General features: G+C 44.6%; 51 protein-coding genes and 2 other annotated features (2 of these 53 cut by a window edge). Of the genes, 14 read left to right on the top strand and 37 right to left on the bottom strand.

The features are described 5' to 3' along the window. On the bottom strand, positions 1–1,727 hold the 5' portion of the coding sequence (locus tag D1970_RS16485) for a sensor domain-containing diguanylate cyclase (RefSeq protein ID WP_119113963.1). The gene continues 151 nt to the left of window position 1, outside the view; the window shows 1,727 of its 1,878 coding nt (coding positions 1–1,727); its start codon is at positions 1,725–1,727; the stop codon falls past the left edge of the window. Between the two features lie 371 nt (positions 1,728–2,098). On the opposite strand from D1970_RS16485, the gene rpsD reads away from it, so the two are divergent. Then, complete coding sequence (gene rpsD, locus D1970_RS16480) at positions 2,099–2,701, top strand: 30S ribosomal protein S4 (protein ID WP_119113962.1); 603 nt, start codon at positions 2,099–2,101, stop codon at positions 2,699–2,701. A 114-nt stretch (positions 2,702–2,815) separates the two neighbouring features. On the opposite strand, the gene tyrS is transcribed toward rpsD, so the two are convergent. Continuing rightward, the gene (tyrS, locus tag D1970_RS16475) at positions 2,816–4,075 is read right to left on the bottom strand and encodes a tyrosine--tRNA ligase (RefSeq protein ID WP_119113961.1); all 1,260 of its coding nucleotides are present in this window, start codon (positions 4,073–4,075) and stop codon (positions 2,816–2,818) included. A gap of 70 nt (positions 4,076–4,145) precedes the next feature. Continuing rightward, positions 4,146–4,359 (bottom strand) — a binding site (T-box leader). Between the two features lie 287 nt (positions 4,360–4,646). Beyond that, on the bottom strand, positions 4,647–5,135 hold the full coding sequence (locus D1970_RS16470) for a prolyl-tRNA synthetase associated domain-containing protein (RefSeq protein WP_119113960.1): 489 nt from the start codon (positions 5,133–5,135) through the stop codon (positions 4,647–4,649). 160 nt (positions 5,136–5,295) lie between these two features. Between D1970_RS16470 and D1970_RS16465 the strand changes: the two genes are divergently transcribed. Beyond that, entirely contained in the window at positions 5,296–8,130 is a 2,835-nt protein-coding gene (locus tag D1970_RS16465; protein WP_119113959.1) for a transglycosylase domain-containing protein, read from the top strand. 46 nt (positions 8,131–8,176) lie between these two features. On the opposite strand, the gene acsA is transcribed toward D1970_RS16465, so the two are convergent. Further along, complete coding sequence (gene acsA, locus D1970_RS16460) at positions 8,177–9,895, bottom strand: acetate--CoA ligase (protein WP_119113958.1); 1,719 nt, start codon at positions 9,893–9,895, stop codon at positions 8,177–8,179. 298 nt (positions 9,896–10,193) lie between these two features. Here acsA and D1970_RS16455 point away from each other — a divergent pair, with 298 nt between their 5' ends. From D1970_RS16455 to D1970_RS16445, 3 genes are read left to right on the top strand one after another with little or no spacing between them, the layout of a single operon-like run. Next, entirely contained in the window at positions 10,194–10,826 is a 633-nt protein-coding gene (locus D1970_RS16455; RefSeq protein ID WP_119113957.1) for a GNAT family N-acetyltransferase, read from the top strand. A gap of 32 nt (positions 10,827–10,858) precedes the next feature. Next, positions 10,859–11,506 (top strand): acetoin utilization AcuB family protein, encoded by a 648-nt coding sequence (locus D1970_RS16450; protein ID WP_119113956.1) that lies wholly within the window; start codon positions 10,859–10,861, stop codon positions 11,504–11,506. Beyond that, on the top strand, positions 11,503–12,678 hold the full coding sequence (locus tag D1970_RS16445; protein WP_119113955.1) for an acetoin utilization protein AcuC: 1,176 nt from the start codon (positions 11,503–11,505) through the stop codon (positions 12,676–12,678). Before D1970_RS16450 ends, D1970_RS16445 begins: the two co-directional genes overlap by 4 nt. A 701-nt stretch (positions 12,679–13,379) precedes the next feature. On the opposite strand, the gene ccpA is transcribed toward D1970_RS16445, so the two are convergent. The 5 genes from ccpA to D1970_RS16420 all read right to left on the bottom strand — a co-directional run bounded on the left by ccpA (position 13,380) and on the right by D1970_RS16420 (position 17,223). Beyond that, a complete protein-coding gene (gene ccpA, locus D1970_RS16440) occupies positions 13,380–14,378 on the bottom strand; it encodes a catabolite control protein A (RefSeq protein WP_119113954.1) in 999 nt (332 codons plus the stop codon). 245 nt (positions 14,379–14,623) lie between these two features. Beyond that, positions 14,624–15,700: a bifunctional 3-deoxy-7-phosphoheptulonate synthase/chorismate mutase gene (locus tag D1970_RS16435; protein WP_119113953.1), complete on the bottom strand. Its 1,077-nt coding sequence runs from the start codon at positions 15,698–15,700 to the stop codon at positions 14,624–14,626. 157 nt (positions 15,701–15,857) lie between these two features. Then, positions 15,858–16,187, bottom strand: a complete 330-nt coding sequence (gene ytxJ / locus D1970_RS16430) for a bacillithiol system redox-active protein YtxJ (protein ID WP_119113952.1) — start codon at positions 16,185–16,187, stop codon at positions 15,858–15,860. 77 nt (positions 16,188–16,264) lie between these two features. Beyond that, positions 16,265–16,729: a YtxH domain-containing protein gene (locus D1970_RS16425; RefSeq protein WP_119113951.1), complete on the bottom strand. Its 465-nt coding sequence runs from the start codon at positions 16,727–16,729 to the stop codon at positions 16,265–16,267. Between the two features lie 14 nt (positions 16,730–16,743). After that, positions 16,744–17,223 (bottom strand): DUF948 domain-containing protein, encoded by a 480-nt coding sequence (locus D1970_RS16420; RefSeq protein ID WP_119113950.1) that lies wholly within the window; start codon positions 17,221–17,223, stop codon positions 16,744–16,746. Between the two features lie 195 nt (positions 17,224–17,418). On the opposite strand from D1970_RS16420, the gene D1970_RS16415 reads away from it, so the two are divergent. Further along, positions 17,419–18,534: an aminopeptidase gene (locus D1970_RS16415; protein ID WP_119113949.1), complete on the top strand. Its 1,116-nt coding sequence runs from the start codon at positions 17,419–17,421 to the stop codon at positions 18,532–18,534. Positions 18,535–18,574: 40 nt separating this feature from the next. Here the strand turns inward: D1970_RS16415 and D1970_RS16410 are convergent, their stop codons facing one another. The 12 genes from D1970_RS16410 to D1970_RS16355 all read right to left on the bottom strand — a co-directional run bounded on the left by D1970_RS16410 (position 18,575) and on the right by D1970_RS16355 (position 31,648). After that, a complete protein-coding gene (locus D1970_RS16410) occupies positions 18,575–19,768 on the bottom strand; it encodes an ABC transporter permease (RefSeq protein WP_119113948.1) in 1,194 nt (397 codons plus the stop codon). Further along, on the bottom strand, positions 19,765–20,457 hold the full coding sequence (locus D1970_RS16405) for an ABC transporter ATP-binding protein (RefSeq protein WP_119113947.1): 693 nt from the start codon (positions 20,455–20,457) through the stop codon (positions 19,765–19,767). The genes D1970_RS16410 and D1970_RS16405 overlap by 4 nt, the downstream gene beginning before the upstream one ends. Next, positions 20,454–21,584, bottom strand: coding sequence for an efflux RND transporter periplasmic adaptor subunit (locus D1970_RS16400; protein ID WP_119113946.1), 1,131 nt, complete (start codon positions 21,582–21,584; stop codon positions 20,454–20,456). Before D1970_RS16400 ends, D1970_RS16405 begins: the two co-directional genes overlap by 4 nt. Further along, positions 21,581–22,249, bottom strand: a complete 669-nt coding sequence (gene yknW / locus D1970_RS16395) for a YknW family membrane protein (protein ID WP_119113945.1) — start codon at positions 22,247–22,249, stop codon at positions 21,581–21,583. The genes D1970_RS16400 and yknW overlap by 4 nt, the downstream gene beginning before the upstream one ends. Before the next feature lie 133 nt (positions 22,250–22,382). Further along, positions 22,383–23,684, bottom strand: a complete 1,302-nt coding sequence (gene murC, locus D1970_RS16390) for a UDP-N-acetylmuramate--L-alanine ligase (protein ID WP_119113944.1) — start codon at positions 23,682–23,684, stop codon at positions 22,383–22,385. Between the two features lie 258 nt (positions 23,685–23,942). Then, positions 23,943–25,040 carry a nicotinate phosphoribosyltransferase gene (locus tag D1970_RS16385; protein ID WP_119113943.1) on the bottom strand — a complete coding sequence of 366 codons (1,098 nt, stop codon included), beginning with the start codon at positions 25,038–25,040 and terminating at the stop codon, positions 23,943–23,945. 85 nt (positions 25,041–25,125) lie between these two features. Then, positions 25,126–27,762: a DNA translocase FtsK gene (locus tag D1970_RS16380; protein WP_119113942.1), complete on the bottom strand. Its 2,637-nt coding sequence runs from the start codon at positions 27,760–27,762 to the stop codon at positions 25,126–25,128. Positions 27,763–27,989: 227 nt separating this feature from the next. Then, positions 27,990–28,781, bottom strand: a complete 792-nt coding sequence (locus D1970_RS16375; RefSeq protein WP_119113941.1) for a DUF1444 domain-containing protein — start codon at positions 28,779–28,781, stop codon at positions 27,990–27,992. Positions 28,782–28,832: 51 nt separating this feature from the next. Further along, positions 28,833–29,150, bottom strand: a complete 318-nt coding sequence (locus D1970_RS16370; protein ID WP_119113940.1) for a thioredoxin family protein — start codon at positions 29,148–29,150, stop codon at positions 28,833–28,835. Positions 29,151–29,330: 180 nt separating this feature from the next. Then, the gene (locus D1970_RS16365; RefSeq protein ID WP_119113939.1) at positions 29,331–29,834 is read right to left on the bottom strand and encodes a hypothetical protein; all 504 of its coding nucleotides are present in this window, start codon (positions 29,832–29,834) and stop codon (positions 29,331–29,333) included. 154 nt (positions 29,835–29,988) lie between these two features. Continuing rightward, positions 29,989–30,513 carry a DUF84 family protein gene (locus D1970_RS16360; RefSeq protein ID WP_119113938.1) on the bottom strand — a complete coding sequence of 175 codons (525 nt, stop codon included), beginning with the start codon at positions 30,511–30,513 and terminating at the stop codon, positions 29,989–29,991. A gap of 61 nt (positions 30,514–30,574) precedes the next feature. Next, complete coding sequence (locus D1970_RS16355; RefSeq protein ID WP_119113937.1) at positions 30,575–31,648, bottom strand: M42 family metallopeptidase; 1,074 nt, start codon at positions 31,646–31,648, stop codon at positions 30,575–30,577. Positions 31,649–31,830: 182 nt separating this feature from the next. Between D1970_RS16355 and D1970_RS16350 the strand changes: the two genes are divergently transcribed. Beyond that, positions 31,831–32,145, top strand: a complete 315-nt coding sequence (locus D1970_RS16350) for a PepSY domain-containing protein (protein ID WP_119113936.1) — start codon at positions 31,831–31,833, stop codon at positions 32,143–32,145. Positions 32,146–32,187: 42 nt separating this feature from the next. On the opposite strand, the gene D1970_RS16345 is transcribed toward D1970_RS16350, so the two are convergent. Together D1970_RS16345 and trmB are read right to left on the bottom strand one after the other, a co-directional pair. Next, the gene (locus D1970_RS16345) at positions 32,188–33,027 is read right to left on the bottom strand and encodes a YtnP family quorum-quenching lactonase (RefSeq protein WP_119113935.1); all 840 of its coding nucleotides are present in this window, start codon (positions 33,025–33,027) and stop codon (positions 32,188–32,190) included. Between the two features lie 122 nt (positions 33,028–33,149). Continuing rightward, on the bottom strand, positions 33,150–33,794 hold the full coding sequence (gene trmB / locus D1970_RS16340; RefSeq protein ID WP_119113934.1) for a tRNA (guanosine(46)-N7)-methyltransferase TrmB: 645 nt from the start codon (positions 33,792–33,794) through the stop codon (positions 33,150–33,152). Positions 33,795–33,961: 167 nt separating this feature from the next. Between trmB and D1970_RS16335 the strand changes: the two genes are divergently transcribed. Further along, positions 33,962–34,240 (top strand): YtzH-like family protein, encoded by a 279-nt coding sequence (locus tag D1970_RS16335; protein WP_119113933.1) that lies wholly within the window; start codon positions 33,962–33,964, stop codon positions 34,238–34,240. Between the two features lies 1 nt (position 34,241). Here D1970_RS16335 and D1970_RS16330 read toward each other — a convergent pair whose 3' ends face one another. From D1970_RS16330 to pepV, 6 genes are all read right to left on the bottom strand, one after another. Beyond that, on the bottom strand, positions 34,242–35,015 hold the full coding sequence (locus D1970_RS16330) for a phosphotransferase family protein (protein WP_119113932.1): 774 nt from the start codon (positions 35,013–35,015) through the stop codon (positions 34,242–34,244). 204 nt (positions 35,016–35,219) lie between these two features. Then, positions 35,220–37,367 (bottom strand): type I pullulanase, encoded by a 2,148-nt coding sequence (pulA, locus tag D1970_RS16325; RefSeq protein ID WP_119113931.1) that lies wholly within the window; start codon positions 37,365–37,367, stop codon positions 35,220–35,222. A gap of 29 nt (positions 37,368–37,396) precedes the next feature. Next, positions 37,397–38,344: an NERD domain-containing protein gene (locus tag D1970_RS16320; RefSeq protein ID WP_119113930.1), complete on the bottom strand. Its 948-nt coding sequence runs from the start codon at positions 38,342–38,344 to the stop codon at positions 37,397–37,399. A 29-nt stretch (positions 38,345–38,373) separates the two neighbouring features. Further along, on the bottom strand, positions 38,374–38,934 hold the full coding sequence (gene thpR / locus D1970_RS16315) for an RNA 2',3'-cyclic phosphodiesterase (protein WP_119113929.1): 561 nt from the start codon (positions 38,932–38,934) through the stop codon (positions 38,374–38,376). Positions 38,935–39,170: 236 nt separating this feature from the next. Beyond that, positions 39,171–40,034 (bottom strand): D-amino-acid transaminase, encoded by an 864-nt coding sequence (dat, locus tag D1970_RS16310; RefSeq protein WP_119113928.1) that lies wholly within the window; start codon positions 40,032–40,034, stop codon positions 39,171–39,173. 16 nt (positions 40,035–40,050) lie between these two features. After that, positions 40,051–41,466, bottom strand: a complete 1,416-nt coding sequence (pepV, locus tag D1970_RS16305) for a dipeptidase PepV (protein ID WP_119113927.1) — start codon at positions 41,464–41,466, stop codon at positions 40,051–40,053. A gap of 441 nt (positions 41,467–41,907) precedes the next feature. On the opposite strand from pepV, the gene D1970_RS16300 reads away from it, so the two are divergent. Further along, positions 41,908–42,129, top strand: coding sequence for a DeoR family transcriptional regulator (locus D1970_RS16300; protein WP_119113926.1), 222 nt, complete (start codon positions 41,908–41,910; stop codon positions 42,127–42,129). 311 nt (positions 42,130–42,440) lie between these two features. Here D1970_RS16300 and D1970_RS16295 read toward each other — a convergent pair whose 3' ends face one another. Together D1970_RS16295 and D1970_RS16290 are read right to left on the bottom strand one after the other, a co-directional pair. Next, the gene (locus D1970_RS16295; RefSeq protein ID WP_119113925.1) at positions 42,441–43,160 is read right to left on the bottom strand and encodes a pseudouridine synthase; all 720 of its coding nucleotides are present in this window, start codon (positions 43,158–43,160) and stop codon (positions 42,441–42,443) included. A 16-nt stretch (positions 43,161–43,176) separates the two neighbouring features. Then, positions 43,177–44,796 carry a putative polysaccharide biosynthesis protein gene (locus D1970_RS16290; RefSeq protein ID WP_119113924.1) on the bottom strand — a complete coding sequence of 540 codons (1,620 nt, stop codon included), beginning with the start codon at positions 44,794–44,796 and terminating at the stop codon, positions 43,177–43,179. A 213-nt stretch (positions 44,797–45,009) separates the two neighbouring features. Here D1970_RS16290 and D1970_RS16285 point away from each other — a divergent pair, with 213 nt between their 5' ends. Then, on the top strand, positions 45,010–46,284 hold the full coding sequence (locus D1970_RS16285) for a BaiN/RdsA family NAD(P)/FAD-dependent oxidoreductase (RefSeq protein ID WP_119114146.1): 1,275 nt from the start codon (positions 45,010–45,012) through the stop codon (positions 46,282–46,284). Between the two features lie 123 nt (positions 46,285–46,407). Here D1970_RS16285 and D1970_RS16280 read toward each other — a convergent pair whose 3' ends face one another. Further along, a complete protein-coding gene (locus D1970_RS16280) occupies positions 46,408–46,590 on the bottom strand; it encodes a sporulation protein Cse60 (RefSeq protein WP_119113923.1) in 183 nt (60 codons plus the stop codon). Between the two features lie 95 nt (positions 46,591–46,685). Further along, positions 46,686–46,988, bottom strand: a complete 303-nt coding sequence (locus D1970_RS16275; protein ID WP_119113922.1) for a rhodanese-like domain-containing protein — start codon at positions 46,986–46,988, stop codon at positions 46,686–46,688. A gap of 162 nt (positions 46,989–47,150) precedes the next feature. On the opposite strand from D1970_RS16275, the gene D1970_RS16270 reads away from it, so the two are divergent. Beyond that, on the top strand, positions 47,151–47,957 hold the full coding sequence (locus D1970_RS16270; RefSeq protein ID WP_119113921.1) for a YhcN/YlaJ family sporulation lipoprotein: 807 nt from the start codon (positions 47,151–47,153) through the stop codon (positions 47,955–47,957). Positions 47,958–48,004: 47 nt separating this feature from the next. Here D1970_RS16270 and leuS read toward each other — a convergent pair whose 3' ends face one another. The 4 genes from leuS to D1970_RS16250 form a co-directional block, all read right to left on the bottom strand. Beyond that, positions 48,005–50,422, bottom strand: a complete 2,418-nt coding sequence (gene leuS, locus D1970_RS16265) for a leucine--tRNA ligase (RefSeq protein WP_119113920.1) — start codon at positions 50,420–50,422, stop codon at positions 48,005–48,007. Between the two features lie 96 nt (positions 50,423–50,518). Beyond that, positions 50,519–50,741: a binding site (T-box leader), on the bottom strand. 155 nt (positions 50,742–50,896) lie between these two features. Beyond that, the gene (locus D1970_RS16260; protein WP_119113919.1) at positions 50,897–52,234 is read right to left on the bottom strand and encodes a (Fe-S)-binding protein; all 1,338 of its coding nucleotides are present in this window, start codon (positions 52,232–52,234) and stop codon (positions 50,897–50,899) included. Then, complete coding sequence (gene glcD / locus D1970_RS16255; RefSeq protein WP_219915578.1) at positions 52,231–53,667, bottom strand: glycolate oxidase subunit GlcD; 1,437 nt, start codon at positions 53,665–53,667, stop codon at positions 52,231–52,233. Before glcD ends, D1970_RS16260 begins: the two co-directional genes overlap by 4 nt. A gap of 91 nt (positions 53,668–53,758) precedes the next feature. Further along, the gene (locus D1970_RS16250; RefSeq protein WP_119113918.1) at positions 53,759–55,435 is read right to left on the bottom strand and encodes an L-lactate permease; all 1,677 of its coding nucleotides are present in this window, start codon (positions 55,433–55,435) and stop codon (positions 53,759–53,761) included. A 289-nt stretch (positions 55,436–55,724) separates the two neighbouring features. Here D1970_RS16250 and D1970_RS16245 point away from each other — a divergent pair, with 289 nt between their 5' ends. The 3 genes from D1970_RS16245 to D1970_RS16235 all read left to right on the top strand — a co-directional run. Then, complete coding sequence (locus tag D1970_RS16245; RefSeq protein WP_119113917.1) at positions 55,725–56,447, top strand: FadR/GntR family transcriptional regulator; 723 nt, start codon at positions 55,725–55,727, stop codon at positions 56,445–56,447. Positions 56,448–56,637: 190 nt separating this feature from the next. Next, positions 56,638–57,354 (top strand): lactate utilization iron-sulfur protein LutA, encoded by a 717-nt coding sequence (gene lutA / locus D1970_RS16240; RefSeq protein WP_119113916.1) that lies wholly within the window; start codon positions 56,638–56,640, stop codon positions 57,352–57,354. 53 nt (positions 57,355–57,407) lie between these two features. After that, positions 57,408–57,671 carry the beginning of a LutB/LldF family L-lactate oxidation iron-sulfur protein gene (locus tag D1970_RS16235; protein ID WP_119113915.1) on the top strand. 1,167 nt of this gene lie beyond the right edge of the window, so the window shows 264 of its 1,431 coding nt (coding positions 1–264); its start codon is at positions 57,408–57,410; the stop codon falls past the right edge of the window.

Raw genomic sequence — 57,671 nt, 5'->3', positions numbered from 1 at the left:
ATGGTAATGCCCGGCCTTGTACGACGCGCAGCTTTTTCTGCAAGCCTGCCCGCGATTCGAGCCCCTGTCTCAAGCGGTGCCCCAGGCAAATAAATGGCGAGCTCCTCCCCGCCCCAGCGTGCTCCGATATCGGAGGACCGGATGCTTTCCGAAACGAGCCTGGCGAGCTGGATAAGCACATCATCACCAGTCTGGTGGCCATATGTATCGTTTATTGACTTGAAGTTATCAATATCAATCAAAATAAATGCACCCTGCTCGTCCTTTAACATAGAAACATTCATCTCTTCATCAAGGTAGCTTCTCGAAAACAGCTTCGTCAAGTGATCGGTGATCACCATTTTCTCCAGCTGTTCTTTCAGCATTGAGTTTGCAAACGCGAGCGATGAATGATGGATAAGTGATTGGAGCAGTTTAAATGCATCAAAAGTAAATGTATAGGGTTTCTCGTGGAGTACAAGTGCAAATCCTTTTATATGGTTATTCTGGACAATTGGAACTCCCATGATTGACTTGTATAAAAAGCCAGCGTGCTCCCCTGACAACGCGTTATCTCCAATAAAGAACGGCTCACCGTGCTCCATGATTTTTCCGCCCAGCCGGGCAATATGAACCGGGGCACCCTCTGAAAAAAAGAACTCTGTGCTGCCCTGGAGGATTTCCATATTCACTGCAGTTTCATCCATCATGATAAATCCGACTTCCTGTGCGCAAAATGAGTTCAAAATTTGACCGGAGACATACTTTACTGTGTCAAAAAGCCTGAGGTTGCTGTTTAGCTTGTGGGAGGTTTCATTGATTAGCTGAAGGTCTGTTACAAGCCTGCGAGATTGCTGGTAAAGCTGGGCATTCTCCAGTGCGCTTCCTGCAGTATTTGCCAGGAGTGAAATGAACTCCATTTCATTTTCAGGAAACACGAGGGCGTTCGAAGCAATTACCTGCAGGACGCCATAGACCCCCTGCCTTCCTTTAAGAGGCGCGTATAGAATGGATTTCCGCTCCTGAAGGGAATCCTCAAGCTGAATTGTCCCAGTCACATACGCCTGCATGGCAGAAAAGTTATTGCTGTTATATTCAAGGTCTTTTACCGGAAGCTCTCCATGGCTGTTGTTGTCATGGCTCAAGAGCAGATAATACTCAAATCCGGGATACATGTCCCGAAGTGTGAAAATGATTTCAAACAGCACATCATCCATATCCATGGTAGAATGAAATTTCTCCGTCACTCTATGAAGCTGCCGGTAACGCTGCTCCTCTGCCAATATCTTCTCAACACTATGTATTTTGGCCATCATTTTACTGCATTCATCCGCTATGTTTTCAAGCAATCCATCAGAAAGCGTATATGATGGATCTTCAAAAGCTGTGATACCAAGCAGGCAGTCCTCTCTTTTCAGAACGAGGACAAGGCCGTAGTGAGGGAATTGCGTTGTTCTGTATACTTTGGCATCCCAAGAATTGAGAATCGATTCCGGAGAACAACTCACAAAGGCTATATTCCCCTCTGACTGTCCGAGGCGGGTTGTCGCCTCCAGATATAAGGTCTTGTTCCACTGCCCGCAGCTGTAAAAATCAATCTCACCTTGTATTGCGGCAGCATCCTTTATTGTGGCAAGCATGCTTCTCACCAGGCGGCCCCTCGATAAAGGCGCCTTTTCATCAAGAATAATATCGAGAAAACGGCATTTAAGCTCAGACAAAACCAGCTGTTCCACTATGTTATTCATCCACATCACCTGTCATACATGCAAAGTTCACATATGAGATTCAATACACAAAATTCAAATTAATGTAAAAAGAACTATTTCATTATATCATAAAGACCTATTAAACAAGCATGCGCTAAATAAATTAATGATTAAAAAGTCCCTTGACAATAATCATTCAAAAATTATATAATAATCTTTGTGTAAAATATCGCAGCCTATGTGAACACCTTTACGGCTGTATTTTGTTCCTCGAAGGGAATGCCCTTTGATGGTGTATCTTGTAACCCGCTGCTGCTAGGGCGAAGGTGCATGAAAACAAAATACTCGTGATTGCTGTCTTGCAAACTGTTTTTATTTTACCAGAATAAAAACATAAGGAGGAGTCATTCATGGCTCGTTATACCGGCCCAAGCTGGAAACTATCCCGCCGCCTCGGAATCTCTTTGAGCGGCACAGGTAAAGAATTAGAAAAACGCCCTTACGCACCAGGTCCTCATGGTCCTAACCAGCGTAAAAAGCTTTCCGAATACGGATTGCAACTTCAAGAAAAGCAGAAACTTCGTCATATGTACGGAGTAACTGAGCGCCAGTTCCGCAACCTGTTTGACAAAGCAGGCAAAATGACTGGTAAGCACGGTGAAAACTTCATGATTCTTCTTGAATCACGCCTTGACAACGTTGTTTACCGTCTTGGTCTTACTCGCACTCGTCGCGCTGCGCGTCAGCTTGTAAACCACGGCCACATCCTTGTCAACGGATCACGCGTTGATATTCCATCATACCGCGTGGCTCCTGGCCAAACAATCAGCCTTCGTGAAAAGTCCCGCAACCTTGATGCGGTTAAAGAAGCAGTTGAAGTGAGCAACTTCGTACCTGATTTCTTGACTTTCGATGCAGACAAGCTTGAAGGAACATTCACACGCCAACCTGAGCGTTCTGAACTTCCAGCTGAAATCAACGAAGCGCTCATCGTAGAATTCTACTCCCGTTAATGGGGACGAACCGGACCCCCTGCCCTGGCAGGGGGTTTTTGCATACTTAAAAAATTCAACCATACGCATAAATAAAGCCTTCCAGACAAATCCGGAAGGCTTTAAGCATAGCTCTTAGTATTTAATGAGGAAGTACTTTTTCTTACCTCTGCGAATGATAGTGAATTGACCTTGGATTCTGTCGGCTTCACCAAGATTATATGCTGTATCCGTAACTCGTTCCCCGTTAATGGAAACAGCGCCGTTTCCTACATCCTCACGTGCCTGACGTTTTGACGGCGAAATTTTCGCCTCAACCAGCAGTTCGACAAGATTGATTTCTTTATCCGCTGCAGCTGTAAACGATGGCACGTCTTTGAATCCCTGCTGAATTTCCGCAGCGGTCAGATTTTTGACGTCCCCGCTGAACAATGCAGCCGAAATCTTAATAGCCTGCTGCAAAGCTTCTTCTCCATGAATCATTCGTGTCATTTCTTTAGCAAGCGTCTTCTGTGCTTTCCGCAAATGCGGCTCTTCCTGAACTGCAGTTTCAAGAGCCTCTATTTCTTCTTTTTCAACGAAGGTGAAGAATTTCAGGTATTTGATGACATCTGCATCTGCCGTGTTGATCCAGAACTGGTAGAACTCGTACGGTGATGTCTTTTCAGGATCCAGCCAAACAGCGCCGCTCTCCGATTTCCCAAATTTAGTGCCATCCGCTTTTGTCACAAGCGGGATGGTCATCCCAAATGCCTTTGAGCCTTCAGGAGCCATCTTCCGAATCAATTCGAGACCTGTTGTTATATTGCCCCACTGGTCACTGCCACCAATCTGCATTTTGCAATCATGGTGTTGGTACAAGTGAAGAAAATCCATTGCCTGCAGAATCGTGTAAGTGAATTCGGTAAAAGAAATCCCTGTTTCAAGACGCGAAGAAATGGTGTCTTTTGCCAGCATGTAGTTTACGCCGACATATTTACCGAAATCGCGAAGGAACGTCACGACATCAAGAGTGCTAGTCCAGTCATAGTTATTTACCATGACCGCACCGCTTTCACCTTCAAAATTAAAAATCTTCTTCAGCTGCTTCGTAATTCCCTCGACATTGTGGTTTACATCTTCAACCGTCTGAAGTTTCCTCTCTTCACTCTTTCCGCTTGGATCCCCAATCATTCCGGTTGCTCCGCCTACAAGGACGATTGGACGGTGGCCATGATTTTGAAACCGCCTTAAAGTCAAAAATGGTAAAAGATGCCCGATATGCATGCTGTCCGCTGTCGGGTCAACACCGCAGTAAAGCGAGACTTTTTCTTTGCCGAGAAGTTCGGCCATTCCCTCTTCATCCGTCTGCTGATAAATAATTCCACGCCATTTCAAATCATTTAACAAATCCATTACTCTTCCTCCTAAATATTCATTCCATTTTTTAATAAAAAAGCAAAATAAAAAGCGCCCCTGCAAATAATGCAGGGACGCTATATGCGCGGTACCACCCGGCTTGAAAACAAATGTAGATGTTTTCCACTCAAAAAATAACGGCAAAACCGTCCGCAGAAATCAATTCTTTCTGCAGAAGCTCCAGGGTGTAATTCATCCTTCTACTTGTACCGGCTCACAGCGGCCGCCGGCTTTCTGAAACAGTGATAGAAGCACTACTGCTTTCCCTTCAACGCTTTGTTCGATATAAAGATATTAAAACATTTTTACCATAAGATCCAGACGTTTGTCAAACCAATGATTTAAAAAAGCTGCACAGAGTTCCAGATTGCGTTGCTTTTGCACTCACTGAACATCCAGAATGATCCAAGAAGTGAACCTACAATCTTTAAGAGAATCACATATTAAAAAACATGTTTATATTTGTTTCGAAAATATTTTTCCACACCACAACAATGGACTAAACCGTTGATATATCAATGGTTATAGATAGAGTCTATTTACTGGGATGAAACAGCAGATTGTACCATTACAATTCTATAACGGAGTATTCATAACCTAATGTGTTTATGAATTTATACATATCTTCCATAGAAATAAAAAGTGTTTTTGTGTTGTCATTAGCATGAAAACTCATCAATTTTTCTGTAAGCATTTCTTTATCTAAGTATATTTTTATATCATGATCCTCATTGTTTAATAATCCGAAAATAGAAACAGCTCCAGGAGGTAATGCCATTTTTTCCATCAATCTTTCTGATGAACAAAAACTAATACGTTTCTCCTTAAGAATTTTCGCAAGTTGATCCATGTCTAGTCGTTTTGTATCGTCAATAATGACTAAATAGTATGCAGTCTTTTTTTTATTACAAAGAAAAAGTGTTTTAGTACGCACACCTTCTTTGCCAACGATGTAACTGTCTGCCTCTTCTGTTGTCAAAGCAGGCGGATGTTCAACAACTTCATAAGCAATGCTCATTTTATTTAGTGCGTCATATACAATTTGATATTGTTCCATAACGACCACCTATTTTTATAAAAAAATTTAACATGTTATGGCAGTAGTATACCATAACAAAATTCATCATACGAAAAGAAAAATGTAAAAGATGAAAGCGTTTCTCATTCCATTGTTGCTGTTATGCTATAATGTAGGAGATTTTAGGAGGAATGATACAATGAACCGGGAAAAAGAGAGATGGAAAGACCGATTTGACTCAGTCCGGTCCTATCTTACCGATAAACAAACAATCAGAGGAGCGCGAATAACGTATAATATCCTATGGAATCTGCTGCTCCTCTTCATCATTGTCATGGTAATTGGAGCTGGATTTGCTGGGGGTGTCGGTGCAGGCTACTTTGCTTCACTTGTAAAGGAAGAGCCGATCCGCCCCTATGAAAAAATGAAAAAAGATATCTATAACTATGAGGAAACATCAGATTTATATTTTTCGAATGATGTTTATCTCGGCAAACTGAGAACAGACTTGTACAGGGAAGAGGTCAAGCTCGACCAAGTATCCAACTATCTGGTTGATGCCGTCATCGCAACCGAGGATGAATACTTTTACCAGCATGACGGTGTTGTCCCAAAAGCAATCATACGTGCACTGCTCCAAGAAGTAACAAATTCGTCCACCCAATCGGGAGGCAGCACACTTACACAGCAGCTGATCAAAAACCAGATATTGACCAATGAAATCTCCTTTGAACGAAAAGCAAAGGAAATTCTGTTGGCTCTCCGCTTGGAAAAATTCTTCGACAAAAGAGAAATCCTTGAGGCCTATCTTAATGTAGCCACATTCGGGAGAAATGCCTCCGGCAACAATATTGCCGGTGTCCAGGCAGCCGCCAATGGCATTTTCGGGAAAGATGCGAAAGATCTTACACTCCCGCAGGCCGCCTTTATTGCAGGGCTTCCGCAAAGCCCTTTCGGCTATACGCCATTCTCAAGTGAGCACGGCAAACTGAAGGAAGACTTATCACCTGGGCTGGCCAGGATGAAAACAGTCCTGTCCCGGATGCATGCTGCAGGGTCTATATCCGATAAAGAATATAAGGACGCGATGAAGTATGATATCGCAAAAGATTATATTGCAAAGGCCGAAAATGGAAGCACTATAGAGGAGTATCCATACCTTACCTTTGAAATTGAAAAGAGGGCAACAGAAATCCTTGCAAAAGTCCTTGCTAAAAAAGATGGCTATGAAGAGAAAGACATTAAGAATGACAAAAACCTTCGGAATGAGTACTTGAGCAAAGCCGATAGAGATTTGCGCCAAAATGGCTATAAAATCCATACGACTATCAACAAGGACATTTATGACCGGATGCAGGAGGTTGCCGTAAACTATCCTCACTACGGAAACGCCAAAGCAGAACAAGTTCGAAATCCGGAAACCGGTGTACTGGAGACAGTAATGGAACCGGTCGAGCTTGGAGCGACACTAATCGAAAACAAGACAGGGAAAATTATCAGCTTTGTCGGCGGACGGGACTTCAAGCGGGAACAGCTGAACCATGCCACAAGCGCACTTAGGCAAAACGGGTCCACAATGAAGCCATTGCTCGTATACGCACCGGCAATGGAGCTTGGCAAGCTTCATCCCGGATCTGTACTGCCTGATGTTGAGGTATACCTCGATCCTGGCAGGCCCGGCGTTCCCTGGCCTCACAATTATGATTTGCGATACAGCGGCCTGACCTCAGTTAGGCATGCATTGACAAAGTCATACAATGTACCGGCAGTGATAGCTTATAAAAACATTTTAAGATATAACCCTGTCTCCTATCTTGAAAAGATGGGATTCACTTCACTGGAAAAAGAGGACTTTGTCAACCCGGCGGCTTCCATTGGCTCAATCGGCGGGGTAACGGTGGAAGAAAACACCAACGCTTTTGGTACTTTTGCAAATGAAGGGAAATTTATCGATGCATATTTAATTGATAAAATTGTTGATAAAGACGGTGGAATTGTCTACCAGCATAAAGTAAAGCCAGTCGATGTTTTCAGCCCGCAGACTTCCTATCTGACACTCGATATGATGCGCGATGTGATCAGCAGGGGAACCGCCACTGCCGTTAACAGCAGGCTGAAATTCAGCTCGGACTGGGCAGGAAAAACGGGTACCGGTCATGAATACCATGATTCATGGTTTGTCGCCACCAATCCGAATGTATCATTTGGTGTCTGGATTGGTTATGATACGCCTAAGTCGCTTGAAAGGTACTATAATGGGCTAACATACGGTGTCAGGACCAATTATTTATGGGCAGACTTGATGAACGCAGCTTATGATGCCGCTCCTGACATTGTCGATCCTAATGAGCGCTTCCAGATGCCTGGAGGAATTGTAAGTCGGTCATACTGCACAGTCTCCGGCATGCTTCCATCCAATGCCTGTTCAAAGGCTGGACTGGTTGCATCAGATTTGTTCATCGCCAAATACGCTCCATCCAAAGTTGATGATACTCTTGCAGTAAGTAAATTTGTACTAGTTGGAGGGAAAAGCTATTTCGCCCTCGACAACACGCCAGCTGAATTTGTGGAAACAGGAGGAGTCGTACTGAATCCTGAATATATGGAAAGCATTATTGGCCATAGAATTAAGAATCCAGCCCAGCTGCTTCCCCAAAAAGAGGCGTGGACAAACACCCTTGTAGCAAGTTCAAAGCTAAATGATAACGGTAGCACGCCTGCCCCTCCTAAGATCTCATCTTCTGGGGACAAGCTCACCTGGGGAACGCATCCAGAAAGCGATGTAGTCGGATACAGGGTCTACAGAGGAGGGAAAAAGGTTTCCAGCATTAAAGCAGGGACTGCCCTTTCCTATTCTGGAGGCAAAGGAGAATTTTATGTGACGGCAGTGGATGTTGCCGGCAAAGAATCAGGCCCATCGAACGCTGTCAAAATTGGCGGTGCCAAGCCAGATGAGAGGCAAAAGAAAAAAGAGGAAAAACCGAAGAAAACGACTGACGTGCCTGCTGCCGAGGAAACCAAGCCGGCAGAATAGCGAAAACCCCCATCCCTGAACGAGGATGGGGGTTTTTCTGTTGAACTCAGTCCTCCATTGAGGACAGATCGCCTGTCGGCAAATCCAATTCCCATGCTTTTAAGACGCGACGCATGATCTTTCCGCTTCGGGTCTTTGGCAGCTTGTCGCGGAAGTCAATCTCCCGTGGTGCTGCATGTGCGGCAAGTCCTTTTTTAACAAACTGGCGTATCTCCTCTTTTAATTCATCGGACTGCTCATAGCCATCTCTAAGGGCAATGAACGCTTTAATAATTTCTCCCCTGACAGGGTCGGGCTTTCCAATGACACCGGCCTCAGCAACTGCGGGATGCTCAACCAGCTTGCTTTCAACCTCGAATGGCCCAACGCGCTCACCAGATGTCATGATGACATCATCAATCCTGCCCTGAAACCAGAAATAGCCGTCCTCGTCAATATATGCTGAGTCCCCAGATACATACCAGTCTCCAGGCATAAAGTAGGACTCGTATTTTTGCTCATTTTTCCAGATTGCATTCATCATCGACGGCCAGCCTTTTTTGATGGCGAGATTACCCATTCTGTATGGAGGCAACTCACTCCCCTGGTCATCCACAATGGATGCCTGAACGCCCGGGATAGGCTTGCCCATTGAACCAGGCTTGATCTCCATGCATGGATAGTTGCAGATCAGCTGAGCACCTGTTTCTGTCATCCACCACGTATCGTGGATGCGCAAATGAAAGACCTTCATCCCCCACCTGACAACTTCAGGGTTCAGCGGCTCCCCGACACTCAGGATATGCCGAAGGCTGCCAAGTTTATATTTCTTGACGATCTCATCACCCGCACCCATCAGCATCCTAAAAGCCGTCGGAGCACTGTACCAGACTGAGACACCATAATCCTCAATCATTTTGTACCATGTTTCAGGATTGAAACGACCACCAATAATCACGTTAGACGCGCCCGCAAGCCACGGGCCGAAAATTCCGTACGATGTCCCCGTTACCCACCCCGGGTCTGCGGTACACCAATAAACATCCTCTTCCTTCAGGTCAAGGACCCATTTAGCTGTTTGATATTGCTGGATCATTGCATTGTGCTCATGCAGCACTCCTTTTGGCTTGCCTGTTGAACCCGATGTATAATGAAGAACCATTCCGTCAGTTCTATCCACCCATTCAATCTTCAAATCTCTGCTGGCTTCCTCAAGCTTTTGATTGAAGTCAATAATAGAATCTGATTCTTCTATTTCTGTTCCTACCAGGAAAATATGTTTGAGGTCAGGCAGTTCATCAACAGGCACCCTTCCAAGCAATTCAGGTGTTGTTACAAGGACCTTTGCTTCACTGTCAAGCAGACGATCACGGACTGCGCCTTCCATAAAAGCCTCAAACAACGGCCCAACAATCGCACCAAGCTTAATTGCACCAAGAACGGCGAAATAAAGCTCTGGAGACCGTGGCATAAAGATGAAAACCCGATCCCCTTTTTCAACGTCGCCATGCGATTTCAGCACATTACCTGCTTTATTCGTCATTTCTTTCATTTCTTTGAAAGTGTATTTTTCTTTCCTGATTCCATCCTGATAATAGAGTGCGACCTTATTTTTCCGAAATCCAAGGGCATGCTTGTCGATTGCTTCATAAGCCATATTGACTCTTCCTGTCTCATGCCAGCTAAAGTTCTTTTCTGCTTCATCCCAATTGAATTCGCTGTAGGTTTCTTCATAGTTTGATAAGTTGTACTGGCCCTTTATGGCTGGTAACGCTTCCACTTTCATTGACCCATCCCCTTTGGCAAATGATATTTATCACCCATTATAGTATATGTTTATTCTTTTCTCAATTTTTAAAATATTTTATTCTCTTTATTCGGAATCTATGACGAAGCAGTGTCAATGCAGAAATTTCCGTTTCTGTCCCGCTTTAAAATCTTAGTTGAACTCTTGCTGCCAGCCAGCAGCGGTTGTTTATCCCGCAAACTGTCATATATTACTGAAAATTTAGTGAAATCGCTTTTTTCTTCAAGATTTTATGTATAATAGGGTTACGGCAGAATTGTACCCGGGTGGTGACTGAATGGAACATAATAAAACGTATAATGCAAAAGAATTAAAAACTTCTTACGGACCTGTCATTATTGAGGGCCCGATTACTCCTGCTCAGCTTGCAGGATACGAGTTTCACCAAGATCTCGTTGCGTTCCGGCAGCCGGCCCAGCAACATAAAGCGCTCATTGAAATAGCAGGCTTGTCCGAAGGCAGAATTATTGTGGCTAGGCATCATCATACAGTTGTCGGCTATGTTACATACCTGTATCCCGATCCATTAGAAAGATGGTCCGAAGGCGGGATGGAGGATTTGATTGAGCTTGGTGCAATTGAAGTAATTCCCCAATTCAGAGGATGCGGTGTCGGAAAAAATCTTCTGACCGTGTCAATGATGGATGACGCAATGGAAGATTATATTATTATCACCACAGAGTACTACTGGCATTGGGACTTAAAGGGAACACGCCTGAACGTTTGGGAATACAGAAAGATCATGGAAAAAATGATGAACGCCGGAGGCTTGGAGTGGTATGCAACAGATGATCCGGAAATCAGCTCTCATCCTGCCAACTGCCTGATGGCACGAATCGGCAAAAGGATTCCGCCTGAATCGGTTCAGCAGTTTGACAGGCTGAGGTTCATGAATCGCTTTATGTATTAGCCACTGGAGAAAGTCTTGCAAGGAGGATTACCATGATAGTCGAGGAAATCATGAAAACGGATGTTGCTACTTTAACAATAGAAAACACGATTGAAGATGCAGTTAAACTGATGGAAAACAAGAAAATCCGCCATATTCCCATTCTCGACATTAACGGCATACTGGCGGGTCTTGTTACAGACCGGGATATCCGGGCTGCAATGCCTTCAATATTCCACTTTAACGAACATTTGGACGAGTTGAAAAATCCGCTGAAGTCTATTATGAAAACGGACCTGATTACCGGGCACCCGTTAGACTTTGTAGAGGAAATCGCCGCCCTTTTTTACGAGCACCATATTGGATGCCTTCCAATCGTATCGGATGAAAAACTGGCGGGGATCGTCACTGAAACTGATATGCTCCATACACTTGTCGAGCTTACAGGGGCTCTTCAGCCGGGATCCCAAATTGAAGTCAAAGTCCCTAACAAGTCAGGCATGCTGTGCAATATCGCTTCAGTGATCAGCAGCAGGAACGCAAACATCCTAAGCGTGCTCGTGTATCCTGACCGAAAAGATGAAAACTATAAAATTTTGGTTGTCAGAATTCAGACGATGAATCCAATCGGAATTATTGAAGACTTGAAGAAAGCCGGGCATGATGTCCTCTGGCCAAACCTCCCGGGGGTTTCATCATGACCACCAGCTCTGCCTTCATCTTTTCGGAAGAACTGCTAAACTACAAATTCAATGCCAGCCACCCTTTCAACCAACATCGGTTGAAACTGACCCTAGACTTGCTTCGAAAGAACGGAAGTATTTCTGACAGCCAGATTATATCGCCGCGAACCGCAAGCTTTGATGAATTATGCCTTGTTCATGACCCTAACTATGTTAATGCCGTCATGCAGGCAGGTCATGGTGAACTTGGCCAGACCAAAGCTGAAAGCTACGGCCTTGGCACAGAAGACACTCCCATTTTCCCAAACATGCATGAGGCAAGCGCCATGCTGGTCGGGGGCACCCTTACGGCAGTCGATGCTGTAATGACTGGCACTGCCGACCATGCGCTCCATCTGGGAGGCGGCCTCCACCACGGTTTCAGGGGAAAGGCATCGGGATTTTGCATTTACAACGACAGTTCAGTTGCCATTAAATATATGCAGGAAAAGTACAATGCAAGGGTTCTTTATGTAGATACAGATGCTCACCACGGCGATGGTGTACAATGGTCCTTTTACGATGACCCTGATGTATGCACGCTTTCCATCCATGAAACAGGCCGCTATCTATTCCCCGGCACAGGTAATGTAAATGAACGGGGCCAGGGGAAAGGCTATGGATTCTCTTTCAATATCCCTGTCGATGCCTTTACAGAAGACGATTCTTGGCTGCATGCCTACTCGAACGCATTGTCGGAGGTAGCAGCCTTTTTCAAGCCTGACGTCATATTGACCCAAAATGGAGCAGACGCGCACTACTATGACCCGCTCACGCATCTTTCCGCAACCATGAAAATCTACCGGGAAATACCAAAGCTCGCCCACAAGATTGCACATGAATACTGTGGCGGAAAATGGGTTGCCGTTGGCGGTGGAGGATACGATATCTGGAGGGTCGTTCCCAGGGCATGGGCATTGATATGGCACGAAATGACCGAAAACTCAAACTGTTATGGCAGTTTACCAGCGGAATGGTTGGAGGAATGGCAGCCAAAAGCACCTGTCAGCCTCCCGCAGTCTTGGGATGACAGTGAAAACATTTATCCACCTATTCCAAGAAAGCCGGAAATAACTGAAAAAAACGCCAAGACGATGGAGAAAGCACTATATCCAATCCGGAGCCAGAAACAGACAAAAACAATATTGTAAGAAAAGCGGAAGCGCCTTGTCCAGGGGCTGGAGCTAGACAAAAAGAAATGCGGAAGCGGCCGTTTAGGGGCGTATGGACTGGAGCACGCCGGCATGAGATAAAGGAAAATGTGAAAAGCAGAAGCGTCTTGCACAGGAGCTAAGCTGGAGAGTAGTCTTCTTATCTTATGAGAAAAAGGCCATCCCTTTTGAAGGGGTGGCCTTCAGACTGTCGGGAGACTTAATGTGCTTCGCTCAGATCTTAATGAGACAGTTTAAATTTTTAACAGGAAATACGATTTAATCTGAATCGATATGGGGATTTTTTACTGCAATTGTAGATAGAATGGGTTTTACCTTAGATAGAACGAGCATCACCGTAGATAGGGTGGGCGTAATCGTAGATATGCGGCTTAATAAACCAAAATCCATCTTAAAATGCATTTGTGAATCCGGTTACAAACGGGCCCGGCAATACTACTTGCCGAAAATGAGGATAAAAGTGTATTTTCCTCCTCAATATTCTAGAAAGCAACCACATTCACCGAAAAAATCTTCTAAAAAGGCCATAAACAAAAAGATCGCCTTTTCCCAGCTAAATTAGCTAGGCAATGACAATCTTTTTTTTGCTTAATCTTACTTCAAATCTAAAAAGTATCCGTTTTTCTATATTCTGACGGCCAACCTTAAGTTAAGGATGGCCGTTTTGTTTTGTAACCTATTTATTTTGTTGAATCCCGGTATTCAATCCTGTGAGGAAGGATGACGGTATGACCATGTACTGCCTCTTTGTTCATCAGCTTTGTCAAAAGCCTCATCGACACAGCCCCAATATCATAAAGAGGCTGGACAACACTTGTAAGCTGCGGCCTTACCATAAGGGCGAGCCTTGTGTTGTCTGAACTGATGACCTCGAAATCCTCCGGCACCTTATATCCATTGTCCATTGCTCCGTGGACCACACCTAACGCCATTTCGTCTGAGCCGACAATGGTGGCAGATGGCTTATCATTGAGCTCAAGCAGCTTCTCAATAGCTTCAATGCCTGAGTCATATGTATAGTCACCTTCAACGATAAGATTCTCATCAACTGTATAGCCTGATTCCTCAATCGCTCTTTTATAGCCAACCAATTTTTTTTCCTTGTTGATTGGTTCATGATATGGGCCGATGACAAACGCAATTTTCTTATGGCCTTTTTTGACAAGTGCCATGACCGAATCATATGTTGCTGTTTCATAATCAATATTAACGGAAGGAATCGTTTCAGTTTCTTCAATCGATCCTGCAAGAACAATGGGAACTGGCGACTTTTTAAATTCTTCCACATGGTCAGAAGTAATGTTCCCGCCCATAAAAACAATGCCGTCTACCTGCTTCCCAAGCATTGTGTTCAGAAGGTGCAGCTCCTTATCCATATTCTGGTCAGAGTTACTCAAGATGATATTGTATTTATACATTGTTGCAATATCCTCTATTCCGCGAGTCATCTCTGCAAAAAAAGGACTCGAAATATCAGGAATGATAACGCCGACAGTTGTTGTTTTCTTGCTTGCAAGTCCCCTCGCAACAGCGTTCGGGCGGTAACCAAGCCGGTCAATCACTTCGACTACTTTCTTCCTCGTGGCAGGCTTTACATTCGGGTTGCCATTTACTACGCGGGAAACCGTTGCCATTGAAACATTTGCCTCTCTCGCTACATCATATATTGTTATATTCATGAACACTTTCACTCCTTTATCTCGGGCATGCTTGTGTATTATCTTATTCTACAGCAATTGAAGCGCTAATAAACATTTTTTCGAGTTTGTGATACTGTAAACAAGATTTAATTATGCCCTTATGATACGATATCCTTTCATTTCACGCAATGTGAAGTATCTCTAAATTTTGCATTTCAAGTTATTAAGCCACTCAGCATGATAAAAGCCTCCCCAAAATAATGGAGAGGCTTTTGGCATGAATATTACAGGCGGATAAAAGATGCTTCCTGCAGAGCAGTGACAAAATCGTCAAACTGTTTAAGATCCATCTGCTGCGCATTGTCAGAAAGTGCAACCGCCGGGTCAGGGTGAACCTCGGCCATTACACCGTCAGCTCCGATGGCAATAGCCGCTTTTGCTGCTGGAAGAAGGAGGTCCCTTCTTCCTGTGGAGTGCGTAACATCCACCATAACAGGAAGATGCGTTTCCTGCTTGAGAATTGGGACAGCTGAAATATCCAGCGTATTCCTTGTAGCACGCTCATATGTCCGGATTCCGCGTTCGCACAAAATGATATTGCCATTTCCCTGCGCCATAATGTATTCAGCTGCATTAATGAACTCCTCAATAGTTGCGGAAAGCCCTCTTTTCAAAAGAACAGGCTTATCAGCTGCTCCCGCTGCTTTAAGCAGTTCAAAATTCTGCATGTTCCTAGCGCCGATTTGAATCACATCAAGGTATTCAACTGCCGTCTCGATATCATTTGGATGAACAATTTCGCTAATGACACCCAAGTCGTACTCCTTAGCAACCCTTTTAAGGATTTTCAGGCCTTCAAGCCCGAGCCCCTGGAAGTCATACGGTGAAGTCCTTGGTTTATAGGCGCCGCCGCGAAGCAGCTTAAACCCTTTTTCCTTAACGCTCGCTGCCACCTTAGCCACTTGTTCGTACGATTCTACTGAACATGGGCCGAAGACGAAGTGCGGAAAGCCGTCGCCGATTTTTTCTCCGTTTACTTCCACAATCGTATCTTCCGGTTTTTTCTTCCGGGAAACAAGCAAAGCTTTCCGGTGGTCATCCGCCTGAAGTTCCAGCCCCGCCTTGAAAATTTCCTTGAATAAATGCTCAACGGTTGAGCTCTCAAACGGCCCATTGTTATTTTCCTTGATTAAATCAAGCATGTGCCGCTCACGGACAGGGTCATAACGGTATACTCCCTGGGTTTCCTTGGCGCGCCCAATTTCCTGGACTAAAAGCGCCCTTTCATTAATAAGGGAAAGAAGCTGCAAATTCAATTCATCTACGCGTTTCCTAAGCTGATCCAGTTCATTATTACCCATATCGTCCCCGTCCTTTCACTATCGCTACTATTTTATTACGTAATTATATAGCATTCCCCAATGATTGTCACCAATTATCTTTATTAATTAAACGCTTTTAAGCGTTAAAGTGATGACCGGTTATTGATATACAAAAGCATCCATAAATCATGGATGCTTACTTGTTTTCTTCAAATGCCGCCAGAAGCGCACTTTCTGTAATTTTCCAATGTGAGGCGTGCCATACTGGATTAGAGCCGACAAACATAATAGCCTGCGGTGATTCGTGCTTAATCTGAAATTCATCGGCTATATGGCCAGACAAAAGTCTCGCTTCCTGTACTGCCAGATAATAACACTGGGCATCCGGAAGTGCTGAAAATTTTTCGAATTCCTCATAGGCTGACTGGCTAATCGGGCAAGTTAGGCTATGCTTTAATAAATAAAATGGCTGCCCCTGCTCGGTAAGCGCTGTAAAATCCGCTACGGTCTCAATCTTATTTAACATTAGAATTCCACTCCCCTTGTCATGACAAAAAATAAACGGTGAAGCAATTTTATCACTTCACCGTCTTGAAGACAAATTTACTGATTCAGTTTATTTTCTGTTTCATCAAAAGCCTTTTGGGTTTCCGCAAGCTTTTTCTGGATTTCTTCGCCAGTTGCTGTATGTGTCTGGCCCATGCTGTTTGTCTCGGCCATTGAAGTTGTAACATTATCCAAGTCTCCGGCAGGTCCTTCGTTTCCTTCAGAATTACCGCCCTTTACCTTGTTGAGGAGATTAGCAGATTGCTGTGTCAATGTACTGGCCTTATCTTTAGCTACAGATGCTAGTTCACCGCTTTTTGCCATAGCTGCTTGACGCAGCTTATCTGTTTTTCCAAGAATGGTTGTCGTTTGATCATTCAAGCAACTTCTCATTTCCCTTCCTGATTTTGGGGCGAGGAGCAAAGCCGCAAGAGCGCCTGCAAGACCGCCAATGACAGCACCTGTTACAAAATCCCTTGAACTGCTTTCACTATTCATTTTGCTGTTATATTCCCTGTTCATAGTCATCCTCCTTTTTAATAATTTGCCCTATCCTTGTTTCTTGATACAATATCTTCCCTTTCTAGCTGGTGCTGAATGGGTGTTGAACGCCTTGTTTTCCATTTGTCTTTCAGTTCAAGAAAAACATTGCTCCATTGGACAACCTGGGAAATCTTGTCCTGATTTTTGTCAATCTGTTGATTCACTGCAGAAGAAATGCTGTGGATAGATTGATTGAACTTTTGAACTGAATTACCGACATCCTTTACCGCGTCAACCACTCCGTTTAGACTCTCCGATTTCTTTTGAATGTCATCTGCCAGCGTATTGGTTTTATGTAGTAAGAGCGCTGTCTCCTTTGTAACTCCGTCCAGTTGCCTTTCAAGGCCCGAAAGAGTATGAGCTGCACTATCCAGCGTAGATTGCAGCGAGTTTAGTGTTTTTGCCAGATAGATAACGAGAACCAAAAACGCAACCGCGATGACAGCAACGCTCAAATACAAAATAATTTCCATGTGTTGAACACCTCCGTTAGCTTACTTCTTTCTTACCCGGACATACAGGACATAAAACCATATCGTTCCTTTGTATTCCCATAACCATGATTTCCTATTCCTTCTTCTTTTATCATAAGGATTAGATTCAGCAAAATCCAGTAGATTCGGTTACAATAATATTATGTTTTAAAAAAAGTCAATGGAGGTTACAGGATGAAGGACCCGCGTATCGAAAAACTTGCCAAAAATCTGATTAATTATTCAGTTAAGCTCCAAAAAGGAGAAAAGGTGCTGATTGAAAACTTCGGCCTGCAACGCGAGCTGGTGACTGCCTTGGTAAAAGAGGCCTATGAGGCTGGCGGTTTCCCGTTTGTACTATTAAAAGACCAGCAGGTTGACAGGGCACTGCTGCTTGGGGCGAAGGAAGAGCAATTCAGCATGATGGCCGACTTCGAGGCAAATGTCATGAATGAAATGGATGCCTATATTGGCCTGCGCTCTGGCGATAACATCAACGAACATGCCGATGTGCCTGATGACAAAATGAAAATCCATGGCTCAACAATTGGAAAAAAAGTACATAGAGACATTCGTGTACCAAAAACAAAATGGGTTGTTCTCCGCTATCCAAACGCTTCAATGGCGCAGCTGGCCAAGATGAGCACTGAATCATTTGAAGATTTCTACTTTAATGTTTGCAATCTTGATTATGGAAAAATGGATAAAGCGATGGACAGCCTTGCCAATCTTATGGACAGGACGGATAAAGTAAGGCTTACCGGCCCTGGAACAGACCTTAGTTTTTCCATTAAGAATATCAAGGCAGTTAAGTGTGCAGGTGAGCTAAACATTCCAGATGGAGAAGTTTACACAGCACCGGTCAGGGACTCTGTGAATGGCACCATTACCTATAACACGCCGTCACCCTATCACGGCTTTACATTCGAAAATGTCCGCCTAACCTTCAAAGATGGAAAAATAATCGAAGCCACAGCAAATGACAGTGAGCGGATCAACAAGATTTTCGATACAGATGAAGGAGCTCGCTATATCGGTGAATTTGCAATCGGCGTTAACCCTTATATCCAGAACCCTATGCAGGACATTCTTTTCGATGAAAAAATCGATGGAAGTTTCCATTTCACGCCAGGCCAGTGCTATGACGATGCATTCAATGGAAACCATTCAAACATACACTGGGATATGGTCAACATCCAGCGCCCTGAATATGGCGGAGGAGAAATTTATTTTGATGATGTATTAATCCGCAAAGATGGCCGCTTCGTACTTCCAGAGCTGGAAGGATTGAATCCGGAAAATCTGAAATAGCCAACAATGAAAAAGGCATCGAATCCGATGCCTTTTCTCTTTATTCATATCTGAGCGACTCGATAGGATCCAGCTTTGATGCCTTGTTTGCAGGCAATAGCCCAAACACAACACCGATGACCATTGAAAATAATACGCCTCCAGCAACCACTTGCCAGGAAATAAGGGATGGCCAACCAGCGAATACGCTAACAAGAGAAGCAACTCCCCAGCCGACGAGTATACCGATCATTCCTCCAATCAGCGTTAGGGTGATGGATTCAATCAAAAATTGCGTCATCACCTGGCCTCTCGTTGCCCCCAATGCCATTCGGATTCCAATTTCCCTCGTTCTTTCAGTTACAGAAACGAGCATAATATTCATGACACCAATTCCTCCGACAAACAGCGAAATTCCCGCGATGCTTCCGATAATCAATGTCATAATCCTGGTAACCTGGCCTATTCCCTCTGCAATCTCCTCCATATTTACCACCTGGTAAGAGTCTTCAGTATTATGAAGAGTATTTAAAAGTCTGGCAGCCTTTTTTCCTGCTTTTTGCAGTTCGTCTGCCGAGGCTGCCTGGAGGGTGATTTGCGAAAACTCACTCTTCCCATAAACCGTTCTCCATGTCTGAATCGGCATGTATACTTCCACGGAACTAAAACCAAACAAACCGGTCGGCTTTTCTAGTACACCAATCACTTCAACAGGCTGGTTGGCTATCTTGATGATTTGGCCTATTGGTGATTGTTCTTTAAACAATTCTTCCTTTGTTGAATGGCTAATCAGGCCAACCCGCCGGCCGCCAAGAAAATCAGAAGCAGAAAAACTTCTTCCTTTATTCACCTTTAAATCATTTAATTCTAAATAAGCATTATTTATCCCCGTTATGGATGCTTCGGCTGATTTTTCTTTATAGCTCACAGAAGAAAACTGAGAACTGCTTGTAACAACTTTCTTCACCTCGGGTATGCCTTCCAAAGCACGGACATCTTCTTGCCTGAAAGGGGGCTGATTCATGATATTTGGATTTACCCTCATCTCTTCTTCAGAAGGCTGGAAGAAGAGCTCGACTGTATTGCCTGACCCCGAAATTTGGGATTTCAGCATCGCTTCACCGCCCTGCCCTATCGCAACGACAATAATGACAGCACCTACGCCTATGATAATGCCAAGCATCGTCAAAATACTCCGCATTTTGTGAGCTTTAAGGGAACCAAGTGCCATGGATATATTCTCCATAAACTTCACTGCTCTGCCCCCTTACTCTTCATGGATGCCGACTGGATCATCCCATCCCTGACCATGATTGTCCGCCGGGCGTATTCTGCTACCTCCGGTTCATGGGTAACAACAATGATCGTCGTTCCTTCTTCATTTAATTTGTTGAAGAGCTCCATGATGGAGGTGCTTGTCTTCGTATCAAGCGCCCCAGTCGGTTCATCCGCCAGTATCAATTTAGGATTATTCACAATTGCCCTTGCAATGGCTACTCGCTGTTTCTGGCCGCCGGACAAAGCATTGGGCAAATGGTCCATCCTATCTTCAAGCCCCACCTTACGAAGTGCTTCCTTTGCTTTTTCGATGCGTTCATCCTTTTTCATGCCTGCATAAATCATCGGTAGCTCAACATTTTTCAATGCGGTCAACCTTGGGAGTAAATGAAACTGCTGAAAAACAAACCCGATCGATTGGTTCCGGACTTTTGCCAACTCGTTATCTTTGTATCCAGAAACATCCTCACCGCCAAGATAGTAAGAGCCTTCAGATGGCTTATCCAGGCAGCCGATCATATTCATCAAGGTTGATTTCCCTGAACCGGATGGTCCCATGATTGCAACGAACTCACCTTGTTGTATTTCAAGGTTAATGTTATTCAGGACATGCACATTTTCTTTTCCAATGGTGTACACTTTCGAAATGGATTCAAGAGCGATCATTGAACAGTCACTTCCATCCCGTCTTCAAGACGTTCAAGATCATTTTTCGCGACTTTGTCCTTTTTTGAAACACCATCCAATATTTCTATCTTATTTCCTGAAGCAATGCCCGTCTTTACCTTTTTCTTATTGACGACTCCACTTTTTACTATGTAAACATATTGCGCATTGCCATCATCCAAAACAGCTTCCACGGGCAGAAGATTCGCTTTTTTGCTTTCTGTCTCTATTTCCATTATCACCTGGAACCCCGGCTTCAGCATATCCGTTCCACCCTTGACCCCTGCTGTCACTTTATATTGGACAGCTTGATTCCCGCTATCCATACTTTGCTGTTCCTGCTGGGGTAGCGTGCTGACAGTCTTAATTTCACCTTGCCATTTCTGATCAGGAATTGCGTCTGTCTTTATACTGACTTTTTGCCCGGCTTTTACTTTCAGCGTATCAAACTCCGAAAGAAACCCAGAAATCACCATGTCTTCAAGTTTTCCTGCATGAACGATTGGTTCCGGTGCTGCGCCTTCCGCTAATGGTTCTGTTTCGGCATTTACTGAAAACACTTTACCGTCTATATTACTTTTAACCTCTAATTCTTCTAATTGCTTCGACAATTGTTCTTTTTGAAGGAGGCTTTGTTTCAAATCAAGGTCAGCCATTTTCTTTTCTGACTCGAGCTGTTCAATCTCTGAATCAAGCTCTTTTTTCGCTTCTTCGGCTTCTGCTCCCTCGGTCAATTCTTTTTTCTTCACATACATCTGATCAAGCTGTTTCTTCAATTGATTGATTTTTAAGTAGCCAGTCTCGATTGCAAGATTGTTTTTCTCGGCTTCGAGTTCGATTTCAGGGTTCTCAAATTTAACCAGCACTGTCCCTTTTATAATGTCCTGCCCTTCTTTTACCATGATTTCTTTTACTTTGCCTTTCTCGGGAGAGGCATAGACAATTTGTTCTGATTGCAACTTTACAGTGCCGGGAATCATTAGCTCTGATGAAAGATCTTCGTGCTTCAAGGCTGTTGTCTGCACCGATGGCCCTTCCGCAAAAGCCTGACGATAAACACTGACACCCACCATAAGAGCGATGAGGGCCACGACCCCCACCGCTATCCAAACTTTTTTATTCCTCATAGCTGCACCGAACTTATCAAACCGTTCAATGCTGAGAAGCCAACAGAAATCAGGAAGAAGATAATGGCAACAGTCCAAGAAAGTCCTTTAGAGAGCCTACCGACTTTTTGCAGGCCAATGGCGACAAGAATTAGATTCCAGATTGAAAAGAGCTCGATCGCACTAAGCGCCCCTGTTTTCTCCTGATTCAATAGTCCAGCAAGGGAAGTTACCAGGACTTCAGGATTACCTCCTATTGCCAAGTTTACAATTCCATTTAGTATAAGTCCTGTAATACTGATAATCATAATGTGAGAATTCATTGAAAAAAGCTGTTTAAATTTGACTTCGGAGCCTGCAATTTTGGCAATAGCCAAATAAATCGCACTGCTGATCAACACTGTAAATATCGGCGTGAGGAAACCTGTGATAACTGTCACGATTTTAGTAAAACCGACAACCGTTTCTGCCTGATCTTTCGGAGTTCCCATTTCGATAAAAAAGGACGCATCCATCCCCATTGCAATAAGGGCTGATCCAATTACACTAAGAATCGTCACAATCGCCAGAGGCATCCAGATTCTCGGATTCACTCTTATTCTCTCAAACTGATCTCCCGGGCTTGTATACATCCCCAGCAAAGAAGGCTTCGCATGTACAATTTTTGTTTCTGTTTGTGTCTCCATTGTTCTCCTCCTCGTCATATTCTCCTATAATACTACGAGGGATAACAACTTTAGTTTCAGTAATTTTGCATATTTTTCCGTAAATATCCTAAAAAAGGAGTAAGCGCAGCTTAAATCGCGCTTACTCCTTTTATTATTCATTCAACTGCTTTTCATATGCTTCCTGGAACTTCTGGATATCTCCGGCACCCATGAACAAAATGACAGCGTTCCGATGTTTCTTAAGAACTTCAGTGCCATCTTCAGCTACTATGGACGCGCCCGGTATCCGCTCCTGCAAATCTTCAATGGACAGCTTGCCATGGTTTTCCCTAGCTGAACCAAAAATTTCGCAAAGATACACTTGATTTGCCAGATTCAGGCTATCGGCAAATTCATTAAGAAAAGTTTGTGTTCTTGTGAAGGTATGCGGTTGAAACACTGCCACAATCTCTCTATCCGGATATTTTTGGTTCGCAGCATTAATTGTAGCCTTGATTTCGGTAGGATGGTGGGCATAATCATCAATGATGATTTGGTCCCCAATTTCCTTTTCCGAAAAACGGCGTTTCACTCCTTTAAAGGACTGCAGCTGCTCAGCGATCAGTTTTGAATCAATTCCTTCATAATGGCAAAGCGTTATGACAGATAGAGCATTAAGTACATTATGGTCTCCAAACGAAGGAATCGAGAAAGAATCGTAAAAAGTATTTCTGACGAAAACGTCAAAGGCAGTCCCATTTGTTGACTTGACGATGTTCCTCGCCTGGAAGTCATTTTCATCCGCGAAACCGTAAAACAGCACAGGGACTTTCGCCTGGATTTTTTGCAGCTGTTCATCATCCCCGCACGCGATAATTCCTTTTTTTACTTGCCAGGCTACTTCCTGGAAGGCTGAAAAAACATCATCAATATTCGCAAAGTAATCAGGATGGTCAAAGTCAATATTGGTCATAATGGCATAATCCGGGAAATACGACAGGAAGTGTCTGCGGTATTCACACGCTTCAAACACAAAATACTGGGCATCTCGCTCTCCTTTGCCGGTCCCGTCCCCAATCAGATAGGAAGTCGGCTTAGCACCACCCATAACATGTGCAAGCAAGCCTGTGGTCGAAGTTTTTCCATGAGTCCCTGTTATGCCCACACTGACAAAGTTTTGCATGAAATCACCAAGGAAGCGGTGATAACGGACAATCGGAAGGCCAAGTTTCATGGCTTCCTCGATTTCCTCATGTGTATCAGGGAAAGCATTCCCGGCAATGATCGTCATTCCTGGCTTTATATTATCCTTATCGAACGGAAGGATCTTTATTCCGGATTGTTCAAGGGCAACCTGGGTGAAAAAGTGTTTATCAATATCAGAACCTTGCACCTTATAGTCCATATCATGAAGAATTTGAGCTAAGGAGCTCATTCCAGACCCCTTAATACCCACAAAATGGTAAATATTCATTTAAAGAACCTCCAACAAACGTCTGTATGTAACACAGTATATGACAGTGCTATTAATTTGCTATTGAATTGCCTACTGAAAAACATCGGACAACTATATTCTATCTAATAATGAAACATTATATCATCTTTTTCCGGCAAAAACTATGGAATGCCGGTGGACGTTATGGTGTATAACCCGCCAGCCTTGTAACTTCCCTTTAGCAGCAGCCGATAAACCAGCTGACATATATAGGTATCACCGTTGCTGATTAACCCTTCATTCAACCCTCTCAAGCCTTGGGTTGGGCATCAGCTTCCTGCCGGCCTTAGCCTGGTGCTCTCCGTTCAGGAGTACGTTATCTCCTGTAAAACCGATATTGATTTTCAGGAGACTGCCACCTACCCCATACATATCAACAGGGACGCCGTTTTTCTCAAACTCAGTTATTCTCGTCTCATTAAATCCTCCGCTGACGACTATTTTAACATGCTGGAATCCCTCGTCATCGAGTGCTTTCCTCAGCGCAAAGATGAGCATCGCATTAACTCCCCGAGGATCGAATGTGCCGAGAAGATGCTGGTTGCGGACAAAATATTTATCAATCATGGTTCCTGAGGTATCTACGCGCACCCCTTTCAACTCACTGCCAAATGCCCTGGCCGCCTGGAGTGCATCAGTAATGGCATCATTATTATAATCGACAAGTGCAATCAAGTCATCCTCCGGGAAGGTTTCCTGGTAGGCCTTTGTTGCTGCGACGACATCTCCGTTGAAAAGCTGTATCAGGGCATGCGGCATCGTGCCCATGCCTTTCTTTCCCCACCACTCGCTCATTGCGTGCGTTGCCTGGGCTGTCGAGCCGCCGATGTAGGCAGCATAACCATCGCCCGCCTGGGTGGTGAAATGATCGTCACGGTCCCCCATAAAGATGACAGGTTTATTCTTTCCAGAGCAGTTGGCTGCTTTCACTACATTGTAAACATTTGTTGCCACCGATGTCCGCCTTGCCAGGATACCGTCAATCAAACCCTCAAGGTACCCAAAATCCTGGTACGGACCGGTTATTGTCAAAACCGTCTCAAACGGTTTGACTTTGTCCCCATCCTTCAGCGAATAAATTTCAAGTCCATCAGTATTGTCGGCAAAAGTTTTTACGAGTGCAATTACTTCATCCGTTCCGCACAGTACGGTCTCTTCTCTCTGGAAAAATTGCATGGTGACTATGTTGTCATTGAAGTATTTTTCGACAATTTCCCTCGTTTTCAGGAAGTAAACCGCAGAAAACCAACCGGCTTTCACCCTTTCATCAAATTTAAAGGTTTGGTTGGTAAGCCGGCTGATTTTTCCCTGCATTTTCAGTTCGATTTCTTTCATGATAAACTCCTTCAACATAGACCTTAACTTATTCAGACATAACCGTTACCGTTTAATGTGTAACGCAAATAAAGAATACCACTTATTAAACCAATGTACTAGTGTCTTGAATCAGTTCAAAATCAGCAGCAGTAATCAGGACATCCCTCGGCCTGCTCCCGCGCCCCTCTGAAATGAAACCTTGCTTCTCCATCATGTCAATCAGCCTGGCCGCACGGTTATACCCAATTTTAAAACGCCTTTGAACACTTGAAGTAGAAGCAGTACCCTGGTCGATCACGAACTCACAAGCTTCAAAAAACAATTCGTCTTCTTCTTCCGTTATCTGACTTTTCCTGATAAGCTCCTCCTGCTCGAACAAATAATGAGGTTCCCTCTGTTCTCTGACAAAAGCAACAATATCATCAATCTCACGGTCTGAAACAAAAGTACCCTGCAGGCGGAACGGTTTTGATGAACCGTTCTCCAAAAACAGCATATCACCGCGTCCAAGCAGCTTCTCTGCACCGCTGATATCTATAATGGTTCTTGAATCCACCTGGGAAGATACGGAAAAAGCGATTCTAGTCGGTACGTTGGCTTTAATCAGCCCTGTTATAACATCAACAGAAGGTCGCTGCGTTGCAATGATTAAATGGATTCCACATGCCCTGGCTTTCTGCGCAATCCTGCAGATTGCTTCTTCGACGTCCGCTGGAGACATCATCATTAAGTCAGCAAGCTCATCAATCACAATGACAATCATAGGAAGTTTTTCAGCGTATCGTTTATGTTCCATTGCGAGGGAATTGAATCTGCCAATATCCCTTACACCTGTATGTGCAAATAGTTCATACCTACGTTCCATTTCCTCAACTGCCCATTTCAACGCTGCAGTGGCCGCTTTAACATCAGTGATAACCGGGCTTACAAGATGCGGGATATGGTTATAAGGAGCCAGCTCCACCATTTTTGGATCAATAAGGAGCATCTTGACATCATCAGGATGAGCATTATACAAAAGACTTACAAGCATTGTATTGATGCACACACTTTTTCCTGACCCTGTCGCGCCGGCAATCAGGCCATGCGGCATTTTTTTTAGGTCCGTTACAATTGGGCTGCCGGAGATGTCAAGACCAAGCGCAACGGCCAGTGGCGAACCTGAGTCCATAAAGTGAGATTTACCTAGAATCTCACTTATTAGCACCGGCCTGCTTGATTCATTGGGCACTTCGATACCAATTGTATGTTTTCCGGGAATAGGAGCTTCAATCCTAATATCCTTTGCCGCTAAGCTTAGCTTAATATCATCTGAAAGGTTGGTAATCTTGTTGACCTTTACACCTGGTTCAGGCTGTACTTCAAAACGGGTGACCGAAGGCCCCTGTGTCATATTGACAACCTTCGCGCCAACATTAAAGTTTTTCAGTGTCTCATTCAGCAAATTTTCCTGGCTGAGAAGCCACTCTTCGTCTACCTCTTTATGGACTGGCGGATCCAGAAGGCTTAGCGGCGGAAAGTGATAATCACTGTCCTGCACTGATTCCTCGATTCCGCTTTTTCCCTGGTCAGCACGAGGTTCTGCTTCTTCATGTAGGGCAGGCGCCCGGGAATCTTTATTCTCAAAACCTTTTGGCCTCGTGATTGAAGGTACGTCTTTCCTGAAATCAAGCTTCTTTTTATCCTGCTTAAGCATAATAACATTGAATGGAACCTGACGCTGTGCCGCCTGAGGATTGTCAGCAGGCTTTTCAGGTGTCTCTTGAGTTGCTGGTATTTCTGGTGTTTCTGGGGTTTCTGGCGTTTCTGGTGTTTCCGGTATTTCAGGCGTTTCTGGTGTTTCCAGTATTTCTGGTATTTCTGGTACTTCTGGTACTTCTGGTACTTCTAGTACTTCTGGTATTTCTGGTATTTCTGGTATTTCTGGTATTTTCCGTGATTCCTTGGTCATATGGACTTCCTGTGCTGAATAAAGTTCCGGAGTTACAAGTGTCTCATTCTTTTCAAGTGTGAAAGGTGTCTCTTCTTTCTGTATTTCTTGTACTATATATTCCTCATTTGTTTTAAGCACACTAGGAACTTCATCCTTGAAATCATGTTCTTTTTGCTGATAATTGGAGTGAATATCTTTTTTATATTGAGCTTGATGAAAGTCTGACTCTCCGCTGCCTAAAATCTTTTCGCTTCCGGTTTTCTGCTCATTTTCCTTCAGCTGCCTGACTATATCAGAAACTTCATTCGGCGTGGACTTGTATATGTGTTCAGACTGTCCGCTTTTCTTCTCGGAAAAGCCAGTTAATTCGAATTCCACAGGGACATCCCGTTTAGGCCTGCTGAAAGCGTAAATGGGCGAAGGTATTTCTGTTGGCCGAAATGGCTGGCGGGACATAGGTGAAGGCCTGTCTTTTTCTTTCTTTTTTTCTGCACCCTTCTGTTTAGCTTGTGGCACCGGCTTCATTTCACGCCTTTTTTCAGGCTCCCTTTTCTTTTGCTTCTGCGTGACAGCTTCCCGTTTTTCTTTTCGCGGTTCCTGTAAATTCTGTTGGCTATCCGGAATAAGCGGGAATTTAAACTGTCCTTTCGGATACTGGTAAAGAATCTTTGTATCCATTTCTTTTTTTCCGTACTCTTGCTTACTCGGTCTCCTGTAAATCATCTCTTCGGTTTTTTGGTCTTTTATCTCGATAACCTCTTCTTCTTCGACGACGAAAAAGTGGTACAGCTTTTTTATCCAACTCAAATACATCACTCTTTCTGTTTTGTTTCATCCCTATTTTATCAGGTATTCGTCAATTTTCGAGATAAAATAACAAATCGGTTAATTTTGGGTCCTTCAGTCCCAAGTAACTGGAAGCTATCTTCCGAAGATTGTCTCACACATTCCCAAAAGATGGCATGAAAAAAAGTCCGCCTGGACGGACTTTTCTTCTCTAAATTTACTTTGACAAGAGTATCACACAAATTATTTCATTTCTTATTCTTGCCCATAATGAAAATCGGTTCAAGCTCGCCCTCTTCATACAGGAAAGATAATGCTGTCACAGGTACCCGCCCTGAAGCAAAGAAACTCATCGTCATTTGCGCAAGAACGTCATATCCCGTGTCATTCCTGATATCCGCTATTATCAGGACGTCCTGGTGGGGAATCGCTGCAGCCATTGTCCCTTCGATCCTCTGTTTCATGTTTTCCATCAGCGTGCTGTTCAGCACCCTGCTTGCATCATAACCATCATTCGTATTGAGGAAATAAAAAACATTGCCAGCCACTTTGTCTTCCTTGAACTCGGAAGAAAGGGAACGTACATTGAATAACGCCGTTTCCCTCACTTGGCTTTCACTCCACCCTTCACGGGAAAGAAGCTTCTTGTCAATCAGCCTGTAGGTTTTCCCCATGTCCAGTGCGTAATAAATCCTTGTCTCAGCTGTATGGCTGTCAAAGAAAAACGGCACACCTTCTTCTGCCTCAGCCGGAAAAGAGGCAGAACGAATGACAGGATAAATTTTCTGTTCCTGCCCCGACAATCCAACTTCTTCTTCCATGGCAGCAAGCCCTTCTGAAACATAATAGACGGTTTCGTCGATGGCTTTTTCCTTTTGTCCATGCCATTTTGCAACAGTTCCCGGGAGAGAGACTGTAATCCCTGTCCCCGTTTGAATATTTTCTATTCTAAGTTCATCTTTTTCACGGTCATATATAAATTTTCTGTTGGGATTCTCAAGCCTTTGCTCAAGCTCCCTTCGCATTTTTCTGCTATCCATATGTTCCCCTTTCTTGCGCGGGATGTCAGCAGGCGCCCAGGCAAATTCTGTTTAAGAAGGCAGCCCATCGATAAATTGTTCTATTTGTTCCTTTGTTTTCCGGTCCTTGCTGACAAATCTTCCTGCTTCATTGCCATCATGATAAGCAATAAAACTCGGGATACCGAAAACATCCATTTCAATGCACAAATCAATGTACTGGTCCCTATCTACATAAATAAATGTATATTGGCTGTATTTTGTTTCCACTTCGGGCAGGAACGGTTCGATCACCCTGCAGTCCGGGCACCAGTCTGCCGAAAATAGGAAGATATGCTTCCCATTGTTTTTTAAGCTTTCAAACTGCTCGATTGATTCTAGCTTTTTCATTCTCTTTCCTCCAATCCATCGCATTGCGTTGTATCTATTTTATACAGCATTGCAGGAAAAATAAACAAAACCGGCTTATGCTGAAATATTTTATTCCCTTCTGAAAGAAATACCACAGCCAAAAGGACGTGGTATACGCGCAGATTCTTTATAAAACTCGTTATCATTCAATCGACGGTTTTATTTGATACTTGCAGAATGGGCGATTTTCATCATGATCGGAGCGTCGGACTCAGGGCTTGACGTTTCTGTCGTCACTTTGATCCCGCCAATGCCAACAACAACCTGATAAACGCCATCCTTCTGCTCCTTTGAGAGCATGTAGCCAAACTTCCCATCTTTTTCAAAGGTTTTGTTTAAATCCCACTTCTTTAGCTGCTGAAACGATGACTCATAGACAACTTTGCTTTCAGGTTTTTCATGCGAGTTATAAAATAGAATATACTTCTTTGACCCGTTCTTCAGTAAAATATTATTAGGGGTTTCTTTATCTTTTTCAAATCCAAATGGCAAATAGTATTCTATATGTTTATTATGGCGATTCGGTTTCTCCTGCCCGCTTTGGAACTCCTTCTCAGCTGCCTTAAAGGCATTTTCCTGTGCTTCCCTGCCGGAAGATGAACAAGCACAGAGGAACATGATGGTAATAACAATCGGTAAAACGATCCACCTGCTTCTCCCCATACTTTCCCTCCTCTATAAGTATGTCTTATCCATCTCATCATACTTTCCGGCAAAACTGAAAACAAGGACTATCGAACGAAAAAAATGTCAATTTCAGAACTTTAATCATAGGTCAAAGGGCTTGTTCAGATTCAATCAAAAAAGAGACAGCTCCTTAGCGGGATGCCCCATTTTTCATTCTGTATTCATATTGTCCAAGCAAAAGATTCATAACATGCGAAAACATTTCCCCTCGGTTCACTTTTCCGTTTGTAAAAATCCCCACGGCTCCTTCGTTTTTGCGGATATTTCTTTTTCCTGCGTATTCATCCATCACAGGTCCGAGCTCTTCTCCGTCAAGCAGGCGGGAAGCAACTTCCGGAGGCAATGGAATCCGGGCCCCTCCGGCAATAACGGTTTCAAGGCCATCTGCTGCAAGTGCTCCCCAATTGCAAAGGTATAAACCGCTTTCTGTTACCTCGACTCCTCCTTCAAGGCCAATACCGATTTGTGCATCCTGAATTAAAAGAGCCGCTTCCGCCCGATTAACGGCTCCCTTTATTGTTTCCTCGTCTGACATTGGCTGGTTCCTCACCCCAGAAGGGATATCTGCACCTGCTATTTCGCAGTCGTACCCTTCAAATACATTCCTTACAGCAATTAGCTTGGCTGGATTCTTCGATCCTACTACAACCAGCATACTTGTCACCCTCTCTTATATTATAAAATGGAAAAGAGGCAGAAAATCTGCCTCCAATCCGTCAGCTATTGTTCCTAATTGTTTCAACCGTCGTCTTATCACATGCTCTGACCAGCTTGATTAACAATTCCTTCGCTGCAGCATAATCATCAACATGGATCATCGATGCATGCGTATGGATATAGCGGGAGCATATGCCGATAACCGCACTCGGGACACCCTCATTGGACGTATGCACCCGCCCAGCATCAGTCCCTCCCTGCGAAACAAAATACTGGTAGGGAATGTTATGGGTTTCTGCCATATCAAGCATAAACTCCCTGAGGCCGCGGTGTGTAACCATCGAACGGTCGAGAATGCGGAGCAGCGTCCCCTTGCCGAGCTGGCCAAATTCATTCTTGTCTCCAGTCATATCATTGGCAGGGCTGGCATCAAGGGCAAAAAACAAATCAGGGTTGATCATGTTTGCAGCTGTCTGCGCCCCGCGCAGCCCAACTTCTTCCTGGACGGTTGCGCCCGCATAGAGCATATTAGGCAGGGTTTCCCCTTTTGTTTCTCTCAAAAGCTCGATGGCCAGACCGCAGCCGTAGCGGTTGTCCCATGCTTTAGCCAATATTTTTTTCTCGTTCGCCATCGGAGTGAACGGACAGATTGGAACAATCTGCTGTCCTGGCTTAATTCCGATCCGTTTTGCATCTTCTTTGTCATCAGCCCCAATATCAATCAGCATGTTGCTGATTTCCATCGGTTTGCTGCGCTTTGCCTCATCAAGCAAATGAGGGGGAATCGAACCGATCACACCCGTTACCGATCCGTTTTCTGTGATGATTTGTACCCGCTGGGCAAGAAGAACCTGGCTCCACCAGCCCCCAAGAGTCTGGAATCTGATCATTCCATTATCCGTAACCGATGTCACCATAAAGCCCACTTCGTCCATATGGCCTGCAACCATGATAACAGGGCCGTCTGGATTGCCTTTTTTTATTCCGAAAATGCTGCCAAGCCTGTCCTGGATTATTTCATCTGAGTAAAGGCTTAGCTGTTCCTTCATAAACTTCCTGACTTTATGCTCGTTTCCCGGTGCTCCGGGGAGTTCAGTTAGCGTCTGAAACAATGCAAGTGTCTGCTCGTTCATTTGTATCGCTTCCTTCCATGGATGGTTAAGTCTTTCTAGTTTTATGTATGAATACTTTCTTATTTTACTGAAATTTCGGGAAGAGCGCCAGCGCGTGATACCCGTTTCTTTCACCAGCCCGCAATTTTTGATATGATAAAAAAAGGAATCGCACCCTGAACAACCATTGGAGGGACGAAAATATGAACTGGAAATCATTTTTACTAGGGATAGGCGCAGGTCTTGCAGGCGCTTATGCAATCAAGGAAGCTGCCAGCAGGAATTCTTCCGTTTCAGCTGCAAAAGCACTGGATCAGGCAAAAATAGCGTTTAAAAAGGAAGGTCCAATCAGCGGTTCATGGATCAACATGAATCCGGAGGCTTATCAAAAAGGACCGCTCGATTACACTGTATATATAGGCGGCGTCTCAAGAAATACTGAGGACGGCGGCACTGAACAGTTTGAATTCATTGCAGATGCTTCAACAGGCACCATCCTTGACGTCTATCCCCTCTGATTTCTTTGCTGGCAAAACCTGCGGTTAACCGCAGGTTTTTTCTTATAGCTGCCGCTCGATAGACTCTCCGATTTTCCCATCCTGATCCAGCTTAAACGCCCGGTATACAGCATCATGGTAAAATGTAAACCAGACTTGCTTTTCTTTACCATATTTCATCCATTTTTCCTTCGCTGCAATCGAATCCATCGGATAATCATCGTACGCGAGGACCCAGAGCGGATTCATATGGGCATGTGTAGGCATTAAGTCTGCCATGTGGATAACTGTGTCTTCCACATCCTCTACGATGAGGATCGAATGCCCATCGCTGTGGCCGCCTGTATGAACCATCCGTATAGGACCATGCGACCATTCACCTGTAAAGGTCTCTACCTGGCCGGAGATTTCCTCCCAATTTTCTTTCCAATATGTATTTTGTGACCGGATATTCGGTTCTCTTATTTCAGCCCATTCGACGTCAGACGTAATAATCCTGGCATTGGGAAACACGGATTGATATTCACCGTCCACACGTTCCGTAAGTCCGCATGCATGATCAAAGTGCATGTGGGTCATGAGGACAAAATCAATCTCTCCCGGGACAATGCCCAGTTCATCCAACGACTCGAGCAGCCTTGATTCCGCTGTTACTCCGAAATTCCGCTTTTGTCTTTCATCAAGTTTACCTGATCCAATTCCTGTTTCCATTAGGTAGTTCACGCCATCAGCCTGAATGAGAATGGGATCTGTCCTTAATTCAATCTGGTTGTTTTCATTCACCTTGTACTTCCTTGACCAAAGCGCTTTCGGTACAACGCCAAACATGGCTCCTCCATCAAGATGGGTTACTCCCCCGTCAAGCCAGGTCAATGTCACATTTTGCAGTTTAAGTCTCTCCATATTCATTCCCCCTATTTTTGCAATTGGCTCAATTGTACCATTTTCGTCGGAAAACTTTAAATATTACAATCGCTTAGATAATCATAAAAAACACCTGCCGCAATAATCGCGGCAGGCATTTTTTATTTTCCCCTGAACTGGGCTTCACAACGGTAGATTCGGTTGCCCTTTGCCGAAAATTTTTCTTCGTACTCTGTCATGATGTTCCCCTCCATAGTGCTGTTATGCAAATCGAGGCTGACATCCTTCAGCAGCATCCCGTAGGCGGAAAAGCTCGTCAAAGAGTACTCAAACAGGCCTTGATTGTCTGTTTTGAAGTGGACTTCTCCCCCGCTTCCGAGTATTTCTTCATATTGAGCAAGAAAGCTCTTATATGTCAGCCTCCGTTTTTCATGTCTGGTTTTTGGCCAAGGATCCGAGAAATTCAGATAAACCCGGCTGACATCTTTGTTCGCAAAATATTTTCCAAGCTCGGCAGCATCCACATTCATCAGCTTGCAATTGGGAAGCTCGGCCTCAATCAGGAGGTCAAGGGCAGAAACAATGACGCTCGGCTGGAGCTCGATTCCAATATAGTTGGTTTCCGGGTTGGCTTCCGCCATTCCGAGGATGAACCTTCCTTTGCCTGTCCCAATCTCAATGTGGAGAGGCCGGTCATTTCCAAAAATCTCATCCCATTTGCCGCGGTGGCTTTCTGGCTCCTGAATAACATATTGCGGGTATTCCATTAGTTTATCTTTAGCCCAAGGCTTGTTTCGTAATCGCATACCTACACCTCTGAAAAATTCATATCGTTCAAAACATATCATGATGCCTGAACATTTTCAAGCTGAAATAAACTTGTTAAAGGGAATAAACAACAAAGGAATCCGCACAATAAAGATGGATTCCTTTTACGGCCATGTGGCCAATATATTTGAAAGGGTGAACAGCCTTGCCTTTAAACCATACGGACCAGGTTAATTTATTGAAGGATATTTTAAGCAACCAGCAATCAGACTGCTGCGGATCGGTTGCCGAATGCGAGCAGCTGGAAAGGCTGATTAAATCGTTGATGGTCAATGCCGATATCAGCCAAAACGTTAGGCCCATACTTGAGGAGATTTACATCTACAGCCAGAATGGAAAAAACACGGCAGACCTTGATGAGCATATCAATGCGCATCAGGATCAGCTGTCATCGTGGGTAGAAAATATCGGCGAGTTTTCCTGAATCAAATCGCTTTTTCCAAAAACTCAATCCACTTATCCATCTCTGTAAAGCGGTTCTGCTTTTTATGCCACTGTATTGATGTCAGTGCCTGTGCTATTACATACCATTTCATGCGCAGTTCCAATTCTTCGGAAAGGCTGAGGCCGTATCGGTCAAGCCACTGGGCCCATTCATTTTTCGGTATGTAGGAATAAAGAAATAGCCCAAGATCAATTGCGGGGTCTGCAATCATGGCCCCGTCCCAGTCGATCAGATACAGCTGGTTATTTTCAGATAAAAGCCAGTTGTTATGATTGACATCACAATGGCAGACAACCCTTTCGCCACAATCAACATTTCCTACATTTCCATTTAGGAATGCCAGAGCCGATTGTATCGAGGGATGCAAGGTTAACTCCCTGTCAATCCCCTCATCGAGCATGTGGAGGAGAGTGACTGGCTCAAGGGGGCTTTTCCCAAGCCTTTTAAGCATAGAAAGAAGCGGCTCAGACTCATGAATCTTCCTGAGGAGCCTTGCAACCTGTTCATCCTTCATTTCAACAGGCTTGAGTTCCCTGCCGTTAAGCCATTGCTGGGCTGTAATGACATCTCCGTTTTCAAGCCTCTTCGTCCAGACAAGCTTCGGGACAATTCCTTCAGCGGATAAGACTGCGAGAAATGGAGAGGAATTCCTCTTTAAAAACAGACGCTGTTCTTCATGCTGAGCAAAATAAGCGGCGCCTGTCGCACCACCTGCAGGTGTAATTTCCCAGTCTTGTCCAAATAAATCTTCCAAAGTTGTTCACCTTCAATTAAATCGCGATTTCCGTAACATTGCCGAAGATCTTTGTATATACCTTCCGGCAATGAAGACTGATGGCAGAAAGAATAAAAAAGACAGCTATCGGTCCAATTCCTCGCAATAGCTATCTTAATAAATTTTATCTCCTATTAGCCGGCGGGTCAACCCTGTCACCGGTGTTTTAATTTTTGTTACTTTCTATTTGGCTGCAATCAGTAGCGAACATGGCTCAAGTTCGCTTAGCCGTCCATCAGACTGCCTGATTGGATCACAGCTGGCCGCGTTCCAATCAGCAAGAATATTCCATTTACCCTGTAAAGGAAATTCAACCGTATGGCGTTCGAGCGAAGGATTAAAAAATACGGCAAGTTCGTCCCAGTTTCCAAATTCTCCGACTTCATGGAGCCAATATCCAATCAGCGGAGGTGGCAGAGTCATAAATTGTGTATATTTCCTTACAGAGCCTGCGTCAGGTAAGCGAAACGCCTGATGAGACATACGAATGGAGATGATTCCCTTCAAAAATTCTATATTATCCATGTTTTCATCGCGAAGTTCCCAATCAAGCTGGTTGATGGAATTAGGTGACCGATAGCTGTTCCCGATACCTTTTTTCGTTCTGAAAAACTCCTGACCTGCGTGAAGAAACGGAATCCCTTGGGAAAGCAGCACAATGGAAGTGGCAAGCCGATGGCGTTTTTTCCGGATTACTTCATCCTCATCAGGATCCAGAGAGGCAAGCTTATCCCAAAGAGTATGGTTGTCATGCGATTCGACATAATTGACAGACTGGCCAGGTTCCGAAAAAAGGCCATTCTTCCTCCTGCCAATTCCGATACTCCCTACAAGAGTTTGTTTGGCCGATTCCGTGCATCTATCATTCCCAAGTACATAGCCCCGGTCATAAAGATTGAAAGTGCTTCCTTTGATCGTATCCCTAAACCAGTCATTAAACTGACCGATCCGCGGCAATTTCTGCTGGTTCCTAATATTTGCTTTCTGTTCCATTAGAATCGGCGTATTCAAATCCCAGCCTTCTCCGATAACAATTGCTGATGGATCAATCTTATCCACAGCTGCCCTGACTGCCTGCATCGTTTCGATGTCAAGGATGCCCATTAGATCAAACCTGAAACCATCAACATTGTATTCCTCCATCCAAAAAGTAACAGAATCCAGGATGAATTTTCTTGCCATCAGCCGCTCAGAAGCAAAGTCATTTCCCACCCCTGTTCCATTTGAAGGCATGCCATGCTGATCATGACGAAAAAAGTAACCGGGAACGAGCCGTTCAAATGAAGACTCCTCTCTAATGTAAACATGGTTATAGACCACATCCATTATGACTCTCATCCCTAAAGAATGGACGGACTCAATAAGATGCTTCAGTTCAGTAATCCTACAGTATGGGTCCTGGGGATCTGTTGAAAAACTGCCCTCGGGAACATTAAAGTGGATTGGATTGTACCCCCAATTGTATTGTTCCATCGGTTTTAATTCATTTACTCCCCCGAAATCATTGAACGGAAGAAACTCCAAATGCGTGACCCCAAGATTTTTAATGTAGCTTAACCCTGTTTCAACTCCAGATCCGCTGACAGTCCTGGTTTCAGTAGCCCCTCTGTATGTTCCCTTTTTACTTGCCCCGCTCGACTCATGGATACTCAAATCCCGGATATGGACTTCATAAATAACCGCATCACAAGGGTTTGAATTGAAGGGAAACCTGGATGCCTGGATGGAGGTCTTTGGCATATCCACTACTACCCCGTACTCTCCATTTACGGTGGAAGCCATTGCAAATGGGTCAACTGCCTCGTTCCAGACAAGGTTGATACATGCCAAGTAGCTGTATCGGAACAATTCAAGATTCCCTTCCACCGTAAGGGACCAAACCCCTTTAGCTTCTCTTTTCATACTCCGCAATTCTGACGTGCCGCTTTCATGGGGCAGCAGCTTTATTTTCAACTGGGTAGCTGTTGGGGCCCACACCTTGAAAACAGTCTTCTCCTTGCTGTAATTGATCCCAAGTTCACCATCATAAAAAAATGCTTTATCAAAGTGTGTGCTTCGGATGACTGCTCCTATTTGCAAGTCTGTCCTGTTCCCATGCTCATCATCAATCCAGTGGGAGTGCCCGATTTGAGGAGGGACAGGAGTATGACATATATATTTTTGAAAATCAGGAAGTTCCACTATCTGGCGGATATCAAGATCAATAGATTCGCTCCCATCCGTCAAAATAAGCCGTGAAGACAAGCCATTATGGTAGGTGTACGGCAAGAGTACAGTAATCGTCTGCAGTTCATCCAAATAAGCATGGAATTTCCGGTCAATGGCTGTCATTAAATCTCATCTCCTCGGGCCGTCAAGCATTATTTCCATTCAAGACGTCTGACTGAAGTTGTCATGCAAAACTGGAGCAGCGTTTGAGCCGCTTTCAGTTGAACATGTTTCAGCGGGGAGCGCTGCCCCCTCATTGTTTGAAACCAATCTTCGTAATTTCTTTTATCAATAAACTTTATGCCGTATGGAGACAAAGAATAATCAATATAGCCGTTTCTGCACAAAATCGCCTGGTGAACCGGCATGTCTACATCAAAGGAGCTGAGCACATTCGTGACAATCTTTCCAGTCCGCTCAAGAGCAAGTAGCGGATTCAAAATTTTCGTTTCTTCCCTGGCTCTCTTCAATGGCCAAAAATGCTCTTTTGATCCTATAAAAACAGCATCCCCTTCATCCTCCAGCAGCTTGATGCACCATACTGCAGTTGGAGTCAGTAGGATAACCTCACCTTCTACGGGCGCTTTCTTCAGCAGAAAAACCGGTTTATACATGACTAAAACCGTATCCGGAAACCGCTGGAGAAAATATTTTAAAATCCCGTCATCCAAAAAACCATTGTCTGCGAATGATTTTTCCGCCAATGTCGAACTGGCCCATTTCAGCTGAAACGGAAGCAGGCTGTCAAGAAAAAGCTGCTTTAGTTCGTCAACAGATTTTGCCTTGAGCAATCCTGTGCTTTCTGGCATTCTATCCATTTCTTCTTCGATGGGGACAGAAGCTTGTTTATCCATCCACGGGTCCTGCCCGTTCCTCTCACCGAAAAATTTCTCCCTCATTTTTTGGACCATTGGCTTTTTGTCTTCATCGCTTTCCTGCCCTGGATTGCCAGGCGATTGAATACTATCCATCCGGTGTTCCCAGCTATCGGCGACACCATCCCATTGTTTATTTTTCAACCGCATATACCTTGATGGATACTTAAAAATATCTTGTTCATAACGTGAAATATAATCTTGCAGCTTGATTAACTGTGCCATAACTCTCGCCCTGCTTTCATCTGCCGACTTCAGTCACCGGCCAGAAAGAATGTCTTTTCTGCTTCGTATTTCGGTACTTTCCCCAAACGAGTTCTGTATAAAACGATTTCCTCTGCTTTAAACTTAACAGGATCTTGTAAAAAAGGGTCATTTTTCTCCAGAATTGCCCGGGAAAAGCTGATTTCTCCGGCCCACTTCCTTGCAATCGTAATATGCGGGGAGAATGGCCTTGTTTCCAGCTTGAAACCAGATGCCATACAGGAAGAAAACACTAAATCCCTCGCGTTGTTAAGAAGAGGCTGCTCCTTTAAACCTGCCCAGAATACCCGGGTTCCGAATACACCAAGATGGTTTATATCCAGATTAAACGGGCTGAGCTCTGGGATTTTCCGCCCAATTCGCTCAACTGAATCCATTAACATGGTTTCCTCTGCGTTCCCCAAAAACGCCAGGGTGACGTGAAGGTCCTCATGGTGGACCCATCTTTCAAAGGGAAGTTTTCCCTTAAGCAATTTCATCTCTTCCCTCATCCTGGCTTTTATATCTTCAGGCAATGCAAGTGCATAAAAATAGTGAGCTCCCTTTTCCAATTTCCATACAGCCCTTTCTGTTACCGCCTATCCAGCTGCCTTCTGTTGGCAAACCGGTTTTACGGACTATTTTATTTTAGCAAAACATGGCTACGCTTGGCAGTGCCAAATCAACAGGCTGCCGCAATCCTTGTTACATGTGCCGGTTCCAGTATTTTTCATCAATGGAACTACATGTATGCATGTCCATAACCCCAAATAGCAAAAGGGACTGCCAGAAGCAATCCCTTTTCGCATTATACTCCCTGCAGGCTGCCGCAGAGCTCTTTGATTTCATCCTCAAACCACTGTTGAAGCTTTCTTGTTACGGGACCTGGCTTTCCATTTCCTGCTGGTTTCCCGTCAATCTCAATAACAGGCACTACTTCAATCGTTGTACCTGTCAGGAACACTTCATCCGCTTTCAAAAGCTCGTCGACTGTAAAATTCCTTTCGATTACCGGCACGTCATTACGCCTGCAAATCTCGAGCATTTTCTGCCTTGAAATCCCGTTCAGGATAAAATTATCTGCCGCATGTGTGACAACCTTACCGTCAACCACAATCGATACGTTGGTATGACTGCCTTCTGTTACAGTCTCTCCCCTGTGCAAAATTGCCTCATCGCATCCCGATTCTGCGGCTTTTTGACTGGCAAGAAGATTGCCCAGCAGGTTCAAGCTTTTAATATCACAGCGCAGCCAGCGGATATCTTCTTCCGTGATTGCCTTCATGCCCTTTTCCAGCTTTTCTGCTGGCCTTCCGACATGACGGGTGTAGGCAACAAAGGTCGGAGCTACTTCTTCCCCAGGAAATGTATGCTTCCTTGGAGAAATACCACGTGTAAATTGTAAATATACAATGCCCAGAACAATCTTATTCCGCTCTATCAATTCTTCGAGCATGGACTGAATCTCATCAATGGAATAAGGGACATTGATCCCAACCTTTTTCGCGCTTTCTTCAAGGCGGCGAAGATGCTCCGCTGCAGTGAACAATTTTCTGTTATACACGCGAATCACTTCGTATACTCCATCTCCGAACTGGTATCCTCTGTCCTCGATATCCACTTTTGCAGTTTCTCGGCTCATGACTTCACCGTTGAGCATGACAAATTCCATTTTCTGTCCCCTTTCTTTAACGTGCAAGTTCCAGGATCGCTTGCCCGTAAATCGCCGTGGCTTTTAGCATATCCTCAATGATAATATATTCATCTTTTTGGTGGGCAATGTCCGGACGCCCTGGAAAAAGAGGTCCAAAAGCGACACCGGATTTTAACGAACGGGCATATGTGCCGCCACCGATAGAAAGCAGCTCCGCTTTCTCTCCTGTTTGTTCTTCGTACACTTTTTTCAACGTCCTGATCAGGAAATCATCTTCATCAACATGGTGGGGGTTGGAATTCGAGAAATTCTCAACCTTAAAACGATTCTTCCCAATGGCTTCTTTAAGAGACTCCATTGTCTTGTCCAAATCTGTTGTGACCGGATAGCGCATATTTAGTCCAAGCCGTCCGCCATTTTCAGCCGAATAGCTTAGTATGCCGGTATTGATTGTTAAATCTCCCGTAATTTCATCGGAGTAGGCAATTCCAAAAGTCCGTCCACGGGAATCACCATTTAAATTCTCTGCAACAAACTTGAAATAATTTTTTGCTTTTTCATCGATATTCAATCCTGACAAAAATGCCGCCATATATAATCCAGCATTTTTTCCATTATCCGGCTCCATTCCATGTGCAGAAATGCCTTCTAGCTCAATGACTAGCACTCCCCTATCCACATGGCACTTTCCTTCAAGAGCAAATTCTTTTTTATACTCTTCAAACTTCTGGACTAGCTCTGTCTGGCCCTCCACAACCTCTAACGCAGCTGTGGCGAAGTCAGGAACCATGTTGTATCTGCGGCCGGATGAGAATTCAATCACCTTGGCATCATGCCTGGTTTCGCCGGACACTTCAGCATTTTGGACAAGATCAAAATCTGCAATCCCTTTTTCAGCATAAATGATTGGGAAATCAGCATCTGGGGCAAAACCCATCTTGGGCATTTCCTCATGTTTAAAATAGTGGTCCACACAGCGCCAATTGCTTTCCTCATCAGTGCCAAGGATCATTCTCACTCTCTTTTTCAGAGGAACTCCGAGTTCTTTAACCATTTTCATTGCGTAGTAGGCAGCCATTGTTGGCCCTTTATCATCAATGGCTCCCCTTGCAAATATTTTTCCGTCCCGAATCTCAGCGCCATATGGATCACTCGACCATCCATCCCCTTCAGGAACGACATCCACGTGGCAAAGAATTCCCACAATTTCTTCCCCTTCGCCAAATTCTATATGGCCGGCGAGGTTTCCAACATTTTTCACTGTAAAGCCATCCTTTTTGCCAAGCTCCAGCATATGGTCAAGTGCCTTCTTCACACCTTCTCCAAGTGGCGCTTCTGCTGTAGCGTTTTCTTCATCGAGAACACTCTTGATGCGCAGAAGCTCCTGCGCATCCTTGATTAGTGCTTCTTTTCTTTTTGCTGCTTCATCGTTCCAATGTATTTGTTCCATTTTTTCAATCCTCCGCAATTCTATGTACTTTCGTCGTGCTTGTATCCTATTTTACTCCACCAAAAAATTTCGGCAAGGAGACGTTCTCCATCGAAAAAGATTCGCGGGCGTTTAAATATTTTTTAATCTTCCGTTTATTATACATATATTGAAGTACCCTTGCCATATTGTAAAATAAAATGCTTATAAGAACCGATATTTCCGAACTTTCAATAGGAGGGAGGGATTAAATTTATGTAAATTCGGTTAATTTACTAGAAATAAATTGTGATAAGGGTTAAAATAATTCAAAAGCAAGTAATTAACTCTTTAGACCAGACCTTTGGATAAGAAAAAAAGGAGTTGTCTGAATAGCGAAAACTACATATGTCTAACCTCAGCTTCAGAATTGTCGGTAGCAGGAATTTGCCAATGGTTTTATAAAGGATAGGGAGTGGTTGTTTGAAACCTTCAACTAACCGGATGATAAACCGAATCAAGTCCATCTACATGTTTATATGTAAGAACGGAACTGTGACGACCCATGAGCTTGTAGAGGAATTTGGCATTACTCCCCGGACGATCCAAAGGGATTTAAATGTCCTAGCTTACAATGAATTAGTTAAAAGTCCCAGCAGGGGAAAGTGGACAACAACACAAAAAAAAGTAAAACTAACTTCTTAAAAGAAAAGCGGAAGCGCCCGTTTAGTGCCGTATGGACTGGAGCACACCGGCACGAGATATAGGAAACACGAAGAGCAGAGCGATTCGATGTTGACTTATAACGCTAAGGGCGCGCACGTCCTGTGCGCAACGCCTTACTCGCACATCCTGTGCTTCGTCGTAGGAAGGTGGGCGAAGTCCAATAGGCGCTGGGCGCTGTAGCTAGACAATTAGAAAAGCGGAAGCGCCCGTATAGTGCCGTATGGACTAGAGCCACCTGACTAGGCGCTGTATAACAAGAAAGGAATCGCCACATAAGCGATTCCTTTTTTCTATGCTTCTTCATTTGACATTAGAAGATTGATTTCTTCTTCGGACAGCTCCCTGTATTCGCCTAGCTCGAGCGTTTCGTCAAGCTGGATTGGGCCCATGCTAATCCGTTTCAGGTACAGCACTCTTTTCCCCACTGACTCAAACATCCTTTTCACTTGGTGAAACTTTCCCTCGCTGATCGTCAGCTCGATTTTTGAAGGAGTGCCTGACTCAATGATTGTCAGCTTCCCTGGCTTTGTTAAATATCCATCCTCAAGGAAGACACCCTTTTCAAACTTGTCGACATCTGCTTGTGTCACTTCCGAATCAATAAGGGCAAAATACGTTTTTGGGACATGTTTTTTCGGGGACAGAAGCCTGTGGGCAAGCTGTCCGTCATTTGTGATTAACAGAAGGCCTACAGTGTCCTTATCAAGCCTTCCAACCGGGAAGGGCTCAAAAACAAGGTCCTCCGCTTCCAGAAGGTCAATGACTGTTTCATCACGGTTGTCCTCCGTTGCGGATATAACGCCAGGAGGCTTATTCATCATAAGATATATGAATTCCCTATATACAATTTCCTCTCCGTTCACAGTAATTTGGTCTTTATCAGGATCGGCATGGTGCCCGGCGTCGCGGATAGGCAGCCCGTTTACTTTTACCGCCCCGTTTTTAAATAATGACCTGACTTCCTTCCTGCTTCCGTAACCCAAATTGGACAAAATCTTATCTATTCTCATATTACCCTCCCAATATTCAGATTCGAAGGTGAAGCTTGCTCTTGATTTTTCCTACTTTATCGCCGAAAAGCATATCAATCAATTTCAGCCTGAGTCCCAGGTACAGATAAACACCCGCTCCAGCGATCGCACTGATGGTAATGATTATAAGAGACTGAATCTTACTTGCAGGAGACAGGAACTGGGAAAGCCCGGCATTAACAGCAATCGTAAAGACTGCCATAATCCCCGTCAACAGAAGGATTAATGCACACCTTCTTGCTACAAACCTGAATGGATATTGGGCATATTTTCTGATGACATAAAAATTAATCAATATTGCCGCCGTATACCCGAGTGCTGTCGAGAGGACGGCTCCCTGAGTTTCAAACATCTTAATGAGCGGGATATTTAGCGTTAACTTTACAAGCAGGCCTGTCAGAAGGCTTAAAATTGTAAAGCGCTGTTCATTGATACCCTGCATTATTGCCGCCGTCACCGAAAACAACGCAAACAAAATCGCAACAGGAGAATAGGTCCTTAACACTTCCGTCCCAAGCTCTTTATGTTCATAGAATACGGTAAAGACTGGCTCCGCCAAAATGGCGATGCCAATAGCTGCAGGTACAGTTAGGTACATCATCACCTGGAAAGTTTGGTTGAGCTGCCGGTTCATGCTTTTTCTGTCGTTCTCTACAAAAGACTTCGTGATGCTTGGAACCAATGTCAATGAAAAAGCAGTTGCCAGCGAAACCGGTATTATGACGAGTTTGTGCGACTCAAAGTTCAATATCGAAAACGCTTCAGAAGCTTGTGAAGCAAGACCGATTGACTCCATTGCTTTACTGAAAGTAATCTGGTCAATGAATTGAAACAATGGATTGGCTATCCCAACAAAAACAAATGGCGCTGCATAAAGAAGGATTTCTTTATAAATTTCTTTGAGGGAAACATCCATTGTTCCTTTGTCTTCCAGAAGCAGCTCGTCCAAATGAGGCTTTCGCTTAAACCAATACCAGCCTAGAACAGCAAGGCTGCCGAGCGCACCGATAAAGGCTGCAAATGTCGCAACGCTGACTGCCGACACGAGGCTACCGTCCAGTACCTTGTATATGAGAAAGGCTCCGCCTAGAACAAATACAATCCGGACAATCTGCTCGACGACCTGCGAAACAGCAGATGGGCCCATTGACTGATGCCCCTGGAAAAAACCGCGAATCAAGCTCATGAACGGCACGACGATGAGGGCAAAACTTACTGCTCTCATAACGGTTGTGACGTCGGCGGTGTTTATCAATCCTTTGTCATCGGGACTGATAGACATTGCCGCAAGAATAGGTGCAGTAAAATACATGATGAGAAACGAGATGATCCCAGTCGCAAGCATGACCACGAGGCCCGACTTAAAAAGCTTCCTGCCTACAGCGTATTCGCCCATCGCATTGTATTTCGCAACAAATTTGGAAACCGCAAGCGGAACTCCCGCTGTTGCAATGCTAATGAAAATCGTATAGGGAATGTAGGAGTAAGAGTAAAGAGCGGTTCCTTCTGCCTTGACGATTGCATAAAACGGGATGACATAAAAAAGACCTAATACCTTTGAAACAATTGTTCCAAGGGTGAGGATAAACGTTCCTCTTAACAGCTTCGATGACATGAAAATCCCTTCCTGTAACGAGGGCGCACCTGTTTTTGGGAGCCCCTCTTTAAATTAATAACTTAATTTAGTACACCGCTTTAATGGCACAATCATTAGTTTACCTTTTCTTTTCTGGCTGCGCCACTTTCTTTCGCTATTTTCTGTTTCCTTTTCAGCACTTACAGAAATGCTATATAATGAAAAAATGATATGAAAAAGTTGGTGAATGTGATGAAATACGACTCAATTATCCTTGGCGGTGGCCCTTCCGGTTTGATGGCAGCCATCGCTGCAGGAGAAAAAGGGGCCCGTGTCCTATTGATTGACAAAGGAGACAAGCTTGGGAGGAAACTCGCCATTTCAGGCGGCGGCCGCTGCAATGTGACAAATCGCCGTCCAGCGGATGAAATTATCAAGCATATACCGGGAAACGGACGCTTCCTATACAGTGCTCTTTCGATTTTCAGCAATGAGGATATTATATCGTTTTTTGAAAACCTGGGAATCCAGTTAAAAGAAGAAGACCATGGACGGATGTTCCCTGTGACAGACAAAGCCCAATCCGTTGTGGATGCCCTCCTGTCAAGAATGAAGGAATTGAATATCGGGGTGAGGACCAATTGTCCTGTTAAAGATGTCCTTTACCAAGATGGTGAAGTGTATGCCGTTAAAACTGCAGGCGGGGACTTGCTGGAAACAAAAAGCGTAGTGATAGCCGTCGGAGGGAAATCTGTCCCTCATACCGGTTCTACCGGTGATGGATATGCCTGGGCAGAAAAAGCGGGACACTCCATCACCGAGCTTTTTCCCACTGAAGTGCCGCTCACTTCCAGGGAAAAATTCGTTAGAGAGAAAACCCTTCAGGGACTATCTCTCCGGAATGTAGGCCTAAGCGTCCTCAATCCTAAAGGAAAAGTGCTGATTACCCATGAGATGGACATGATTTTCACCCATTTTGGCATCAGCGGACCTGCGGTTTTACGATGCAGCCAGTTTGTTGTCAAAGCGATGAAAAAGTGGAACCTTAAAGAGGTCACAATGAGTCTTGACGCCCTTCCGAAAAAAAAGGAAGAACCACTCTTTCAGGAAATTTCAATACTGGTGAAGGGCGAGCCAAAAAAAGCAGTAAAAACCGTTTTGAAAGGGCTCATTCCTGAGCGTTACTTGCTGTTTTTACTGGACCTTAATGGTATTGACCCTTCCATACAGGGAGCCCAAATTCCTCAGGACAATATCCGGGAGCTTGCCAGGAGCCTGAAAAACTTCACATTTACAGTAAATGGAACCCTTCCTCTCGAAAAAGCATTCGTTACGGGCGGCGGTGTCTCAGTTAAGGAAATCGAACCCAAAACAATGGCCTCAAAAAAAATGGGCGGATTGTATTTTTGCGGCGAAATTCTCGATATCCACGGCTATACCGGCGGTTATAATATCACCTCAGCACTTGTGACGGGCAGGCTGGCAGGCTTGAATGCTGCCGGACATGCGCTTGGGCTGGGAGAATAATACAGATGTCCGCCCGATATAACGGGCGGGGGGTTTTTTCAAAAGCTATTGGAATTGGACATTATTTTGGGATGCAGACATACTGGAGTTAGCCCTCCACAGTCATTCTTTTCCGACAAAGAATCAAACCTTGTAAACAATCATTGCCGTAAAACAGTAAATTTGTTCCTCTTCCTCTTCCTTGAGGGCTGCAACATGGTATTTGATATCAACAAGCTTTTTTTCATCAAGAATTTCAAGGAAGCTGTTCATTTCCATTTCAAGATCTTTTTCGTGTTCATAGTCGAACACCTTTACCTGGATCATGCGCTCCGTCCTTTCCTTTTTCCACAGTCTAGACGGATTTTTCAATTTTTATAAGGAAAAAGGGCCTGCCAGTATCCGCAGAGCCCTTTTTTCATTTATCGGGTCTTTCCTTCCCATGTTAGCATCCCGCTAACCATGTTGGTCACATTGTAGCCTTGTTCATGCAAATAATAGCATACGTTGGCGCTCCTGCTTCCAGAGCGGCAAATAAAAATATATTCCTTTTCCTTGTCAAAGTAGTCCAGATTTGCGGGTATATCTCCCATTCTGATATGTTTTGCCTCCGGAACCATTCCTGCAGCCACTTCTTCGTCTTCCCTTACATCGACCAGCTCCAGCTTTTCCCCTGCTTCCAGCTTTTCCATCAGTTCATTGGCAGTAATCGTTTTTAAATCCATCGTTCCATCTCCTTTGCCCTTTCTGTTCGTTCACATTATAAACAAATTAGCAAATATACGCCAAAACCAAGGCTGAACTAGAAAAAAAATTCCGTAGAAACGGTATATCATCAGTAAAACTAGACAACCTATGAATGAAAAACATTTCAGGGAGTGAATCATGTGAAGAAGAGTTTGAGAATACTTACAGCAAGCGCATTCGTATTGGGACTAGCAGCATGCGGAACCGATGATAATGCCGGTGATAACGACAAACAAAAAGTTCAGACAAACCAGGTCAAAATCAATAATACAGACAATGGCAGCAAGCGTCTCAGTCTTTCGGACAGAGCAGAAAGACAGGTAGAGCAAATGAATGAAGTGGACGATGCCAATGTCATTATTTCTAATAATAATGCCTATGTCGCTGTTAAGCTTAGGGATGGCGGCAATGGAAATAACGAAAACAATGGGAATGGTAACAGAGACGGTGGAAACAATGAAGCCAACGGCAACGGCGGAGCTGGTACTGGCGGTACTGGAGGAACCGGAACTGGCGGAGCTGGCACTGGCGGTTCAGGTACTGGTGAGAGAGCGGGAACTACCGGAAACGGTATCCCCGGCGACAATGACGGACGAGTCAACCAAAACAATGGCAAAGGCTCCGATGGCCTAATTGACGGCAATGGCGATGCCGGAAACGACAACAATAATAAAGATAACGCAAAAATAAACAATGGCGGAAAAAATGACGATGGCAAAAACGGGGAGCATTACAGCAAGGTTTCAACAAAGTTTGAGCAGAGAATCGCTGATCAGGTGAGACAAGCAGATGATCGCATTCATCGTGTATATGTATCTTTTGATGAAAACTTCTATAATACAATGGGCAATTACGCAAATGATATTCGCGATAACAACAACCGCGAAGGGTTGTTTGAAGACTTTAACAACACCATTAATGATGTTTTCAGGAGAGACAGGAAATAAGGAAATCCCGTCCGGTACATCCGGACGGGATTTCTATTTGCTCTTTATTAATTCGCAACGATATTGACTAGTTTTCCTGGTACGGCGATGACTTTCCGGATTGTTTTGCCGTCAATTTGTTCTTTAACAGCATTCTCGCCCATTGCGATCTGTTCAAGCGTTTCTTTGTTGGCATCTGCAGGGACCATCATTTTCGCCTTGATCTTTCCATTGATCTGGATGACAATTTCAACTTCATCATCAACAAGCTTTGCTTCGTCATATGCAGGCCAAGCTTCATAGCTGATTGTTTCCGAATGTCCAAGCTTTTCCCAAAGTTCTTCGGCGATATGCGGTGTGATTGGGGAAAGCAATTTCACAAAGCCTTCCATATACTCTTTTGGAAGTTCATCCGTTTTGTACGCTTCGTTCATAAAGACCATAAGCTGGGAAATTGCAGTGTTGAAACGGAGTCCTTCAATATCTTCCGTTACTTTCTTCACTGTCTGATGGTACACTTTCTCCATGCTTCCAACATCTGCACCTTCTGAGATTTTACTATTTAGTTCTCCAGATACATCGACAAAGAGTCTCCATATACGGTCAAGGAAACGCCTTGAACCGTCAAGCCCGTTCGTGGACCATGCAATGGAAGCCTCCAGCGGACCCATGAACATTTCATACATCCTCAGCGTGTCGGCGCCATGGCTTTCAACAACTGAATCTGGATTGACGACATTCCCTTTGGACTTGCTCATTTTTTCATTGTTTTCCCCCAGGATCATTCCCTGGTTAAACAGCTTTTGGAACGGCTCTTTTGTATGGACGATTCCAAGATCATAAAGCACCTTATGCCAGAAGCGTGCATAAAGCAAATGCAGGACGGCATGCTCGGCACCGCCGATATAAATGTCCACTGGAAGCCATTCCTTCAGCTTATCCGCATCTGCGAGCGCCTCTTCATTATGCGGATCGATATAGCGAAGGTAATACCAGCAGCTGCCCGCCCATTGCGGCATTGTATTGGTTTCCCTCCGGCCTTTTTTTCCTGTTTCAGAATCAACAACGTTGACCCAGTCTGCGATAATCGCTAATGGCGACTCGCCTGTGCCTGACGGCTTGATTTCTTTTGTCTTCGGCAATACAAGCGGCAGTTCTTCTTCAGGTACAGCTGACATTGTTCCATCTTCCCAATGGATAACTGGGATCGGCTCACCCCAATAGCGCTGGCGGCTGAACAGCCAGTCACGAAGACGGTACGTCACTTTCTTGGTGCCGATGCCTTTTTCCTCGAGCCATGCGATCATTCTTTCAATCGCTTCTTCCTTGCCAAGACCATTCAGGAACTCTGAGTTCACGTGTTCCCCATCACCGGTATACGCTTCTTCGTCAATATTGCCGCCGGCAACAACTTCCCTGATCGGCAGGCTGAACTTCCTGGCAAACTCATAGTCCCGCTCATCGTGTCCCGGAACAGCCATAATGGCACCAGTTCCATAGGACATCAGAACATAATCAGCGATCCAGATCGGCATTTTTTCGCCATTGGCCGGATTGATGGCATAAGCTCCGGTAAAGACACCGGTTTTATCCTTCGCAAGGTCTGTTCGCTCAAGGTCGCTCTTGCTCTTGATTTGATCAAGATATTTTTCAATTGCAGGCTCCTGCTCACTTGATGCGATTTGCCCAACGAGCGGGTGCTCAGGCGCAAGGACTGCATAAGTAGCACCGAATACAGTATCAGGGCGAGTAGTGAATACCGTGAAGCTTCCTTCGTGGCCGTCAATGTCAAAAGTGATTTCTGCTCCTTCCGAGCGGCCAATCCAGTTGCGCTGCATTTCCTTGATGCTCTCAGGCCAGTCTACTTCCTCAAGGTCTTCAAGCAACCGGTCTGCATAGGCTGTAATTCTCAGCATCCATTGTTTCATCGGGCGCCGCTCCACAGGGTGGTCCCCGCGCTCGCTCTTGCCATCAATGACTTCTTCGTTCGCCAGGACTGTCCCAAGTGCCGGACACCAGTTAACCGCTACCTCGTCAATATAGGCAAGACCCTTTTCATACAGCTTCAGGAAAATCCATTGAGTCCATTTATAATAGGAAGGATCTGTTGTATTCACTTCCCTGTCCCAATCATATGAGAAACCAAGAGCTTTGATTTGCCGGCGGAAATTATTGATATTGATCTCGGTAAATTCAGCTGGGTCATTGCCCGTATCAAGCGCATACTGCTCTGCCGGAAGCCCAAACGCATCCCAGCCCATAGGATGGAGGACGTTGTATCCCTGCATCCGCTTCATTCTTGAAAGAATGTCAGTTGCCGTGTACCCTTCAGGATGCCCAACATGAAGCCCTGCACCGGATGGATATGGAAACATGTCCAATGCGTAGAATTTCCGTTTCCCTTCGTCTTCTGTCGTTTTGAACGTTTTGTTCTCTTCCCAGTAATGCTGCCACTTCTTTTCGATTTTCTGATGGCTAAAGTTCATTTGAAAGTTACCTCCTGATTTCAATTAGCATAACGTGGATGACAGCCTTTTTATCAGGCCGACATGCCATAAAAAAACAAAAAACTCCCGTCCCAATAAAGGGACGAGAGGATATGTATGATCTCCCGCGGTACCACCCACATTAGTGACAAGTCACTCGCTTCATTATCCTTAACGCGGAAAACGGCTGGCATTACTAAAATGTTCATGCCGGCGACTCTGAAGGCGAGTTCATGATGGGCCTGGCTGACTCGCACCTTCCGTCAGCTCTCTTCTTACAGGCTTAACACCACTACTGCTCCTTCGTCAACATCATTGAAATATAGTATATCGCTATTGTAAACAATTCTATTCACAGTTGCAAGGGCAGCTGATCTTTTAATGACCAATTCTTCTGAAAACAGCTTTCTTCTTTTTGAATGATAACACTAGCATATGCACTTCGGCATGATTATGTGAAGAAAAAATCCACGGCTATTTTTCTGCTCGTTCCCCCACAGCCTCAAGAAGAAGATCTGCTATATGCACACCACGCATGCTGCCCGATAGGCCTGCGCGTTCAATTCCCAGCTTCATTTGCAAAAGGCAGCCTGGGTTAGCTGTCACGATTGTTTTAGCGTACGTTCCTTTTGCCTGTTCCATCTTATAGTCAAGAATTTGCATCGACATTTCTGTTTCTGTGATATTGTATATTCCTGCAGAACCGCAGCAGCGGTCAGCTTCCTTCATTTCACGGTACTCTATTCCCTCTATTGCTTGAAGAAGTGCCCGTGGGGCGGATGCAGTCTTCATCACATTTCTCAAATGGCAAGAATCCTGGTAGGTGACAATCTGTGCAGGAAGTTTCAGCTTCACCTTCTCATGGAAGCCTAGAATCACCAGGATTTCGGAAATATCGATAATTTTTTCATGGAAAGCGATGGCTCTCGTATTCCATTCCGGTTCATCCTTCAGCAAATGGGCATAATCGGTCAGGAAGGCACCGCAGCCTCCTGCGTTTGTGATGATAAAATCCACATCACTATCTTCAAAAGCACGAATATTTCTTTTCGCCAGATCCTTAGCGCCTTCTTTTTCACCGCTATGCCCGTGAAGCGCTCCGCAGCAAGCCTGGTTCTTCGGGATGACAATCTCGCAACCCGCAAGCTGCAAAAGCTTTGTTGTGGCATTATTTGTTTCAAGAAACATTGTATCCATCAGGCAGCCGCTGAAGAACCCAACCTTATGCACCTTTTTGGACAGCGGCGCCAAATGTTCAGGACGGTTTCTCATTTCCTTCATTGATGGTACGCTTGGGAGCACTTTTTCCATCGATGAAAGCGAATCCGGCAAAAGCTTCATGATGCCAATTCCCCTTGCTGCGGTCTGTAATCCGGAGCGCTGGTAGAATCCGATCAGGCCAGTCAGGTTCCTTAGCCTGTTTTGATGCGGAAACAAACCTTTAAATACCATGTTGCGAACAACTTTGGCTGGCAGGGAATATCTTTTATTCACACTGACAATCGCTCTTGCCTCTTCAAGTAAATGACCATAATTGACACCAGAAGGACAAACAGGCTCACAGGCCCGGCAGCCGAGGCAAAGGTCAAGCGACCGTTCGAAATCTTCATCAGGCTCGATAAGCCCATCAACAACTGCCTTCATCAAGGCAATCCGGCCTCTCGGGGAATGGCTTTCCTTGTAACCCGACTCTATATATGTAGGACAAGTCGGCAGGCAGAAGCCACATCGCATACAATTGAGCAGCTCGTCTTCATCCATTCTCTCCTTGAATTTCTCCTGTATTTTTTCCTGTTCTTCGCGAGTTGTCATCGGGTAATCACCACGCGCTTTCTGCTATCCTTGGCAAAAATCTTCCCTGGATTCATAATATTGTTAGGATCAAGGGCCGTCTTGACAGCTTTCATTGCGGCAATCCCTTCTTTGCCCAGCTTGAGTTCGAGATACGGAGCCTTCATCACACCGACACCATGTTCACCGGTAATCGTTCCGCCAAGCTCAACTGCTTTTACAAAAATTTCTTCAAAAGCCTTTTCAACCCGCTCCATTTCTTCCTTGTCACGCGAATCAGTCGGACAAGTAGGATGCAGGTTCCCATCCCCGGCATGACCAAATGTGCAAATCTTTACATGGTATTTGGTAGCAATATTATTAATCGCTCTAACCATATTGGCGATTTCGGATCTCGGTACAGTTGCATCTTCAAGAATCGTGGTTGGTTTGAGCCGGGCGAGTGCAGACAATGCTGTCCTTCGCGCCGAGCTTAAGGCTTCTGCCTGAGCATCACTCTCGGCAATCTGGACAGATACCGCATTTTCCTCCTTGCAAATGGCAGACATTCTTTCAATATCCCGGTTCACCATTTCAGGCGTTCCATCCTGTTCAATCAAAAGCACAGCCTGTACATCTGTTGGAAGGCCGATCTTCGCATGTGCCTCGACCACTTCAAGTGTGGGCTGGTCTAAAAATTCGAGCGTGGCTGGAATAATTTTATTGGCAATGATTTTTGAGACGGACTTTGCCGCAGATTCAATATCTTGATATAGAGCGAGCATCGTCTTCTTCGTTTCCGGAATAGGAATCAACTTAAGCGTCGCTTCAGTAATAATGGCAAGCGTTCCCTCAGATCCTACAAACAGGCGAGTGAAATCGTAGCCTGCTACATCTTTCGCAAGCTTCCCTCCCGTACGGATAATATCCCCGTTTGCAAGCACGGCTTCAAGTCCCATAACATAATCTCTCGTTACTCCATACTTTAGCCCGCGTAGCCCGCCTGAATTTTCGTTTAGGTTTCCTCCGATGGTTGAAATTTTCATTGAGCTTGGATCTGGCGGATAGAAAAGACCTTTCGCTTCCACAGCGTTAATCAAATCCAGTGTGATCACCCCCGGCTGCACTGTAGCAGTCAGGTTTTCTTCATCTATATCAATGATTTTGTTCATATGCCTGAACAGGAGGACTATCCCTCCCTCTGTCGGACAAGTGCCTGCGCACAGATTGGTGCCAGAACCACGCGGAACAATAGGTACCTTGTGTTCATTGCAGATTCTGACTATTTCCGCTGCTTCCCTTGTGTTTCGCGGGCTGACAACGGCAGCAGGCAGCGATTGAAAGTTCGGGGTGGCATCATATGAATATACGAGCCTCCCAGTCTTTGAATCATCGAAATTCCCCTCACCGACAATATTGATCATTTTCCCCTTTACCTCTGCGGCAAGCACAGCAGCTTCATTACTTGCAGACATTATTTTTCCCCCATTCCCCTTCATCTTGACAAAAAGCCAATAGCTCCCGTCCATGTTAGGACAGAAGCCATTGTATCATACAATTTTCCAGTTATGGTACCATCCAGGAAAGGACAGTGTTTTGCAGGAAAGTAATAATTCCAACAAGAAAAACAAGCAAGAGACTGTGTTTAATCGTAAAGCGGAACAGCTCTGATTCTTTTCCTGCCAATCCTACTGCAGCACAGGCAACTGCAATTGACTGCGGCGAAATCATCTTTCCGGTTACACCGCCTGAAGAGTTTGCTGCAACGGCAAGGATGGGATTCATGCCAATCGATTCAGCCGTAATCTTTTGCAGGTTACCAAACAACAGGTTGGCTGATGTATCTGAACCGGTAATAAACACTCCCAGCCACCCAAGGAATGGCGAGAAGAACGGGAACATGACGGAGCCAGTTTTCGCAAGCGTCATTCCGAGTGTTGTACTCATTCCCGAGGAATTTGTTACGTAGGCAAAGCCAACAACTGAACCGATTGTTAGAACTGGGTACTTCAACTCATTCAATGTTTCTCCAAAAGTAATGATCCAGTTCTTCCAATCCATCCCGACAACGTATTTTGTAATGATGGTTGCAATCAATATCGCTGTTCCGGCAGCACCCAGAACTTCAAGCTTGTAAAGCGCAGGTACTACTTCGCCGGAAAAATTGATAATCTTATTGTTCAATAGCGGAACCTCAGGAACGAATGTCAGCATATGTCCCAAAGAGTTAACTGCTTTGAGTATGATATTGCTACCTTCATAATGACCTGAGAGCGCAAGCTTGATAGTAGGAATCCCCCAAACTGAAATAATCATTGTCAGAATCAAAAATGGAGACCAAGCCTTGAAAACCTGTGCACCAGTGTGTTGCTTTTCTTTTATTGGCTGTGCTGAAGCAGCAGTCTCACTAGCAAAACGGAAAATCGTTTTTGGCTTCCAGAACTTAAGGAATACAGCCAAAACGAATAAGGAAACGAGCGCGGACAGGATATCCGGCAGTTCAGGTCCAATGAAGTTTGAAGACAAGTACTGCGTTATGGCAAATGAAAGGCCGGAAACCAGAATAGCGGGAAGAACCTCGATTGCCCTTTTAAAGCCAGCCATAATTATAATCAGATAAAACGGAATGAATGCTGAAAGAAATGGAAGCTGACGGCCGACCATTTTGGAAATTTCCATCGCTGGAATCCCAGTAGGTCCTTCTACAGCAATGATTGGTATCCCAATGGCGCCAAAAGCAACCGGGGCGGTATTTGCAATAAGGCAGATACCGGCAGCGTATAAAGGATTGAATCCGAGGCCCACTAGCAAGGCCGCCGAAATGGCAACCGGAGCGCCAAAACCTGCCGCTCCTTCAAGGAACGCTCCGAATGAAAACGCTATCAAAAGTGCCTGGAGACGGCGGTCTTCCGTTATAGAAAGTACGGAGTTTCGGATAATATCAAACTGGCCTGTCTTTACTGTCAGTTTGTAAAGAAAGACCGAAGTAATGATGATCCATCCGATCGGCAAGATACCATATACGGCCCCCTGTGATGCGGACATGACGGCCATCCCTGCAGGCATTTTGAATGCGAACACGGCAACGGCCAGAGCAACAAGCAATGTTGACAGCCCGGCGATATGGCCTTTCATTCTCTTTATTGCCAGCGCCCAAAAGAAATAGAGAATTGGAATAAGTGCAACGATAGCAGATAATGCCAGACTGTCACCAACCACGGTGAAATTTTGAGTAAAAGTCATGGTAAGCCCCCTATGTATTTACAGCCGCCTGTGCTGTCTCTTCGCGATAGTAATCGCTTACATTTTTTAATACGGTCATCAGATGATTAGGTGATTAACCAACCTGATAGAATTATATGTGACAAACTTGTAACATTTCAACCTATTTTTCTTACTTCAGTGAATATTTTTTTTCGTGAAGAAAAATAGAGTATGATTTCTATTTGCTGGCAATCTCTTGTTTCATTACTCTATTATCCAAATATATGTATAATAGAGGTAGTAACAAGGTGATGTAGGGGGAAGTATTTTGAAATATAAAAAAATCAAGCCTAAGAAAATATACGAGGAAGTAGCAGAAGCTATCCATGAAATGATCAGGTCAGGCGAAGTAAAACCCGGGGAAAAACTGGATTCCGTCCAGCAGCTCGCTGACAATTTCCAGGTAGGCCGTTCCGCTATCAGGGAAGCGCTTACTGCATTGAGGGCGATGGGCCTGATTGAAATACGGCAAGGCGAAGGGACATATGTAAGAGAATTTGAGACTGGACAGGTCTCATTCCCATTGTCGACAGCCATCCTCATGAATAAGGAGGATATCGCCCATCTCCTTGAAGTCCGGAAAATTATAGAACTTGGGACTGTCTATGCCGCTGCCCAAAAAAGGACAGATGAAAACCTTGCCGCTATGGAAGAAGCATTGGAAGAAATGAAGCATGCCCACGGCGATGAAGAGCTTGGGGAAAAGGCTGACCTTCAATTCCATCTTGCCATTGCCGAAGGGTCACAAAATCCACTTCTCCTCAGCCTAATCAACCATGTATCGGGCCTGATGGGCGAAACGATGAAAGAGACCCGCAGAGTTTGGCTGTATTCGAAGCAAACAACGGTTGACAGGCTGTACCATGAGCATTACGAAATATTTAATTGCATTAAGGACCAGGATTCCGAAAAAGCCCGGCATCTCATGCTCCGGCACATTGAAGATGTTGAAGCCGTGCTCCAGGATTATGTTAAAAAAACAGCGCATTAAATGTATGTACGCCACTTTTCCCATAAAGTGGTGTACTTTTTTTGAAAAAATATTTATGAAACCCCTTTCAAAAATTATTATCTTTATAGTAGTATTGTGTTTATCAGACTTGTCAATTTCCGGTCATCAGATGACCCGTTGACTTGTGCTTTTGATAGCAGACGAAGAACATTCAGGGGAGTGGTGTTAAGTGAAAGTAACACTTTTTGCAACATGTATCGTCGACTTGTTCCAGGGCAATGTCGGCAAGGCAACGGTTGAACTGCTGGAACGGCTGGGCTGTGAAATAGAATTTCCTGAGTCCCAGGTGTGCTGCGGGCAGCCTTCGTATAACAGCGGCTATGTCAACGAAACGAAGGACGCTATGAAAAAAATGATCGATACATTTATCGATGCAGAGTACGTAGTATCCCCTTCCGGTTCATGCGCCTATATGTTCCATGAGTATCAGCACATTTTCAAAGGGGACCCCGTTTGGGAACCAAAAGCGAAAAAACTGGCTGAAAAAACGTATGAACTGACTCAATTTATCGTGGACGTCCTTAAGGTCGAAGATGTTGGCGCACGTTTTGATGCGACAGTCACTTATCATACATCCTGCCATATGACTCGTCTCTTGGGCGTAAAAGAAGCGCCGATGACTTTACTTAAAAATGTAAAAGGATTGAAGTTCACAGAACTCCCGGGAAAAGAACAGTGCTGCGGTTTTGGAGGAACATTTGCCGTGAAGATGGCTCAAATCTCCGAACAGATGGTCGATGAAAAGGTCCTTCATGTTGAAGAAACAGGAGCTGAGTACTTAATTGGCGCCGATGCAGCCTGCCTAATGAACATTGGCGGACGGATTGAACGTCAAGGAAAACCCATCAAAGTCATGCACATAGCTGAGGTCCTCAACAGCCGCTGAAATAACAAGTAACCAACAAAGCCCTAATTGATTAAGGATGGAGGGGATTACCCATGTCGATGAAAATCGGGGAAGATAAATTCAAGGAACGTGTAGGCAAAGGAATTGACAACACTTTCATGCGCGGCGCTGTGGCTGGAGCCCAGGAACGTATGGGAACACGAAGAGAGAATGCAACCGAGGAACTTGGGAACTGGGAAGAATGGAGATCTCACGGCGAAGAAATTCGAAAGCATGTCCTTGAGAACCTGGACTTTTATCTGGAACAGCTTAGTGAAAATGTTGCAGCCAGAGGCGGCCATGTGTTTTTTGCCCAG

The sequence above is a fragment of the Mesobacillus zeae genome (genome assembly GCF_003570705.1).
Lineage (GTDB): Bacteria > Bacillota > Bacilli > Bacillales > Cytobacillaceae > Mesobacillus_C > Mesobacillus_C zeae.
Note: the sequence above shows the minus strand (reverse complement) of the source record. Positions and strands in the feature narration are given on the sequence as shown.

Coding starts and splice junctions, on each gene's coding strand:
- rpsD (WP_119113962.1), top strand. CDS start 2,099: ATGGCTCGTTATACCGGCCCAAGCTGGAAACTATCCCGCCGCCTCGGA.
- tyrS (WP_119113961.1), bottom strand. CDS start 4,075: ATGGATTTGTTAAATGATTTGAAATGGCGTGGAATTATTTATCAGCAG.
- D1970_RS16470 (WP_119113960.1), bottom strand. CDS start 5,135: ATGGAACAATATCAAATTGTATATGACGCACTAAATAAAATGAGCATT.
- D1970_RS16465 (WP_119113959.1), top strand. CDS start 5,296: ATGAACCGGGAAAAAGAGAGATGGAAAGACCGATTTGACTCAGTCCGG.
- acsA (WP_119113958.1), bottom strand. CDS start 9,895: ATGAAAGTGGAAGCGTTACCAGCCATAAAGGGCCAGTACAACTTATCA.
- D1970_RS16455 (WP_119113957.1), top strand. CDS start 10,194: ATGGAACATAATAAAACGTATAATGCAAAAGAATTAAAAACTTCTTAC.
- D1970_RS16450 (WP_119113956.1), top strand. CDS start 10,859: ATGATAGTCGAGGAAATCATGAAAACGGATGTTGCTACTTTAACAATA.
- D1970_RS16445 (WP_119113955.1), top strand. CDS start 11,503: ATGACCACCAGCTCTGCCTTCATCTTTTCGGAAGAACTGCTAAACTAC.
- ccpA (WP_119113954.1), bottom strand. CDS start 14,378: ATGAATATAACAATATATGATGTAGCGAGAGAGGCAAATGTTTCAATG.
- D1970_RS16435 (WP_119113953.1), bottom strand. CDS start 15,700: ATGGGTAATAATGAACTGGATCAGCTTAGGAAACGCGTAGATGAATTG.
- ytxJ (WP_119113952.1), bottom strand. CDS start 16,187: ATGTTAAATAAGATTGAGACCGTAGCGGATTTTACAGCGCTTACCGAG.
- D1970_RS16425 (WP_119113951.1), bottom strand. CDS start 16,729: ATGAACAGGGAATATAACAGCAAAATGAATAGTGAAAGCAGTTCAAGG.
- D1970_RS16420 (WP_119113950.1), bottom strand. CDS start 17,223: ATGGAAATTATTTTGTATTTGAGCGTTGCTGTCATCGCGGTTGCGTTT.
- D1970_RS16415 (WP_119113949.1), top strand. CDS start 17,419: ATGAAGGACCCGCGTATCGAAAAACTTGCCAAAAATCTGATTAATTAT.
- D1970_RS16405 (WP_119113947.1), bottom strand. CDS start 20,457: ATGATCGCTCTTGAATCCATTTCGAAAGTGTACACCATTGGAAAAGAA.
- D1970_RS16400 (WP_119113946.1), bottom strand. CDS start 21,584: ATGAGGAATAAAAAAGTTTGGATAGCGGTGGGGGTCGTGGCCCTCATC.
- yknW (WP_119113945.1), bottom strand. CDS start 22,249: ATGGAGACACAAACAGAAACAAAAATTGTACATGCGAAGCCTTCTTTG.
- murC (WP_119113944.1), bottom strand. CDS start 23,684: ATGAATATTTACCATTTTGTGGGTATTAAGGGGTCTGGAATGAGCTCC.
- D1970_RS16385 (WP_119113943.1), bottom strand. CDS start 25,040: ATGAAAGAAATCGAACTGAAAATGCAGGGAAAAATCAGCCGGCTTACC.
- D1970_RS16375 (WP_119113941.1), bottom strand. CDS start 28,781: ATGGATAGCAGAAAAATGCGAAGGGAGCTTGAGCAAAGGCTTGAGAAT.
- D1970_RS16370 (WP_119113940.1), bottom strand. CDS start 29,150: ATGAAAAAGCTAGAATCAATCGAGCAGTTTGAAAGCTTAAAAAACAAT.
- D1970_RS16365 (WP_119113939.1), bottom strand. CDS start 29,834: ATGGGGAGAAGCAGGTGGATCGTTTTACCGATTGTTATTACCATCATG.
- D1970_RS16360 (WP_119113938.1), bottom strand. CDS start 30,513: ATGCTGGTTGTAGTAGGATCGAAGAATCCAGCCAAGCTAATTGCTGTA.
- D1970_RS16355 (WP_119113937.1), bottom strand. CDS start 31,648: ATGAACGAGCAGACACTTGCATTGTTTCAGACGCTAACTGAACTCCCC.
- D1970_RS16350 (WP_119113936.1), top strand. CDS start 31,831: ATGAACTGGAAATCATTTTTACTAGGGATAGGCGCAGGTCTTGCAGGC.
- D1970_RS16345 (WP_119113935.1), bottom strand. CDS start 33,027: ATGGAGAGACTTAAACTGCAAAATGTGACATTGACCTGGCTTGACGGG.
- trmB (WP_119113934.1), bottom strand. CDS start 33,794: ATGCGATTACGAAACAAGCCTTGGGCTAAAGATAAACTAATGGAATAC.
- pulA (WP_119113931.1), bottom strand. CDS start 37,367: ATGACAGCCATTGACCGGAAATTCCATGCTTATTTGGATGAACTGCAG.
- D1970_RS16320 (WP_119113930.1), bottom strand. CDS start 38,344: ATGGCACAGTTAATCAAGCTGCAAGATTATATTTCACGTTATGAACAA.
- dat (WP_119113928.1), bottom strand. CDS start 40,034: ATGGAATTTGTCATGCTCAACGGTGAAGTCATGAGCCGAGAAACTGCA.
- pepV (WP_119113927.1), bottom strand. CDS start 41,466: ATGGAACAAATACATTGGAACGATGAAGCAGCAAAAAGAAAAGAAGCA.
- D1970_RS16295 (WP_119113925.1), bottom strand. CDS start 43,160: ATGAGAATAGATAAGATTTTGTCCAATTTGGGTTACGGAAGCAGGAAG.
- D1970_RS16290 (WP_119113924.1), bottom strand. CDS start 44,796: ATGTCATCGAAGCTGTTAAGAGGAACGTTTATCCTCACCCTTGGAACA.
- D1970_RS16285 (WP_119114146.1), top strand. CDS start 45,010: ATGAAATACGACTCAATTATCCTTGGCGGTGGCCCTTCCGGTTTGATG.
- D1970_RS16280 (WP_119113923.1), bottom strand. CDS start 46,590: ATGATCCAGGTAAAGGTGTTCGACTATGAACACGAAAAAGATCTTGAA.
- D1970_RS16275 (WP_119113922.1), bottom strand. CDS start 46,988: ATGGATTTAAAAACGATTACTGCCAATGAACTGATGGAAAAGCTGGAA.
- leuS (WP_119113920.1), bottom strand. CDS start 50,422: ATGAACTTTAGCCATCAGAAAATCGAAAAGAAGTGGCAGCATTACTGG.
- D1970_RS16260 (WP_119113919.1), bottom strand. CDS start 52,234: ATGACAACTCGCGAAGAACAGGAAAAAATACAGGAGAAATTCAAGGAG.
- glcD (WP_219915578.1), bottom strand. CDS start 53,667: ATGTCTGCAAGTAATGAAGCTGCTGTGCTTGCCGCAGAGGTAAAGGGG.
- D1970_RS16250 (WP_119113918.1), bottom strand. CDS start 55,435: ATGACTTTTACTCAAAATTTCACCGTGGTTGGTGACAGTCTGGCATTA.